This is a genomic window from Pseudoclavibacter sp. AY1H1, assembly GCF_002931055.1.
Classification (GTDB): Bacteria; Actinomycetota; Actinomycetes; order Actinomycetales; family Microbacteriaceae; genus Pseudoclavibacter.
This window is the reverse complement of sequence record NZ_PSXX01000003.1, coordinates 171924-229594: the sequence shown is the minus strand read 5'-3', so window position 1 is coordinate 229594 and position 57671 is coordinate 171924. Positions and strand designations below refer to the sequence as shown.

The window sequence follows — 57671 nt, the reverse complement described above, 5'->3', positions numbered from 1 at the left end:
ATCTCCCGCATCGAGCGCGGCGCCATCTCGCCGATCCTCCGCGGCGACGTGCCCCGGTCGCTCGTGAGCGTGCTCCACAAGGCCATGGCCCGCAACCCAGCCCACCGGTACCAGAGCGCGGTCGAGTTCGCCTACGCGCTGCAGCGCGTCGAGCTGGAGCTCAACTACGCCCCGACGGCGATCGACGTGCCCAACATGACGATCTCGGCCACGGCCGCGACCGGCGGCGGCGATGCGGACGCCACGAGCCTGCGGCCCGTCTCCCTCATCAACGCCCAGGTGCACGAGGGGGCCCGCGCCAGCAAGGCCGAGCTGACCTCGGCGCGCGCCGTGGTCAGGGTCGCGGCTCAGCAGTCCCGGGGCGGGTTCGCCGCGAGGTACGAGACGGCCAGCGGACCCCGAACCGGCAGGCGGCCCCGCGGGACGGAGCACACCGGGGGAGCACCGAGCGACGACTCGGGTCCGACGACGGCTCGCCCCATCACGACCCCCGCTCGTGCGGACGCCGTGGCCGCCGCGCCCGCTCGCACGTTCGGAGAGGCATCCGGGAGCAAGATCGACGCGCCCGCATCGAGGGCAGACGAGCTGGCGCGCGAGCGCGCGGCGAGCGCCGCCGCCTCGTCGAGGAAGCTCTCCAGGAACGGGCTCGTCGGCGTCATCGCCGGAGGGCTCGTGCTCGCGATCGGCATCGTCGCGGCGATCTCCTGGATGCTCGCCCCTGCAGACGAGGAGATCGGCCGTGCGACGACGACCCCCGTCTCCATCCAGTCCGGCGGCTTCCCCCCGGTGCTCGTCGCCCCCGTCGCAGTCCGGAGCCCCGACGGATCCGTCACCTTCTCCTGGTCGAACCCCGACCCGCAGCCGGGCGACGTCTACTACTGGAGGCTCGGCGAGGGCGGCAAGGAAGGGGCGACGACAAGTGAGACCTCGGTCGTCATCCCCAACGTGCAGGACGGCGCCGTGACGTGCATCGAGGTCGAGATCCGCCGTGGAGGGAAGGTCAGCTCCGAGCCGCTCGAAGTCTGCTATCCGCAATGACCTCGCCGATCCGCCATGATGGTGTCATGAGTGAGAGCAAGTACACCTCGGCCGCGGAAGCGAACGAGGCTCCGGAAGAGTCCATCGAGATTCCGGATTCCGATGAGCGAATCGTGAGCCAGGTGCCCCCGCTCGGGCCGCTCCGCGTCGAGTTCGTCGGCGAGTGGTACGAGCTGAACCCGGCTGAGCCCTTCACGATCGGCCGAGACGCCGACCTCGTGATCGACGAGAACCCGTACCTGCACCGCCAGTTCCTGGTGCTGCAGGCGGAGTTCGGCATGTGGTGGCTCTCGAACGTCGGCTCCGTGCTCTCCGCGACGGTCACGGACGACTCCGGCCAGGTGCAGTCGTGGCTCTCGCCTGGCGCCAAGCTCCCGGTCGTGTTCCAGCACATGCAGGTCATGTTCACGGCGGGATCGACGACCTACGATTTCGCGATCCACTCCGCGTCCGACTTCTACAACACTTCCCACGTGAACATGTCGCCGTCCGGCAACACGACGCAGGCGGTCATCCACCTCACCGAGTCGCAGCGCGAGCTGATCCTCGCCCTCGCGGAAGACGTCCTGCGCAACGCCGTCCCGGGTCGCGGGGTCATCCCGAGCTCGGCGGATGCTGCGGCTCGCCTCGGCTGGACGCTCCCGACGTTCAACCGCAAGCTCGACAACGTGTGCGACAAGCTCGACAAGTTCGGCGTCTCGGGGCTGCGCGGCGGCCGCAGCAAGCTCGCCTCGAACCGGCGAGCACGTCTCGTCGAGTACGCCATCTCGACTCGCCTGGTGACGCCGGACGACCTGGACACGCTCGACCGCCGCTGACGGCACTCGGCGGACAGGCGCACGGCGCCGCACTCGCCGGGCCACGGGCAGCACTCGCTGTCGCGCTGGCATCGGGTCCTCGTGCACAATGAAGTCTCGTGCGCTCCGAGGTGAGGCACTGACGAGCTCTGCTGGGGGTGGGTACGCATGCGCCGAACAGCGCCGACCCCGCGAAGCCGCCGACAGCTGGCGATGGCGTTGGTCATGGCGCTCCTCATCGGCACGCCCCTGCTCTTCGCCCTCCTGCACGAGGGATTTCCCGCGGCCGAGGTCGAACTGGAGAGCAGCGACGTCTGGGTGTCGAACAGCTCGGACCTCCGAGCGGGCCGCCTCAACGCGCAGATCCAGGAGCTCGACGCGAGCGTGAGCCTCGTGACGGCGGATGTCGGCATCCTGCAGGACGGCGACACCGTCTTCCTGCACGACCAGACCAGCGGCTCGCTCGGCCGCGTCGACCCCGCGCTCACCGACCTGCGCGAGAGCATCCTGACGCCCGCGGGCAGTCGGAGCTCCTACGGCGGCGGCGTCCTGGCGCTCCTCGACCCGGCGACGGGACGGCTCTGGCTCGTCGACGCCACGCAGCCGCTCGCGTTCGACGCCGCGACCGCGGAGCCCGTGGCGGAGCTCGGCGCCGACGCCCAGGTCCTCGTGACCTCGCTCGGCACGGTGCTCGCCGTCGCACCGGAGCAGCAGCAGATCCTGCGGATGGAGGGCATCGGCGGCGAGCAGCTCTGGGAGCCGCTCGCGGGAGCCCCCGCCGACTACGAGTTCACTGCCGTCGGCGAGCAGCCGGTGGTGTTCGACACCGCCGCACGTGCGCTCCTCGTCGACGGGCAGGCCCGTGAGGTGCCGGAGAGCGCGCTGCGCGTGCAGCTCCAGGGCGCGGCATCCCCCGATGTGGTGTTCGCGTCCGGCGACGGGATCCTGCGCGTGCCGCTCGGCGGTGGCGAGGCCGTTGCGCTCCCGGCGGGCATCGACGGCTCGCTGGCGACCGACCAGGGCGCGGCGCGCCCCGCCGTGGTCGCGGGCTGCGCGCACGCCGCCTGGGCGCAGGCGGCCGTCACGATGGTCGCGTGCGGTGACGAGCAGCCGAGCGTGCAGTCCATGTCGGCGCCGCCCCTCGGCGAGCTCCTCTACCGCGTCAACCGCAACGTCGTCGCGCTCAACGACGTCGCCACGGGCCAGGTGTGGCTGCCGCAGGAGAACATGCGCCTGGTCGAGAACTGGAACGAGCTCGTCCCGCCGGAGGACACCGACGGCACGGAGGGCGAGAACGAGGCCACCGAGGAATCGTTCGAGGCGACCCTCGCCGAGCGAGGCGAGGAGAACACCCCGCCGGAGCTCGTCGACGACTCCTACGGGGTCCGTGCCGGATCGACCGCCTACCTCACGGTCCTCGACAACGACTCGGACGTCGACGGCGACATCCTCACGATCACCGGCCTCTCCGCCGACCCGCCGCCATCGTTCGGCGAGCTGCGCGTCATCGACGACGGCCGGGCCCTGCAGTTCCGCGCCACGGAGGGCGCGTCCGGCGAGCAGACGCTCACGTACACGGCCTCGGACGGCAGGCCCGGCGGCGTGGCGGAGGCACGGGTCACGATCCGCATCCAGCCGGCCGACGCGGAGAACCAGGCCCCGACGACGAACCGCGCGAGCGCCGTGGCGGTCGAAGCTGGCCAGAAGATCTCCTACAACGTGATGCCCGACTGGACGGACCCGGAGGGCGACCCCGTCTTCCTCCAGGGGGCCACCGCTCCCGTGGGCGACACCGTCAGCTTCACACCGGACGGACGCCTCACCTTCACCGCCGTCAGCGCGGAGCTGGGGGAGCGGGTCGTGCCGTACCTCGTCTCGGACGGCACCGCGCAGGTGGCCGGTGAGCTGCGCATCCGCGTCGAGGCGCCCGGCACGCTCGGGCCGATCGGCACGCCGGACTTCGCGCGCGGAGTCATCGGCGACTCCATCACGGCACAGCCGCTCGTGAACGACCTCTCGCCCAACGGTCAGGCGCTCGAGCTCGTCGAGATCGCCGAGCTCGGCACCAGCACGGGAGGCGCGAGCTTCAACCCGGACCTCGGCACCGTCACCTTCACCTCGGCGAGCGCCATGACCGCGTACGTGCAGTACACGGTCTCAGCAGGGGCGGCCACGTCGGTCGGCATCATCCGCTTCGACGTCGAGGAGCCCGTCGAGGGCGTGGCGCAGGTGACCGCGGTGCGCGACCTCGCCTACCTCCGCCCTGGCCAGTCGAACGTCGTGGACGTGCTCGGCAACGACGTGTCCACCGGAACGGGCGTGCTGTCCGTGCAGAGCGTGGAGACCACCGACGAGGCCCGCACGGCAGGCCTCGCCGTCGAGCTCATCGACAACACGATCGTGCGCCTCTCCTCGCAGTCCGCGATCCAGCAGACCATCGAGCTCCCGTACACGATCACCGACGGCGCATCGACGTCGGTCGGCTACATCGTCGTCGTCCCGGTCGAGCCCGCCGTGACGCACGAGCCGCCCGTCGCCGTCGACGACACGAGGCGCGTGCGCGCCGGCGACTACACGAGCGTCTCCGTGCTCGAGAACGACTCCCACCCGGACGAGGCGCAGATGTCCCTCTCGCCCGCCCTCAGCACCGTGCAGGTCGGAGACGGCTACGCCTTCGTCTCCGGCGACGACGTCCGCCTCCAGGCCCCGTCCGAGCCCGGCACCTACTCGCTCGGCTACACCGTCGTCGACGAGCACGGCGAGCAGGCGGGGGCGACCGTGTCCTTCCAGGTGACGGCGCCCGACGAGTCGAGCAACCGGCCCCCGGCCCCCGGCGTCGACACCGCCAGGGTCTTCGAGGGCGCGAGCGTGCGCATCGAGGTGCCGCTCGACGGCATCGACCCGGACGGCGACTCGGTCGAGCTCACGCAGCTCGTCGACGTTCCGACGCTCGGCTCCGTGAGCGAGCTCACGCAGACCTCCTTCGTCTACGAGGCGTTCCCTGGAGCCACGGGCACCGACGTGCTGCGGTACGAGGTCGTCGACGGGTACGGCCAGCGCGCCGAGGGCACGATCAGGGTCGGCGTCGTCGCCCGTCCCGCCGCGACAGCGCCCCCGATCGCGGTCGACGACAACGTGCGCGCCAAGCCGGGCCTGCGCATCGCGGTCCCCGTGCTGAAGAACGACTCCGATCCGAACGGCTACACGCTCGAGGTCGTGCCAGAGCTCGTCGGCGTCGACCCGAGCCTCGAGGCCGAGGTCGACGGCGACTCGGTCATCATCACGGTGCCGAGCGATGGCGAGTTCATCTCCGTGCCGTACACGATCATCAACGGCCAGGGTGGGCAGGATGCCGCGTTCATCCACGTCACGATCAATGCGGATGCGCCCACGCTTCCCCCGACTGCGGTCGACCACGTGGTGCGCCTCGACGACTTCGCCGGCGCAGAGACGCTCAGCATCAACGTGCGAGACGGCGCCACCAACCCTGGCGGGAGGGTCAGCGAGCTCGCGGTCGATCTGGCGGGGGCCGGCGCGGGAGCCGCGACGGTCGAGGAGGACGGACGGGTCACGGTCTCCCTCAGCGACGCCAGGCAGATCGTCGTCTACCGGCTCACCGCCGAGGACACGGGGCTCACCGCGGCGGGCTTCATCATGGTGCCAGCCCTCATCACGGAGGAGTCCAAGCGCCAGTCCCCGTTCCTCATCCCTGACCTCCCCGCCCAGAATGCGAAGGTCGGGGAGTCGATCTCGTGGGACGTCAACGACCTCGTGCGCGCCCCGTCCGGCAACCGCGTCTCGCTCATCAACCCCGAGCAGGTGTGGGCCGAGCAGGCCGACGGCAGCCCGCTCGTGGAGAGCGACACCAGGCTGAAGTTCACCCCGAAGCCCGGCTTCCGCGGGCCGGCATCCATCACCTTCCAGGTGAGCGATGCGGAGAGCGCCGACGATCAGAACGCAGGCATCGCGACCATCCGCGTCCCGATCACGGTGGGCGACCCCGACTTCTACGACGTCGCACCGACCTTCGTCGCGCCCCAGCTCACCGTCGAGCAGGGCACTGAGCAGAGCTTCGACCTCCGCACCGCCACCGGCCACCCGAACAAGGACGTCGTCCCCCAGGTGGAGTTCTCGAAGCTCACCGGCGGCACGGGGGAGCTGCAGTCGAGTCTCGACGGCAGCACCGTCAAGGTCGCCGCTGGGGTGGACACGAAGGTCGGCACCGTCGTCAAGTACACGGTCACCTACACCTTCCGCGACTTCGTGCAGACCGGAACCGTCACGGTGACCGTCGTCTCCACCTCCAAGCCGCTGCCGCGCGCCGTGCCGGATGAGCAGCTGGCCCGCCGCAACGGGCCCGTCCTGGTCGACGTCACCGCCAACGACTTCAACCCGTTCCCCGAGTCCCCGCTCACGCTCATCTCCGCGAGCGAGGTCGCGGGCTCCGCCACCGGATCGGCTGTCTCCCTCGTCGACGGGCAGGTGCGAGTGGTGCCGGCGACGAACTTCATCGGCACCATCACCATCAGCTACCGCATCGGAGACCAGACGGGCGACCCGCTGCGCGAGACGACCGGGCTCGCGACCGTCGAGGTCCAGGACGTCCCAGGCGCCCCGGGCGACGTGTCGCTCGAGAAGGGCGGCGCCCTGGGGACGCTCGCCGTGAACTGGTCTGGCGCCGTCTCCAACGGGCCGGAGATCACCGAATACGAGGTGACGCTCGCGGGCGGCGGTGCGGTCTTCACCAAGACGACGGCCGGCGACGTCTACAGCGTCACGTTCACGGAAGACGACGGCCTCGTCCCTGGCAATGACTACACGGCGACGGTCCGGGCCCTGAACTCCCTCGGCTACGGGCTCCCCGCGAGCTCGACCAGCGCCAAGCCCATCACCCTCCCGCAGGCCCCCCAGAATCTGAAGGTCGCCGACGGCCAGACTCCGCCGGGGGAGCTCACCGGCACCCTCACGGCGGAGTGGTCGGCACCGACCGCGAGCGGTGGCGGTCTCAGCGGCTACGACGTGACCGTGCAGGTCGGCACGGAGGCGCCGACCACCACGAGCGTGCCCGCGACGCAGCTCTCGTTCGCCATCACGGGCATCCAGGTGCCGAAGTCCTCCTCCACGCCCGTGAAGGTCTCGGTCGCCGCGAAGAACGAGGCCGGCGTCTCCACCTCGACAGACCAGGTCACCGGCTACCTGCACTACACGGCGCGCATGAGCGTCGAGGTCACCGGCGGCAAGAAGGTGCCTGGCAAGCCCGACGAGGTCCGCAGCTTCGTCATCAAGGGCCAGGACTTCTCCGACGTGCCCTACACCGTCGAGTGCTACAGCACGGCGAAGTCCGGCGAGGACAAGCTCGTCGGCACGCAGACGAACGTGAGCGGGGCCGCGATCAACGGCGAGTCGGGCACCGTGCTCGAGAAGTGCCGGGGCAGCCTCGGCGGGTACACGGTGGTCGTGTACCTGAACGGTGCGGAAGTCGCCAGAAGCCAGAAGCCCCTCGACTCGTGGTAGCAACGATGTCGGTGGTCGAGCAGACAATCGAGAGAACCGGCGCGCACGAGCGCCGTGAAGAGGAGCCAGCATGACCGTGACCGAAGAGCAGGCCGCCTGGTTCAAGGACGCCTTCGAGCGCCTGACGACCAACATCGAGCAGGCCGTCGTCGGCAAGCGGCACGTCGTCGAGCTCACGCTCACGACCCTCTTCAGCCAGGGCCACCTCCTCCTCGAGGACGTGCCTGGCACCGGCAAGACGGTGCTCGCCAAGGCGCTCGCGAAGACCATCGACGGCAGCAACAGCCGCGTGCAGTTCACCCCCGACCTGCTGCCCTCCGACGTCACGGGCGTCACGATCTTCGATCAGGGCACGCGCGCCTTCGAGTTCCACCCCGGCCCCATCTTCGCCTCGATCGTGCTCGCCGACGAGATCAACCGCGCCTCGCCGAAGACCCAGTCCGCCCTCCTCGAGGTCATGGAGGAGGGGCGGGTCACGGTCGACGGCACCCCGCATCCCGTTCCCGTGCCGTTCCTCGTCATCGCCACGCAGAACCCCGTCGAGCAGGCGGGCACCTACAAGCTCCCAGAGGCGCAGCTCGACCGCTTCCTGATGAAGACGTCCCTCGGCTACCCCGACCACGCGAGCACCGTGCGGCTGCTCATGGATGCGGGCAACCGGCAGCGCGCCGACAGCGTGCCCGCAATACTCCACGCCGAGAACGTCGTCGTCATGCAGGAGCTCGCCGCCGAGGTGCACGTCGACGAGTCGATCATGGCGTACGTCTCTGAGATCGTCACCGCCACGCGCGCCGACCGCGACGTGCTCGTCGGCGTCTCCGTCCGCGGCGCGCTTGCGCTCGCGCGCGCCGTCAAGGCCTGGGCGCTCGCACACGGTCGCCGCTACGTCGTGCCCGACGACGTGCGCGACCTCGCGCACCCCGTGCTCGCGCACCGGCTCATCCTCGACCCCGAGGCGGAGTTCTCCGGCACGACTCCGGATCAGGTCATCGACCGCTGCCTCATCGAGGTCGAGCCTCCCCAGCACCGAGCCGCCTGATGACCGAGGGGCACGTCTCCACCGAAGCTGAGGCCGAGTCCGCCGAGCGCGACCGCCTCACGATCAGCGACGCCATCAGGTGCGTCACGCCTCTCGGGTGGATCGTGCTCGTCGCCGGCGTCGTGCTCCTCGTCGCCGGAACCGCCTTCGGCTGGCTCGAGCTGATCGGCATCGGGGGCGTCCTCGTCGGGGTCTTCGCCGCCGCGGTGCCCTTCACGATCGGACGCGAGAGCTTCGGCGTGCAGGTCGAGCTCGAGCCCAGGCGAGTGCGCGTCGGCGACCGGGCCCTCGGCCGGCTGCAGGTCACGAACCTCGGCGAGCGCCGCGTGCTGCCCACCCGCCTCGCGCTGCCGGTCGGGCACGCGACGGCCGAGTTCAGCATCCCGCAGCTCGCGCCCGACGAGACGCACGAGGACCTCTTCGCCGTGCCGACCAGCCGCAGGGCCGTCATCGAGGCCGGACCTGCCAGGTCGCTGCGCGGAGACCCGCTCGGGCTCCTCGAGCGGTCGACCAGGTGGACCGGGGTGCTCGAGCTGTTCGTGCATCCCCGGACGGTTCGCCTCACCGCCCAGGTCGCCGGGCTGCTCCGCGACCTCGAGGGCGTGACGGGGGAGCGCATCACCGACGACGACCTCGCGTTCCACGCGCTGCGGCCCTACGAGTCCGGCGACGACCGGAGGAACATCCACTGGCGGACCAGCGCACGCACGGGTCTCCTCATGGTCCGGCAGTTCCAGGAGACGCGTCGCTCGCAGGCCAACGTGCTGCAGACCCTCGAGGCCGCCGCCTACGCCTCGGAAGACGAGTTCGAACTCGGCGTCGAGGTGCTCGCGTCCCTGACGCAGGAGCTCATCCGCTCGGGCGTCGCCGTGAGCGCCCTCACGCAGAGCGGTCGTCTGCCCACCCGAGCGGTCTCGTCGATGCTCGACGGGAGCAGCAGGCTCGAGGCGTGGACGGCGAGCTCACCCTCCCTCCGCGACTTCATCGCGCTCAGCGTCAGGCGCCTCCCGCAGGCGAGCATCGTGTTCCTCGTCTGCGGAAGTGCCACGACGGACGCCCAGCTCGGGCAGCTGCAGTCCGTGTACGCGGCGGACGTGACCCTCGTCGTCTTCCGCTGCGCCATCGGGCACCCCGCGAGTCGCACGCGGCTGCGCGAGACCGTCGTCTGCACGGTGCCGGAGCTCGATGACCTGCCGCGCCTGGTCCGCGAGACGCGGGTGCGCACGTGACGGCGGCCGCGGCAGACGGGACCCTGGACGGGGAGACCGGTCCACGGCCGGCCGAACGGGGCAGGACGCGGCCGGGCAGGACGCGGCCTGGCAGGCCACGGCCGGGCCGGGCAGGACGCGCCAAGGAGGCACGTGGACACCTCCGCCCTGGCCTGGACTCGCGGACCCTCATCGACGCCGTGGTCATCGCGGTCCTGACGCTGCTCGCCTCGCTCGGCTTCGCTCCGGCCTTCGGCGGCGCCTGGTTCCTGCTCGCGGTCGCGGGCGGCCTGATCGTCGGCATCGGATCAGCGGTCCTCGCGCGCTGGCTCGACCTGACACGGCTCAACGCCCTCCTCGTCGCCACCGCTGCCTACTTCCTGCTCGGCACCGCCTTCGCGTTGCCGCAGGCGGCCTTCGCGGGAGTGCTGCCGAGTTTCTCGACCCTCGCCGACCTCGCCCGCGCCCCGGTCTTCGCCTGGCGCGACGCCGTGACGCTCTCCACCCCGCTCCTCGCCCCCGCGTACCTCGCGGTGCTCCCGTACTTCGCGGCGGCCCTCACCTCCCTCGTCGCCATGCTGCTGCTGCTGTGGGTCGCCCCGAAGCGGCCCGGGGCGATCTGGCCTCCGAGCCTCGCGCTCCTCGGCCCCCTGGCGGTCCTCGCGAGCGCCATCTTCGTCGGCACCGAGGACAGCGTCGCCGGCGTGCTGCGCGGCGGTGCCTTCGCCGTCGTCGCGCTCGTCTGGCTCAGCTGGCGCCGCGGCCTCGGCAACATCGCGTCGACCGAGGCGAGGCGGGCCCTCGCGCGCTCCCGTGCGCTCGGCACCGCCGTGATCGTCCTCGTCGCCGCCGTCATCACGACCGCGGGCGGCTACGTCGCCTCCGCGACCATCGCCGAGCAGCGCGTGGTGGCGCGCGAGCAGGTGACGCCGCCGTTCGATCCGCTCTCGCACACGAGCCCGCTCGCCGGATTCCGCGAGTACTCGAAGCTCAGACCTGACTCGACGCTGTTCGACGTGACCGGCCTCGAAGGGGGAGACCGGCTGCGCCTCGCGACGCTCGAGAGCTACTCGGGCAAGTCCTGGCAGATCGCCGACCCCGCCGCGACGCTCGCCTCGACCGGCAGCTACAACCTCTCCGGTCGAGTCGTCCCGAGCGACCCCCTGGTGACCTCATCCTCCGAGCGATCGATCGACGTCACGATCCGCGACTACTCCGACATCTGGCTGCCGAGCGTCGGCGTCCCCACCGACGTGAACCTCGCAGGCGGCAGCCTGCCGGACCGCAGCGGCGACTTCCGCTACAACGCCAGAACCGGGGGAGGGCTCATCACCTCGGGGCTCCGCGAGGGTGACAGCTACCAGGTCTCCGCGCTCGTCCAGGACCTCCCCATCGAGGGGCAGCTCGACAATGCGGCAGTCCTCGACCTCGACTATCCCGCGATGCCGTCGCCGCCCGCCGCCCTCGTCGAGCGGATGCAGAGCTACATCGCGGGAGAGACCTCCCCGTACCTGCAGCTCAAGGCCATCGAGAACGCGCTCATCGCCGAGGGCTTCTTCAGCCACGGCACGGCGAGCGACTCCGTGCCATCGCGCGCCGGGCACGGGCTCGACCGCATGCAGGAGCTCTTCGACCTCCGCTACCTCGTGGGCGACCAGGAGCAGTACGCGTCCGCGATGGCGATCATGGCGCGCCAGCTCGGGTTCCCCGCCCGGGTGGTCATGGGCTACGCGCCGGAGCAGATCTCGGCAGACGGCACCACCGAGGTGCGCGGGTCCGATGTCACCGCCTGGGTCGAGGTGCCGTTCGAGGGCTTCGGCTGGGTCGCGTTCGACCCGACGCCGGAGCAGACCGACGTGCCCGTCAACACGACCACCGACCCGCAGTCCAAGCCGAAGGCGCAGGTCCGTCAGCCCCCGCAGACGCAGGAGAAGCCAGACGAGCTCCTCACGAGCGCCGACGAGCGACGACAGGAGGAGGAACCCGACGACGATGAGACGTGGCCGGCTTGGGCGCTCACGCTCGGGATCTCCCTCGCGGTCCCGCTCGCGCTGTTCCTCGTCCCGCTGCTCGCCGTCGCCCTCCTCAAGCGCAGGCGGCGGAGCCGGCGGCTGCGCGAGGGCAGCCCCGACCAGCGGGCGGCGGGGGCGTGGAGCGACAGCATCGACCGCTTCGCCGAGCTCGGCTACCCGATTCCGCGCCGAGCGACCCGGGTCCAGACCGCTGGTGCCGTGCATCCCTCGCTCGTCCCGCTCGCCGACCGAAGCGACCGGGCCGTGTTCGGGGGCGACCCCGTGAGCGACGCGGACCTGGCCTCGCTGTGGGCTGACGCGGACGCCGCCGTCGCCGAGGCGAGGGGCTCCGTCGGCTTCTGGCGCCGTCTGCGTGGACGATTCACGTTCCGCCGCGCCCCGCGCCCCGTATCATGGCCCCGTGGAACATTCTGGGTTCATCGGGGTGCCGCCCGGGCTGATCGGGCAGGGCGCGATCGTGCCTGAGGCAGCGAACACGTCGGGGCGGCCCGAATGGTCGCCGCCGTCGGCAGCGAACGGCGGGGCGCAGGAAGCCCCAGCCGGCGACTGGCTGCGCGCTGAGCTCGACGACGAGTACCCGCTTCCTCCGATGCCGGCGCCACGGCCGAGGCTCTCCCCGCAGCAGCCCTCGCTTCCCGACCACGGGCGAGCGGCGCATCTGCCAGCAGCGCCGTCGACGAGCGACGAGCTCGCGGTGCCGTCCGCGGCCCCCAGCGCGGCCCCGTTCGGCGGCACCCCGCAGCCGGGTCTCTCGCCCGAGTCGCCGGCCGGGCTCACCGGCGCGGCGCATGCTTCCGAGGCGAGGCTCGAGCAGCCGGGCCACGACGCCCCTGGTGCCAGCGCCGAGCAGCCTCTGCCCGAGTGGGTGGTCGTCCTCGCCGACGGCGTCAGCGTCCCCATCTACGGGCCCGTCGTCATCGGTCGAAACCCCTCGCAGGATCGATTCCCCGACGCCTCCGTCTCCGCGGTCCCCGACATCACGCAGACCATGTCGAAGACGCACGCGCGCTTCTGGGCCGACGGCGAGCGCCTCTACGTCGACGACCTCAACTCCACGAACGGCGTCGCCCTCTTCCCCGGCGGGAATGCGCACGGCGCGCTCGCGGTTGAGCCTGGAGTCCCAGCGGAACTCCGCTCAGGCGACGTCGTGCAGCTGGGCGAGTACCGGCTCTCGATACGCCGGAGCTAGCTGCCGCCTCGCCTTCGCCCAGTCAGGAGCCGCGTGCCCGAACGGATGCAGCTCACGGCCCAGAACCCGCTGAAAGGCGCAGTGTTAGCATGGTTCGCATGTCTGCCGGTCTGCTTCTCCTTTGCTGCCGCGACGGGGCCTAACTTCGCAGGTGCATCCCGTCGCGGTGTCGATGGCGCCTGAGCAGATGCGAGGAGACGCAAGCAACATGAAGACGGAAGACAGCACGAACGAGGCACAGTCGCAGCCGAGGACCTTGGCCCAGAAGGTCTGGGAAGACCACCTCGTCGCCAAGGGTGAAGACGGCTCGCCCGACCTCATCTACATCGACCTGCACATCATGCACGAGGTCACCAGCCCGCAGGCCTTCGACGGTCTCCGAGTCGCGGGCCGCCCGGTGCGGCGCCCCGACCTCACCATCGCGACGGAAGACCACAACACGCCGACGGTCGACATCCTCAACCGCATCGCGGACACGACGAGCCGCACCCAGATCGAGACGCTGCGCCGCAACGCCAAGGAGTTCGGCATCCGGCTCCACCCCCTGGGCGACGCCGAGCAGGGCATCGTGCACGTCGTCGGGCCGCAGCTCGGGCTGACGCAGCCGGGCATCACGGTCGTCTGCGGCGACTCCCACACGTCGACGCACGGCGCCTTCGGAGCCATCGCGTTCGGCATCGGCACGAGCGAGGTCGAGCATGTGCTGGCCACGCAGACGCTCGCCATCAAGCCGTTCAAGACGATGGCCATCAACGTCGACGGCACGCTCAAGGAGGGCGTCACGGCGAAGGACATCATCCTCGCCGTCATCGCCAAGATCGGCACGGGCGGCGGAGCCGGCTACGTGCTCGAGTACCGCGGCTCGGCCATCGAGGCGCTCTCCATGGAGGGCCGCATGACCGTCTGCAACATGTCCATCGAGGCGGGCGCTCGCGCCGGCATGGTGGCCCCGGACGACAAGACCTTCGCCTACCTGGAAGGCCGCGACCACGCCCCGGTCGGCGACGACTGGGACGCTGCCGTCGACTACTGGCGCACCCTCAGGACCGACGACGACGCGAGCTTCGACGCCGAGGTCTTCATCGACGCCGACACCCTCGAGCCGTTCGTCACGTGGGGAACCAACCCGGGCCAGGGCATCTCCCTCAGCGGGGTCGTCCCGGAGCCGTCCGACTTCGCGGACCCCAACGACCGCCAGGCCGCCGAGCGGGCGCTCGAGTACATGGCGCTCGAGGCCGGACGACCCATGAAGAGCATCCCCGTGGACGTCGTCTTCATGGGCTCCTGCACCAACAGCCGCATCGAGGACCTCCGTGCCTTCACCTCCGTCATCCGCGGCCGCCAGAAGGCCGACGGCGTCCGCGTCATGGTCGTGCCAGGCTCGGCACGCGTGCGCCTTGAGGCGGAAGCCGAGGGCCTCGACAAGATCATCACCGAGTTCGGCGCAGAATGGCGCTTCGCCGGCTGCTCGATGTGCCTCGGCATGAACCCGGACCAGCTCGAGCCCGGGCAGCGCTGCGCGTCCACCTCCAACCGCAACTTCGAAGGCAGGCAGGGCAAGGGCGGACGCACGCACCTCGTGTCGCCCCTCGTCGCCGCTGCGACCGCGGTTCGGGGTACGCTCTCCAGTCCGTCTGATCTCGACGAGCCCGCCGCGCCCGCCGCGAGCACCGACACCCGAACGCCGCAGGAGGTGGCCGTCTGATGGAGAAGATCACCCGCATCGAGGGAGCCGCCGTGCCGCTGCGCCGCTCCAACGTCGACACCGACCAGATCCTGCCCGCCGTCTACCTCAAGCGCGTCACGAAGACGGGCTACGAGGACGCGCTGTTCAACGGCTGGCGGCAGGACCCTGACTTCGTGCTCAACCGGCCCGAGTACCAGGACGACCCGCGCATCCTGCTCGTCGGACCGGACTTCGGCACCGGCTCCTCCCGGGAGCACGCCGTGTGGGCGCTCAAGGACTACGGCTTCCGCGCCGTCATCGGATCCCGCTTCGGCGACATCTTCCTCGGCAACGCCGGCAAGCAAGGACTGCTTGTCGCCACGCTGGCCGAGCACCTCGTAGAACAGCTCTGGGACGCCGCCGAGGCGGCCCCGGGTGCGACTGCGGTCGTTGATCTCACCACGAACACCGTTACTGTCGGAGACATGACGGCGACGTTCGAGATCGACGACTACACGAGATGGCGTCTGCTCGAGGGGCTCGACGACATCTCGTTGACGTTGCGTGACGAACACGCGATCTCCACCTTTGAGTCACGCCGAGAGGCGTGGCGTCCGCGGACTCTTCCGATCCGCAGGTCCACCACCGCAGGGAGTGCAACTCAGTGAACACGATCACCAACGACTCGGCTCGCGCCGGCGCATCAGTCGGTCTGACCGGCGACACCATCGTCTTCAACGGCGGACGCCCGCTCTCGGGTCGCATCGAGGTGCGTGGCGCGAAGAACCTCGTCACCAAGGCCATGGTCGCGGCGCTGCTCGGCGAGGAGGTCAGCGTCCTCCGCGACGTGCCGGACATCTCCGACGTGCGCGTCGTCGCCGGTCTCCTCACGCTGCACGGCGTGAAGATCGACCGCAACGAGGTCTCCGGCGACCTTCGCCTCGACCCGACGAACGTCGAGACGGCCCACATGGCCGAGATCAACGCGCACGCCGGCTCCAGCCGCATCCCGATCCTCTTCTGCGGCCCGCTGCTGCACCGCCTCGGCGAGGCCTTCATCCCCGACCTCGGCGGCTGCCGCATCGGCGACCGGCCCATCGACTTCCACCTCGAGGTGCTCCGCAACTTCGGCGCCGTCATCGAGAAGCTCCCGAGCGGCATCCGCATGAGCGCCCCCGAGGGCCTCCACGGTGCCAAGGTCACGCTCCCGTACCCCTCGGTGGGCGCCACCGAGCAGGTCCTGCTCACCGCCGTCCGCGCGGACGGCCGCACGGAGCTGCGCAACGCGGCCATCGAGCCCGAGATCATGGACCTCATCAACATCCTGCAGAAGATGGGCGCCATCATCTCGGTGGATGCCGACCGCGTCATCCGCATCGAGGGTGTCGAGCGTCTCGGCGGCTACAGCCACAAGGCGCTCTTCGACCGCAACGAGGCAGCCAGCTGGGCCTCCGCGGCACTCGTCACGCACGGCGACATCTTCGTCGGCGGCGCCAAGCAGCCCGAGATGCTCACGTTCCTCAACGTGTTCCGCAAGGCAGGCGGAGCGTTCGAGATCCACGACGACGGCATCCGCTTCTACCACCCGGGCGGCGAGCTGCGCCCCGTCGTCATCGAGACCGACGTGCACCCCGGCTTCATGACCGACTGGCAGCAGCCGCTCGTCGTGGCCCTGACGCAGGCGCACGGCGTCTCGATCGTGCACGAGACGGTGTACGAGCAGCGCTTCGGCTTCGTCGACGCGCTCGTCGAGATGGGCAGCGACATCCAGCTGCACCGCGAGTGCCTCGGCAGCCAGGAGTGCCGCTTCGGCCAGCGCAACTTCCAGCACTCGGCTGTGATCTCCGGCCCGACGAAGCTCAAGGCCGCCGACATCGAGGTCCCCGACCTCCGCGGCGGCTTCAGCCACCTCATCGCGGCGCTCGCGGCGGAGGGCACCTCGCGGGTCTCGAACGTCGGCATCATCGCGCGCGGCTACGAGAACTTCATCGCGAAGCTCGAGACCCTCGGAGCCGACTTCACGGTTGAGGCGTAGGAGTGTCCGCTGGGAAGCGCGGATCGCCTGAGAAGACCAAGCCCTCGATCTTCTGGTTCCTCGCGGCGATCGCCTTTCCGCTGAGCTGGCCGATCATGCGCTGGGAGATCAAGGGCACGCTGCCGGAGCGGGGCGCGTTCATCGTCGCCCCGAACCACACCAGCGAGGTCGATCCGCTCCTCATGGGGATGGCTGTGTGGAAGCTCGGCCGCGCGCCGCGCTTCATGGCCGCCGACCGGCTCTTCCGCGTCAAGGGACTCGGCTGGATCCTCCGCAAGAGCGGGCAGATCCCCGTCTCGCGCGACGCGCGCGGCGCCAACCAGGCCGCGATCGCGTCCGCCCAGCAGCTCGCGAGGCTCGGGCAGGGTGTCATCATCTACCCGGAGGGCACCCTCACCCGCGAGCCGAACCTGTGGCCGATGCGCGGCAAGAACGGCGCGGCGAGGGTCGCGCTGAGCGCCGACATCCCCGTCTACCCGACCGCGATCTGGGGTGCGCAGAACATCCTGCCGCGGTACGCGAAGAAGCCGACGCTCGGATGGCGGACGAAGATCACGGTGCACGTCGGCGAACCGGTGAGCCTCACGGAGTTCACCGGACGTATGCACAGCGCGAGCGCCATGAAGGGCGCCACGGAGCTCGTCATGCACGACGTGACCCGTCTCCTCGAGGGCATCAGAGGTGAAGAGGCTCCGGCTGAGCTGTACGACCCCGCGAAGCACGGCCAGAGCGAGCACGGCAAGTTCCCCCAGGACCGGGGCGGCTCGTCCCGAGAGGCGGGGGGAGCGTGAGCTCGGCGCAGCGTGCCGTCGTCCTCGGCAGCGGCAGCTGGGGCACGACGTTCGCGAAGGTGCTCGCGGATGCGGGCCACGACGTGACCCTCTGGGCGCGCCGAACCGAGGTCGCGAACGAGATCAACGAGTCGCACCGGAACACGGGCTACCTCCCCGGCATCGACCTGCCGAGGAACCTGCACGCGACGCCCGACCTGGTCGAGGCGGTCCGCGGGCAGCAGTTCGTCTTCGTGTCGGTGCCGGCGCAGACCGCCCGTGAGCTCTCCGCCCAGCTGGCCCCCCACATCGAGGGCGACGCGGTCGTCGTGAGCCTCATGAAGGGCGTCGAGCGGGCGAGTGGGCTTCGCATGAGCGAGGTGCTCGAGGGCGTCCTGCAGATCCCGGCCGAACGGGTGGCTGTCGCGAGCGGGCCCAACATCGCGCTCGAGATCGCGAAAGAGCAGCCCACGGCGATCGTCGTGGCATCGGCGAGCGAGGCCACCGCCGTCAGCGTCGCGAAGCTCGCGCGCAACGACTACCTCCGGTCGTTCGTCAACGTGGACGTCGTCGGCACCGAGTTCGGTGGGGTCCTCAAGAACCTCATCGCCATCGCCGTCGGCATCGTCGACGGCGTCGGCTACGGCGAGAACACGAAGGCGTCCGTGATGACGCGCGGGCTCGCCGAGATCTCCGACTTCGCCGTCGCGATGGGTGCGCAGGCGTCCACCATGATCGGCTTGGCGGGCCTGGGAGACCTCATCGCGACCTGCGAGTCGCCCCTGTCCCGCAACTTCACGGCCGGGCGCCTCCTCGGGCAGGGCTACGTCTACGACGACGTCGTCGCCCAGATGCAGCAGACCGCCGAGGGGCTTCGCTCCGTCGGCGCGATCCTCGAGCTGGCCGAGCGCCACGGCGTGGAGATGCCCATCGCGACGCAGATCGACGACGTGCTCCACGGCCGGATGAGCCCCGCCGATCTCGCCCCCCACCTCGCGACCGACGAGGGCCCGAGCGGCGAGTAGCGCCCGGTGCGGCTTGGGCGACCCCGTACCCTTGTGCGGTGAGCGAAGAGTCGCTCGTGGAAGGAAACCTCATGTCGACAGCTCAGCTGAACGCCTCCGCCAGCTCAACCCCCGCTGGGGATGCGCGGCCGCTCATCGCCGTCGTCTTCGGCGGCCGTTCGAGCGAGCACGCCATCTCGTGCGCGACGGCGAGCGGTGTCCTCGGAGCTATCGACCGTGAGAAGTACCGGGTGCTGCCCATCGGCATCACGCGCGACGGCGCCTGGGTGCTCGAGGACGACGACGCCGACAAGTTCGCGCTCGACCCCGAGAACCTGCCGGAGGTCGTCGACAACGGCACGCGCATCCACCTGCCCGATTCGGCCAAGCACCGCGAGGTGACGGTCTCGCGTGTCGAGGGCGACGCTCACGGTGCCGAAGCGGGAGCCGAGCGAACCGAGCGCACGTCGCTCGGCGAGGTCGACCTGGTGTTCCCGATCCTCCACGGCCCCTTCGGCGAGGACGGCACCGTGCAGGGCATGCTCGAGCTCGTCGGCCTGCCGTTCGTCGGCTCGTCGGTGCTCGCCGCGAGCGTCGGCATGGACAAGCACTACACGAAGATCGTGCTCAGGGACGCGGGCCTGCAGGTCGCCGACGGCGTCACGATCTCGCAGCACCAGTGGGACACGCGGGGTGCGTCGCTGGCCGCAGAGACCGTCGACCGGCTCGGGCTGCCGGTGTTCGTCAAGCCCGCCCGCGCTGGCTCGAGCGTCGGCGTCAGCAAGGTCGCCGCGCTCGACGAGTTCGCAGCCGCCATGACGACGGCCCTCGCGGAGGACGACCACGTGCTCGTCGAGGCGGCGGTCGTGGGCCGCGAGGTCGAGATCGCCGTGCTCGAGTCGCGGCCGGGGGAGCGGGCTCGCGCCTCGGTCGCCGGCGAGATCGTCATGACGAAGGCGGAATTCTACGACTTCGAGGCGAAGTACCTCGATGACTCCGGGGTGGAGCTGCGGTGCCCCGCCGAGCTGAGCGACGAGCTGCTCGCGGAGATGGCGGAGCTCGGGGTGCGTGCCTTCGAGGCGCTCGGCGCCTCCGGCCTGGCCCGCGTCGACTTCTTCCTGACGGACGACGGGTTCGTCGTGAACGAGATCAACACGATGCCGGGCTTCACGCCCATCTCGATGTTCCCGAAGTGCTGGCAGGCGAGCGGCATGAGCTACCCGCAGCTCATCACCGAGCTCATCGAGGTCGCGAGCGCGCACGCCGCAGCCCGTGAGGCGCGCCTCACGCGCTAGGAGGCCCGCCGTGCGGGAGCTGGTCGTGCTCCGGGGCACTGGGGCCGCAGTCAGCTCGGCGGCGCTCTCCGGGGTGGTGCTAGCCGAGGACGTCGTCGGCGCCGACGCAGGCACCGGTCTTCGGCAGCCTCGAGACGGCATCGTCGAGGTCGACGAGCACGGTGGTGCCCGATGCGACGTCCGAATCGACGACGACCTCGACGGCGGGTGTGCGGCCGTAGCTCGTGAACCGGTAGGTGGGCGCCTGGCTGTCGTCGACGATCCAGTCGATACCGCTCAGGCTGACGCACTGCTCGGAGGTCGGCCCCGGTGTCGGAACGCCGCAGCGGAGCAGCACGCCGGCCGGGGTGCCCCAGGCTCCCGTCGCCTGCGCGTTGGTGAGGCGCAGCTCGAGCCCGTCGACCGTCGAGGGCAGGCGGACCGAGACCTCGGCGCACTCCGGGGCGGCCGCGTCGGGAGCCGGTTCCATGGGAACGCTCGCGCTGTTGCAGGCGGTGAGCAGGACGACGGATGCGGCGGTCGCGATCACGGCGGAGCCGATGCGCGAGGCGGAGCGGAAGGTTCGAGACATTTGCTCCCAGGCTATCGTGAGCGGGTGCCTGCTCTTCCCGACGACGCCATCCGCCGAACCCCCGCTGACGTGCTCACGGTCGGCGCGTGCGGCGAGGCCGATCTGCTCCAGCGCATCCTCGCGCGGGTCCCGGCAGCCGATGACGCGGTGCTCGGGGCTGGCGATGACGCCGCGGTGCTGGCGGCGGGCGATGGGCGGGTCGTCATCACGACGGATCTCATGATCGAGGGCCCCGACTTCCGCTCGGCCTGGTCGACGGCGCGCGATGTGGCGCGCAAGGCGTGCGCATCCAACCTCGCGGATGTCGCCGCGATGGGCGCTGCCCCGACGGCGATCACGGTGGCGCTCGCGCTGCCCTCCTCGACGCCGGTCTCCTGGGTCGAGGAGCTCGCGGACGGCTTCGCGGCGGCCCTCGCCGACATGGCCCCTGGCTGCGGCGTGGTCGGCGGCGACCTGTCGACGAGCGAGCAGCTGACGATCGCGATCACCGCCTTCGGCGACCTGCGCGGGGGCGACCCGGTGCGGCGATCGGGTGCCAAGGCGGGCGACGTGCTGGCGCTCAGCGGCCCCGCGGGGCGCAGCGGTGCGGGCCTCTCCCTGCTCTACTCCCTCGCGAGGGACGCGCGCGGGGAGGCGCTCGCCGAGGGAATCGAGGCCCTGCGGTCGAGGGGCGACGCCGTGCGCTCAGTCGTCGACTGGCACCTCGCGCCGACGATCGACGCCTCCCTCGGCCTCGCCGCGCGAGCTGCCGGGGCGACGGCCATGATGGATGTGTCCGACGGCCTGCTCCTCGACGCCTCGCGCCTGGCGAGGGCCAGCGGCGTCCGAGTCGAGGTCGAGACGTCGTCCCTCGCCGTCGACATCGCCGCGGTCGAGGCGGCGCTGCGAGCCGCCCTGCCCGGGGTCGGGACCGCCGAGCTGCACGCACGAGCCGTGGACCTCGTGGTGGTCGGCGGGGAGGATCACGGCCAGCTCGCCACCTTCCCGGCTGGGACTCCGCTGCCGGAGGGGTTCCGGGCGATCGGCCGCGTGCACCCGCATGAGGACGGGCCGGTTCCCCCCGTGCTCGTCGACGGCGCTGGCCGGGCCGCCCGCGGGTGGGACCCCTACGCCTGGGACTTCTCGGCCCCCGGCTCGTCGACGGGGCTCACCTCGTAGCTGAAGACGATGGTCTCGCCGTAGGGCTTCCGGCGCAGCAGCTCGAAGGACTCTGGCACCGTGGGGGCTGGCGAGCGCGACCCCCGCTCGACGACGACAACCGCTTCCGGTGCCAGGTGCGGCACCAGGGCCTCGAGCGCCCCGGTGAGCTCCGCTTCGCCGAGCTCGTACGGCGGGTCGACGAACACGAGCTCGAAGGGCTGACCTGGGGCTGTCCGCAGGAAGCTGTCGACGGAGTTCTGCGCGACGCGGGAGGCAACGGCCCGGCGACCCTGCTCTCGGGTCACGCGCGCCAGCAGCTCGGCGTTGGCGCGCAGCACGTTGGCGGCCGACTTGGACTGCTCGACGAGCACGGCGCTGGATGCACCCCGGCTGAGCGCCTCGAACGCGAGCGCGCCCGAGCCCGCGTAGAGGTCGAGCACGGCGATGCCGCCGAGGTCGAGCAGCGATTCGAGCGAGGAGAACATGGCCTCGCGGACTCGGTCGCTCGTCGGACGCGTGCCGCTCTTCGGGACGGCGAGCGAGTGGCCCTTGGCGGCTCCGGCGATGATGCGTGTCACGCTGCGATCGTAGCCGCGACTGCGTCGACCCATCCACCGCGTGGAGAAGCTGGCCGAACTTGTCGGGGGTGCGTGGAATGATGGGCACTTGAATTCGGAGGTGGCCATGGAATACGGCAACGGCGCGGAAACCGCGGCGGCGAGGGCTCTGCCCGCAGAGCCGGCTGGGCGCGAGCGCGCATCGAGCACGGCGGTCGCACTGCAGGACGGCGCGCGGCAGATCCGCGAGAGCGTCGCATCGGTCATCTCAGGCAAAGACGAGCAGGTGCACCTCGCGGTCGTCGTGCTCCTCGCCGGCGGTCACCTCCTGGTGGAGGATGTCCCCGGGGTCGGCAAGACGGTCCTCGCCAAGACGCTGGCGGCGGCCATGGACTCGAGCGTGAGCCGCATCCAGTTCACGCCGGACCTCCTGCCCTCGGATGTCACGGGCGTCGCGATCTACGACCAGGTCGAGCGGCGCTTCGAGTTCCAGCAGGGCCCGGTGTTCGCGAACGTCGTCATCGGCGATGAGATCAACCGCGCCTCCCCGAAGACGCAGTCGGCGCTGCTGGAGTGCATGGAGGAGGGGCAGGTCACGGTCGACGGCGTCACGCACCGACTGCCAGTGCCCTTCACCGTCTTCGCGACCCAGAACCCCTCCGAGATGGAGGGCACGTACGCGCTGCCGGAGGCGCAGCGCGACCGTTTCATGGCGCGCATGTCGATGGGGTACCCGGAGCGCGACGACGAGCTCGCGATGGTCGACCGGCGCGACTCGAGCGACCCCTTGTCGAGCGTCCGCGCCTCGCTCAGCGCGAGCGACGTCTCCAGCATGATCGAGCAGACCGCGCGCATCTACGTCGCGCCCGCCATCAAGCAGTACATCGTCGACCTCGCCCGTGCCACCCGCGAGCACGCCGACGTCCGTGTCGGCGTGAGCCCGCGCGCGACCCTGCACCTCGTGCGTGCCTCGAGGGCGGCCGCCGCGGTCGCCGGTCGCGACTTCGTGGTGCCGGACGACGTCTCGAAGCTCGTCGGCCCGGTCTTCGCGCACCGGCTCGTGCTCAGTGCCCGCGGCTCTCGGGGAACGGCGGCGTCGGCGTCGGCCGCCCGCATCATCGACCAGATCTGCCAGCAGATCGCCGTCCCAACGAGCGCGGCGACCGCGTAGCGCGTGGCGACGAGGCGCATCGAGAGGCGGCTGCGACCCACCAGCCGAGCCATCGGCCTGGTGGTGGTCGGCGTGCTGCTGGCCGCAGCCGCCGTGGTGTTCGGCCGGGGTGAGCTGCTCGCGCTCGGCGGGTTCCTCATCGCCCTGCCGCTCGTCGCCTTCGTGCTGCGCCTCATCTGGCGACCTCGGCTCGACGCGGTGCGCACGATCTACCCGACCACCCTTGCCGTCGGCGACCGGATGCGGGTCGTCACCGAGGTGCGCAACCGTTCGCTCATCGCGCTCGAGCCGAGCTCCTACCTCGATCTCCTGCCCGGTGCGGAGCCGTCCAGCATCGGCGGGGTGCTGCCCGCTATCGGCTCGCGACTCCACCGCAACGAGGACAAGCGCCGACGTCGCGTCGCCTACGGCGTCGACTCGATGCGCCGTGGCGTCCACGAAGTCGGCCCGCTCTTCTTCGACAATGCCGACGGGCTCGGTCTCACGAGGCGAGTCCTCAAGATCGGCGAGGCCACCGAGGTCGAGGTCTGGCCTCGAGTGGCAGAGCTGCCCGCCATGTCCGTGCCGAGCGGCAAGAGCGGGGGCGAAGTCGAGGCCGGGGTCGCGCAATCCGGGGACTCCGACGACGTCCTCACCCGCGACTACCGTCGCGGCGACCCGCTCAGGCGCATCCACTGGCGTGCGACGGCGCACGCGGGCGAGCTGCGCGTGCGACAGGAAGAGCACCACGCGGAAGACACCTCGGTGGTCATCCTCGACACGAGCGCGACGGCCGCCGCCGAGGAGCCGAAGGCGCCGCTGACCCTCGTCGACCTCATGAACGAGCAGTCGGCACCGGCGACGGCCATCGACGCGGAGTTCGAGCTCGCCGTCTCGCTCGCCGCCTCCGTGCTCGCTCGCTTCCACCGCTTCGGCTACGAGACCGAGCTGTTCGAGACGCACGCGGGCCTCGACGGCGACACGGAGAGCACACGCACCCCCTCCGAGGAAGCGCTCGAGTCGGTCATGCGCAGGCTCATGCTGACGCAACCCGACTCGGCGGCGGGGGAGCGGCGAGAGGCCTGCGCCGAGGTCGTCGACGACATCTCGCGTGTGGCGCGCACGCCGGTCGTGTACGTGCATCGGAACCTGGCCGGCGACGGGCTGACCGCGATCCGCTCGCTGTCGGCGGTGGCCGCCCCGGCCCTCGCACTCATCGTCTCCGCGAAGCCGGTGCCGCGCGCCACCCTGACATCGTTCACCGATGCGGGCTGGAACGTCGCCGTCTACTCGCCCGCCAGAGCCAAGCCCTTCACGCCGCTGCTCGAACTGGAGGCCACCGCATGAGCTCGCACGCGACCACGACCGCGCAGATGCGTCGTCGGCAGGGCTGGAAGGGCACTCCGGGAGCCAACGGCTCCTGGGTCGTCACCGTCTCCCTCGCGGTCCTGATCTTCAGTGCGACGAACCTCCTCTGGCCGATCTTCGACACGAACACGTGGTCGGCGAAGGCGATCGTGCTCGTCACGATCATGCTCGGGGTCGCCGCCCTCGTGCGCACCTTCACGGGCTCGCAGCTGTGGGCGCTCGTCGCCTCGATGGTGGGCGGCGCGGTTGTCCTCGTCGGATTCACCGGGCGGGGCTCGCCGCGCGCCACGGTCGAAGGGTGGGGAGTGCTTGCCGAGCAGCTCGTCGAGCAGCTCCGCTCGGACGCCGCCCCGCTGCGCGAGACCGACGCGATGACCATGCTCGTGCTCATCGGCGTCGCCGTGATCGTCGTGCTCTGCGACTTCTTCGTGTTCGGCATCAGGGGCCGCTCGCTCGCGACGCTGCCCCTGCTCGCCTTCCCGCTCATCCCGATGGCGCTCGGCATCGACGCCTTCAACGGCTGGTCGTACGTCTTCGCGGCGCTGGCGCTCGCGGTGTTCCTCTACGCCGTCTCGAGCTGGCACCAGCGCGTGCACGACGAGGAGCTCTCCTACCAGGGGTTCCTGGTCGACAGTCGAGGCGTGGCCGGCCTCGGCGGGGCCCTCGCGGTCACCGCCGTGTCCCTCGTCGCCGTGCTCGTGGCCTCCACGGTCGTTCCAGCGCCGACCGGCATCGACGCCATCCGGCAGACCTCGACCTCCGGCCTCTCCACCAACCGCGCGAACCCCATCATCGACCTGGGCGAGGACCTGCGGCGCAACAACCCGGTCGAGGTGCTGCGCTACGCCACGACCACCGACCAGGGCTCGCTCCCGTACCTCACGCTCCAGACCCTCAGCGACCTCAGCGGCGAGGACGACTGGATGCCCGGCGACTTCGACGGCAATCTGAGCGTCGACGGCGGCGACCTGCCGCTGCCCGACGGCGTCTCGGCCGGGGCTGAGTCGAGCGAGTTCACGACGCGCATCGTGCTCAACGACGGCGTCAGCTCCTTCCTCCCGCGCCCGGGGTTCGCGGCCAACATCATCGACCTGCAGGGAGACTTCCTCCTCGACGAGCAGACGGGCGACGTCCGCAGCGCCGGTGACGAGGCGCTCGCGCAGAACTACGAGATCCAGACCGTGGTGCCGACCCCCAGCTTCGAGGCGATCTCGCAGCTCGACGCCGAGGTGCCGGCGGGTCTCGAGGCCCTCACCGAGGTGCCGGAGGGGCCGAGCACCGACCGCATCCGCGACGTGGTCGGCGAGATCGTCGACGAGGACGCGCCCGCCGGGACACAGGCCCTGCAGCTCCAGTCGTTCTTCGCCGACGGGTTCGCCTACTCGGAGACCGCGCCCGTCCAGCAGGGGTACGACGGCACGAGCCTCGACGTCATTGCCCAATTCCTGGAAGCGCGGGCCGGCTACTGCGTGCACTACGCATCGTCGATGGCCGTCATGGCGCGCATGATCGGCATCCCGTCCCGGATCGGGGTCGGCTTCACGCCCGGCTCCGCCGGCGAGCTCAACGCGGAGGGCCAGCCCGTCTACACCGTGACGAGCAACCAGCTCCACGCGTGGGCCGAGCTCTACCTGCCCGGCCACGGCTGGGTCATGTTCGAGACGACGCCGGCCGGCGCGCTCGGCAACCTCGTCGCCCCCGGCCCCGGCGAGACGACGGCGCCGACGATGACGCCTGAGGTCGCCCCCTCGGCCTCGCCGTCGCCGGTCGAGACCGAGAGCAGCGCCGCCCCGACCGTGCCGCCTGAGACCGAGACGCCGACCCCGACGCCGACACAGGGCGCCGAAGGGGCAGGCGAGCAGGATGGCGAGAGCGGAGCCGTCGACCTCACGGCCCTCTTCATCACCCTCGCCGTCATCGGCGGCGTGCTCGCCCTGGTCGCGCTCCTGCTCATCCCCGCCTTCCTGCGGGGCGCCAGGCGCCGCGCGCGTCGCGTCGCGGTCCTGGCAGGCTCGCCGCCTCAACATCCGAGTCCAGGCAACGCCGCCTGGCAGGAGGTGTCCGAGAGCGCCGTCGACTACGGGGTGCCGCTCGGCACCGGCCTCACGCCGGCAGCCGTCGTCGTGGCCATCGCCGCCGGCTTCGAAGCCCCCGAGCGCGCGACGGGCGACGGCGCCGGGGTCTCCGCCGCCACCGCCCAGCGCGTCGCTGACGCGCGGAGCGCGCTCGAGCGCCTCCGGATCGAGCACGAGCACGCCGCATTCTCGGACCCCGGCGCGTCGCACGCGCTGAGCCAGCACGAGCGGGAAGGCATCTGGAACGACGTCCTCCTGGTCCGGTCCGCGCTTCGCGCATCCGCCTCGTCCGCAGCGCGACGCCGGGCGGTGCTCGCGCCCGCATCCCTGTCAGGAAGGCGCTGATGGACGACATCGGTCTCGATACCCCGCTCGAGGACGTCCTCGGCAAGCGCGACGCGCAGCAGCTCGCGAAGCAGCTCGACGTGACGACCGTCGCGGGCATGCTCGAGCACTACCCCCGCCGCTACGCGCGTCGAGGCGAGATGACCGCCATCGAGTCGCTGCCGCTCGGCGAGCACGTCACGCTCGTTGCGCGGGTGCTGCGCGTCAACGAGCGGCAGATGCGCGCACGACGAGGCTCGATCGTCGAAGTGGAGATCACCGACGAGAAGGGCATCGTCTCGCTGACGTTCTTCAACCAGAGCTGGCGTGCCAAGCAGCTGCAGCCGGGCGTGACCGGCATCTTCTCTGGCAAGGCCTCCGCGTACCGGGGAGCCATCCAGCTCGCCCACCCCGAGTACGAGCTCTTCGAGAACGCGCCACTCGAGGCCCTCTCGGAACGACGCGACCAGTGGCTCAAGGAGCCCATCCCGATCTACCCGGCCACCGCCAGCCTGCCGACCTGGAAGGTCGCGGCGGCCGTCCAGGCGGTCCTCGACGCCGTGCCGTTCCTCCGCGACCCAGTGCCGGTGGAGACGCGCGCCATGTTCGGGATGTACAGCTACGACGAGGCGATGCGCGCCATCCACCAGCCCGAGACGTTCAAGCTGCTCGAGCGGGCGCGGGAATCGCTGCGCTTCACCGAGGCGTACGTGCTCCAGGCGGCGCTCCTCCAGCGCCGGGCGATCTCCGAGCTCGTCGCGGCGAGAGCGAGGACCGACACGGTCGGGCCGATGCTCGAGGCCTTCGACCGACTCGTGCCGTTCGAGCTCACGCCCGACCAGAAGACGGTCGGGCGGCAGATCGCGAAGGACCTCGCCCGCGGCGTGCCCATGCACCGTCTCGTCCAGGGCGAGGTCGGCTCGGGCAAGACCCTCGTGGCGCTGCGCGCGATGCTGCAGGTCGCCGATGCAGGCGGGCAGTCGGCCATGCTCGCGCCGACCGAGGTCCTCGCCTCCCAGCACCACCGCTCGATCATCGACTCCCTCGGTCCGGAGCTCTCCGCGAAGCTCATTCCGACCCTCATCACCGGCAGCATGACGAAGACGGAGCGCAAGCGCGCAGCGCTGCGCGTCGTCGCCGGCGAGGCCAAGATCGTGGTGGGCACCCACGCGCTTCTGAGCGACGACGTGATGTTCGACGACCTCGGCCTCGTCATCGTCGACGAGCAGCACCGCTTCGGGGTGGAGCAGCGCGAGTCGCTGCGCGCGAAGGGCGCTCAGCCTCCGCACCTGCTGGTCCTGACGGCCACTCCCATTCCGCGCACGGTCGCCATGACGGTCTTCGGCGACCTCGACATCTCGAGCATCGTGACCATGCCGAAGGGGCGGCAGAAGATCGAGACGTTCGTCGTCGCCACCCGCGAGCATCCGCACTGGCTGGAGCGTGCCTGGCAGCGCGTCGCGGAGGAAGTCGACCGGGGGCGGCAGGCGTTTGTCGTGTGCCCCGCCATCGAGCCAGCCGAACCCGCAGAGCCGGTCGATGGCGAGGAGCCGGCCCAGCCCGTGACCGCCGTCATGGAGCTCGCGCCGACGCTCGCCGTGCATCCGCTCTTCGCGGGCAAGCGCGTGGCCGCCGTGCACGGGGCGATGCCGAGCGATGAGAAGGATGCCGCCATGCGGGCCTTCGCCGAGGGCAAGATCGATGTGCTGGTCGCGACGACCGTCATCGAGGTCGGCGTGAACGTGCCGAACGCCTCGGTCATGATCGTCATGGATGCCGACCGGTTCGGGGTCTCCCAGCTCCACCAGCTGCGGGGCCGCGTCGGACGAGGAGAGCACGCAGGACTCTGTCTGCTCGTCTCGAACACCGAGGAGGAGTCCACCGCTCGGGAGCGGATCAACGCGGTCGCCGAGACGCTCGACGGGTTCGAGCTCGCCGAACGCGACCTCGAGCTGCGACGCGAGGGTGACGTGCTCGGCACGGCGCAGTCGGGAGGACGCACGTCCCTCAAGCTCCTGCGCGTCATCGAGGACACCGACCTGATCCGCTCCGCCAGGGACGAGGCGGCGCTGCTCATCAACGACGACTGGAGCCTCAAGCGGTGGCCCGACCTCAAGGCGGCCATCGGCCGGCACAGCTTCGAGGAGCGGGAGTTCCTCGGCAAGTCCTGACGGCTCGAGCTCCTCGGCCGGCGAGCGTGCCCTGGCCTACGATGGGCGGGTGACCTCTTCCTCCTCCGCACACGCGCTCCGCATCGCCTCCCGCCTCATGCTGGCCGCCATGCTGGCGTTCCTGGCCCTCGCGCTCGGTCTCGGCTCGCAGTTCGCTTCCGCGCACGACCAGCTGATCGAGTCGAGCCCGGCCGCCGACGAGTCGGTCGACGTGGCTCCGGAGAGCGCGACCCTGACGTTCTCCGCGGAGGTGCAGTCGGAAGGCACGCTCGGCCCGCAGGTCGAGCTGTTCGCGGTGACCGCCGTGGAGCAGACAGCGGTCGAGCTGGAGTCGGCGGCCACGGCCGACGGTTCGGTCGTGACGCAGGCGCTCCCGCAGCTCGCTGCGGGGGACTACGCCCTGAACTGGCAGGTCGTCTCCTCTGACGGCCACCCGATCTCCGGCACGATCCCGTTCACGGTGTCGGTCGGCGTGGCGCCGGCTGAGGACGCCGCACCGTCCGCGTCCGCCTCTGCTGGGTTCGGTGCCGCCGAGAACACCGAGGGGGCCGCGATCACGAACAGCGACGCGGGAACGTCGGATGAGGCGTCCCAGTCGACGGCCGCTGCCTCCGGGATCCCGCCGTGGGCCTGGGTGCTCATGGGGCTCGCCGGTGTGGCCGTGGTCTTCGTCTCGTTCATCCTCTTCCGGCGCAAGGCCGCGGACCTCGAGGCGAGCAGCACGCCGAAGCCCGAGGAGCCGCTGGCCGATGGGGACGACGACACGCCCACCCGCGTCTAGCTCGCATCTGACCCTGCCACGCCTGCTCCACGCGTCCCGATCACGCGATGAGCGCTCCATGGGCGCGACGTGCAGGGACCGCCCCGTAGTCTTGTGGGCATGAGCAGAATCGCTGTCGTTCCCGGCTCGTTCGATCCGGTTACCCTTGGCCACCTCGACGTCATCCAGCGTGCCGCAACGGTCTTCGAGGAAGTGCACGTCGTGGTTGTGCACAATCCCGACAAGCACGCGCTCCTGCCCATCTCGCGCCGCGTCGAGCTCATCGAGCAGGCGGTCTCGGCGACCGGCATCCGCGGCAACGTTCGCGTCGCGTCGTGGAGCGTGGGCCTGCTCGTCGACTACTGCACCGACGTCGGCGCGAAGGTCATCGTGAAGGGCATCCGGTCACAGGCCGATGTGACCTACGAGACGCCGATGGCGATCGTGAATCGCAACCTCGCCCGAGTCGAGACGATGTTCATGCTGCCAGACCCGAGCCACGCGCACGTCTCGAGCTCGCTGGTCCGTCAGGTCGCCTCGCTCGGTGGAGACGTGTCGCCGTACGTGCCTCGTGTCGTCTACGAGTACCTGCAGGGCGACACCGACACCTCCATCGAGTAGGTGGCTCGGGATGCACTCCGCGACGAGGGCGTACAATCTCCCGGTGACTTCCTCTCCGTACTTCGTGAACATTGCGACCATCGTGGGCAAGCCCGGCACGATGCGCGAGCTCGAACTCGACTTCGATGCGCCTGAGCGCATCGGCGAGGGGCTCGGCTACATCGAGAAGGGCACGCCGGTCGAACTCGACGTTCGTCTCGAGGTGCTGCATGACGGCATCCTCGCGACGGTCGGCCTCGAATCGAGGATGGCCGGGGAGTGCAGCAGGTGCCTGACACCGCTGGACGAGCCGCTCCGGGTCGATTTCGCAGAGCTTTTCGCGTATGCTCGCGACGAAGCCCTCGAGTACGAGGTTCACGACGACATTGTCGACCTTGAACCGCCCGTTCGCGATGCGGTAGTGCTCGCACTGCCATTCCAGCCGGTTTGTCGGCCGGACTGCCTCGGCCTAGATCCTGAAACCGGCGAGAAGCTGGTGGAGCCGCTCGAAGAGCAGGCACCAGCGGTTGACCCGCGTTGGGCGGCGTTGGCAGGGTTTGGCGCTTCAACAGAAGCACCCGAGGAACCAGCAACGGGTTCCGAGGAAGCCGCGGGTCCTCGTGAGACAGAATCTCCTGAGGATGCGCGCAACCATGATTACAAGGGGGAGCCGGGCCAGTACTGAGCCCGCCTCCCTGCACGATGAAAGATGAAAGGTAGACGCCGATGGCTCTCCCCAAGCGCAAGATGAGCCGCTCGAACACGCGTTCGCGCCGTTCGCAGTGGAAGGCCTCCGTGCCGACCCTCGTCAAGACCGTCGAGAACGGCAAGGTCACCTACAGCCTCCCGCACCGCGCGAAGGTTGTCGAGGACGCAGCCGGCACTCCGCTGTTCTTCGAGTACAAGGGCCGCAAGGTCGCAGACGTCTGATCCTCGCGTCATGCACGACGTGAAGATCATCGACCCCGACGCCGCACCGTCAGCTGAGCTGGCACGCGGCCTCGGGGTCGACTTCGTTCCCTCGCTCCTCGAGCTCGCGTTGACCCACCGGTCGTACGCGGTCGAGAACGGTGGCATCCCCGACAATCAGCGCCTCGAGTTCCTCGGCGACTCGATCCTCGGGCAGGCCGTCACCGTCATGCTGTACCGGACGTACCCCGATTACTCGGAGGGGCAGCTGTCGCGTCTGCGCGCATCCCTCGTCTCGACGGTGGCGTTGGCGGAGATCGCGCGGGGCCTCGGCCTCGGCGCCTACCTGCACCTCGGTCGCGGCGAGCACCTGACGGGCGGCAACAAGAAGGATTCCGTCCTGGCGGACACGGTGGAGGCGGTCATCGGCGCCGCGTACCTCTCCGCCGGGGTCGAGGTCGCGACGGAGCTCGTCCTGCGCCTCGTCGAGCCGAAGCTGGCTGTGGTGTGGCGTCTCGGGGCCGAGCAGGACCCGAAGACCGCACTGCAGGAGCTTGCGGACACGCGGGGCGCCGAGCCGCCGCGCTACGAGGTGGAGGGGTCTGGCCTCGAGCACGACCGCAGCTTCACGGCGACGGTCACGGTGCTGAAGAAGAAGCGCATCCTCGCGCAGGCGCAGGGCGTCGGCACGAGCAAGAAGCAGGCGGAGGTCGCTGGCGCGCTTGCCGCATGGCATCAGCTGAACGACGGCGGCGACGGCGCCCCTGCGGGCTCCTAGCCGTGCCGGAGCTGCCTGAAGTCGAGGTCGTGCGCCTCGGCCTTGAACCCGCGGTCACGGGTGCCGTCGTGTCGGCCGTCGAGGTGCTCGACGAGCGCTCGCTGCGTCGACACGCTGGCGACTCGGCCGAGTTCGTCGGTGCGCTCGAAGGGGCGAGGATCTCGAGCGTGTCGCGGCGCGGGAAGTTCCTGTGGCTGCCGCTCGCGGGCCGCGAAGAGGCGCTGACGGCGCACCTCGGCATGAGCGGTCAGATGCTGCTCCGCACGTCGGACGCGCCCGACGACCGGCACCTGCGAGCGCGCATCCGCGTCGATGGTCCCGCCGGCGATCTTGTCGTCGCCTTCGCTGACCAGCGCGTCTTCGGCTCGCTGGCCGTCGATCGCCTCGTGCCGACGGCGGACGTCGAGGGCGAGCGTGTGCCGTCGCAGGTGGCGCACATCGCACGCGACCCGCTCGATCCGAACTTCGATGACGACGCGTGGGTGGCGGCGCTGCTGCGCCGGAGGACGGGCGTGAAGTCGGCGCTCCTCGACCAGACGCTCATCTCGGGCATCGGCAACATCTACGCCGACGAAGCGTTGTGGCGGGCGCGGCTGCACTACGGGCGCGTGACCTCCGGGCTGTCGCCGTCGAAGGCGAGGGAGCTGCTGCTGCACGTGCGGGAGGTGTTCGCGAAGGCGCTCGCCGAGGGTGGCACTTCCTTCGATGCGCAGTACGTGAACGTCAACGGGCAGGCCGGCTACTTTGCGCATTCGCTCAACGTGTACGGGCGCCAGGGGAAGCCGTGCCCGAGATGCGGGCGGCCGATCGTTCGCGAGAAGTTCCAGAACCGGGGCTCGCACTTCTGCGAGAAGTGCCAGCGAGAGCGGTAGGCCACAGGGCCAGCGTCGCCCTGCGCTGTGCTCCGTGGCGACGAGCGGTGAGCTCAGTGAGTGCTGCTGGAGGCCGACTCGACCGCCGCGACCGCCGCAGCCACTCCTGAGCTCCAGGGCGCTCCGTGTCCTGGCAGCACCCACTTCGCCTTCGTGTCGACGATGGCGCGGAGCGACGTCATGGCCTGCGCTGGCTCGTCGGTGAACGGGGCCGCTTGCGGGCCCTCCTGCCCGGTGAGCACGTGGCGGGTCGTGAGCGCATCCCCGACGAAGACGGCGTCGGCGGCGGGGACGAAGACCGCGATGCTGCCCGGCGAGTGGCCGGGCATGCCGATGATCTGCGGCGAGCCCGGGAGGTCGAGCGTCGCTCCGTGCTGCACCTCGATGACCTCGGTGAGCCACGTGGTTCGCGCTCCGCCCTTGCGCAGCGTGTAGGCGGCGAAGGTGAGGAGGGGACCGAGCTTCATCGACTGCTTGGAGTTCGAGGGCTTCGGCCCGCCCTTCGCGCGGGCCGCGTCTTCCGCATGCACATAGACCGGGACGCCGTGGTCGCGTCGCAGTCGCTCGGCGAAGCCGACGTGATCGGAGTCGCCGTGGGTGAGGATCACGCCCTTGATGTCGTCGACCGAGCGTCCGATGGATGCGAGCTCGGCGACGAGCTCGCGCCAGTGGCCGGCGAGGCCGGCGTCGATGACGGTCACGCCCTCCGGGGTGGTGACGAGGTAGGCCGCGACGATGTCGTTGCCGATGCGGTGGAGGGAAGCGTCGAGTCTCATGAAGGCTATGGTACGTAGCCATCATGGCTACTGTCAATAGCTATAGTGGGGGGCATGCCTACTCCGGACAGGACCTCCCTCGACGCGATCGTGCTCGCCGCCCGCGACCTCCTCGAGAGCGAGGGGCTCCCCAGGCTGAGCATGCAGGCGGTCGCCGTCCGGGTGGGAGTCCGTGCGCCGTCGCTCTACAAGCGGGTCGCGAATCGTGAGGAACTCATCCAGCTCGTTGCCGAGGCGACCCTCGTCGAGCTCGGAGAGCAGCTGGACGCCGCGGGCGATCTCGAGCAGCTCGCTGATGCGTTCCGGGCGTTCGGGCACGAGCGCCCGGCCGCGTTCCAGCTCGTGATGACGCCGGGGGCCGGAACGCCCGTAGCACGGCCGGAATTCGGTGCGGACGCGAGCGCGAGGATCCTGCGCCTCGCGGGCGAGCTCGCCGGTCAGGAGCGAGCGCTCGAGGCGGCCCGCACCCTGACCGCGTGGGCTGCCGGCTTCGTCAGCATGGAGCTGAACCGAGGCTTCAACCTCGGCGGAGACATCGACAAGGCCTGGCGCTACGGACTCGCGGGCATCGTCCGCGCGATCGGCGCGCGCGGCTAGGGTCGTTGTCATGGGCTACTCGCTGAACTTCATGCGCATCGAGGGTGGCGAGCACGTCGATGCGGACCGGCACGAACTCGCGGCGTTCCTCGCCGCCCGGGGGCTGCACGTCGTCCCCGACGAGAGCACGGGGGCACTCTTCGACGCCGGAGGGCAGCCGCTCGCCTTCGACGGGAACTGGTCCGATCTCTACCTCGACCCGCCCGAGCAGGAGGCACCGCTCGCCGGCGGCATCTTCCACGCCACGCTCTCAGAGGCTGAGCTTGGCTTCATCTTCGAGCTCTGCGTCGCGGCAGGCTTCCTCATCGTCAACCCGCAGGGAAGTCCGACGTACATCGTCCCCGCGGAGAACCACCCGCCACAGGCGCTCGATGACCCCGAGGACACGGCCTGGGTCGGCGACGCCGCCGAGCTCAGGCAGGCCCTCTCCGGCAGCTTCTCCGACTTCGTCCGGTTCCGCGACCTCGTCCTGTCGCGCCCGGTGTCGGAGACGCTCGCCGCGCGGGAGCGCAGCCGGCAGCGTGCCGAGCAGCCCAGCCCGCGGGAGCTCGCAACCCTGTCGCTGCTCGCGCAGCAGTACCGCGAGCATCCGGCGGACTCCGCGGCCTTCCACGGCTACTGGGCACGAGCCATGGTGCGCGGCACCTGGGTGGTGGCGCTCGACCCCAGCACGTCCCGGCTCGCGATCTCCGAGGACGACGGAGTGTCGACCCTGTTCGCGTTCACGACGTCCAGGCGAGCCTCGCTCGGCACGCCCGGACCGGCGCCGCGCTTCGTCACGGCGACGCTCCAGCAGGTAGCCGACGAGATCGATCACGGGGGAGTGCGTCGGGTGGTGCTCGACCGTGGGCTCGACGACGCGAGTCTCGACGCCGCCTGGCTGCGAGGCCTGGTCGAGACCTATGCCGAGCAGCCTCACCTCTCGACGAGACCGGTGGTGCTGCCGCGCGCCGCAGAGGGAACGGTCGCCGACAAGCTCAGGACCACGCAGCAGGAGATACTGCAGCTGGTCGCGGCGGGCCTCGACCTCGAGGAGACCGAGACGGCCAGCCGCTTCACGGTGCTCGGCAACCACGCCCGCGTCGGTCACCCGATCGCCGTCATCCTGGGCCTCGGCGCCGACCCCGAGCGCACCGACAGCAAGGGCTACCGGCCGCTCCACCACGCGGCAAACGGCCTCCACGTCGAGAACGTCCGCCTCCTCCTGCGGTCCGGCGCGGAGGTGAGCGCGCAGCGTGTGCTGCCCGGTGCCCGCACCGGTTCGGCGGGCACCGGCACGAGCCAGGCGCCGACGCCGCTGCTGGCGCTCGAGCTGGCCGCAAGCCGAGGCGTCGTCGGCGACGGCCTCGACGATCTCCTCACCCTCACGCAGCTCGTCGAGCTCCTCGTCGCGGCAGGCTCTCCCGTCACCGATGCGGTGCGCGCCGACATCACGCTCGCGGCGCGTTCGAGCGAGGCGAGGCGCATCCTGCTCTCGGAGGAAGACGCCGCGACTCAGGACGCCGCGCTTGCACGCCTCTCCGAGCTCACGGGCGCGCAGCCAGCCGAGCGGATCACCGCGCCGAGCGCCTCCCTGGCCCGCGCGATCGGGGACACGGACGCGGAGCGCTTCGCGAACCTGCGTGGCCAGCTGGTTCCCGAGGTCGGCCGAGCAGCGACCGTGCAGGGTGAGGTCGTCCGCATCGTCGACGTCATCCTCGCCGAGATCCGCGGCAACGACGGCCTGGACTTCACCGAGGCGCACGTCGATCTCGCACGCGCCTGGCACGGCTACCTCGAGACCGGACTCGACAACGGCATCAGCGGCCCTGGGTGGGACTGCGTCCTCGAGATCCAGGAGCATCTCGCCACGCGTCGCGGGTTCGAGGACGCCTCGTGGGATGAGCTGATGCGGTCAGTGGCCGTCACCTGGGTGGCGCAGAACCCGCAGCTCATCCCGCTCGGCGACGTCGCCTATCGCCTCTGACCGAGCGTCGCTCGCTGTACTGCTAGCCACGACCCAGCGCCTGGTCGACGCCCTTGTTCGCGAGCATGTCGGCGCGCTCGTTGCCGACATCACCCGAGTGGCCCTTCACCCACCGCCACTCGATGGTGTGTCCGCTGTCCTCGACGAGCGCGTCGAGCTCCTTCCAGAGCTCCGCGTTCTTGACGGGCTGCTTCGAGGCGGTCTTCCACCCCTTCGCCTTCCACCCCGTGATCCACTCCGTGATGCCCTTGCGAACATACTGGCTGTCCAGGTAGAGGGCGACGCTGCAGGGCTTCTTGAGCGCGCTGAGCCCCTCGATGACGGCCTTGAGCTCCATGCGGTTGTTGGTGGTGTTCAGCTCGCCGCCGAACAGCTCCCGCTCGTGGTCGCCCGACCGCAGCCAGACTCCCCAGCCGCCGGGGCCGGGGTTGCCCTTGCAGGCGCCATCCGTGTACATCACAACATCATTCACGTGCGTCCCTCATCTCCGTCGCCGACCACGCAAGAGTAGTCGGGTGCCGAGGCTCAGCCCATTCGGCGTAGGAGCACCACGCTGTCCTCGAGCGTGCCGGGAGCGCCTTCTGGGGAGGCGACGTCGCGGGTCCGCGACTCGGCGATCACCGTCTCCCACTCCCCGGCGGGCAGCGCCAGCTCGGCGATCTCCCGGTCCGGCTGCACGAAGAGGTGCGCGGGATGCTCCGAGTCCTGCACCCACGACGGCACTCCGGCGTGCGCGACGGTCAGGAGGTGTCCGCCGGGTGCGAGCATGAGGGCGGCCCTGCGCAGGATCTCCGCCCGAGGCAGGTGGACGGGCGACTGGAAGAAGCTCGCCGTGATGAGATCGAGCTCATCGTCCGGGGACCAGGTCTCGAGGTCGCCCGTCGCGAAGTCGAGCAGCGCGGCGTCGACGCCAGCGTCGATGGCTGCGGCGCGTGCGCGCTCGATGGCGACGGTCGAGATGTCGATGCCGGTGACCCGCCAGCCCTGCTGGGCGAGCCAGATCGCGTCGCCACCCTCGCCGCATCCGAGGTCGAGGGCACGGCCCGGTGTGAGCGTGCCGGCGACACTCGCGAGGTTCGCGTTCACGCGACCGGACCAGACGGCGGGCTTCGCCTTGTAGAGCTCGTCCCAGAACTCGAGCGGCGGCTGGGCGGTCGCTCCGGCGCCAGGCTCGTCGGGGCTCGAGCTCGTGGTGGCGTGGTGGTTGTGCGAGGTCATGCGCTCAGCATGCGCACCAGATCGAACATCTGCAACCTGGTTTGCGAGAACCGCAAGCGCCAGGTGTTCGGCTCCTGGGGTTTCGTCTCTCACGCAGCCACGCAGCCACGCAGCCAGGCAGCCTCACAGCCGCTTCTGCCAGCCGCCTTCCGGCGCGAGGGGAACGAAGCCGAGCGCCTCGTTGACCCGCAGCATGTGGGCGTTCTCTTCAGCGTTCCACGTGAACACTCCGGTGCACTCCGGGTAGCGCTCGGCGAGCTGCACGAGGTTCGCGGCCTTCACGAGCATCCCGAGTCGCCTGCCGCGGTGCGTCGACGTGACCAGCGTGTTGTCCTGCTGCGCCGGCCGCGTCGTGTCGTCGAGGTCGAGCTGCAGCATGGACTGGGCCACGAGGGTGCCGCTCGGGATATGCAGCACGGCGGCGTTGAGGAACGTGGAGCCGGCGGCGAGCACTCGACGCTCCATCTGCGAGACGCGCTCGGCGTCCCAGTGCTCCTCATCGGCCTCGAGGTCGCCAGCCGGTGCGTCGATCGACATATCGCCGTTGAGCCGCGCCAGGTCGTCGAGGTACTCGGGGTCGCTCTCCCCCTCCCAGGTCAGCAGGCGGTAGGCCGCACCAGCCCGGGCCACCGCGGCTTCGACGTGCGCACGCAGACGTCCCGCCGGCACGGGCAGGCGCAGCTCGCTGATGCGCTCGACCTGCCCCAGCTCCCACCCGTGCATCCAGAGGAATCGCGCCGCCGGGTCCGCCGCCGAGACGCTGCCATGTCCCGTCGGCGCAGGCACCCGTTCCCCGCCGACCGCTGGATGCTCCACCCAGGCCTGCAGGGAGGTGCGCCCGTCGGCCCGAGCGAGGTCTTCGAGGTGGGCCGCGACGAAGGTGCCGATACCGCGTCGCCGGTGGGGTGCATCCACAACGACGTGAGGATAGGCCAGCGAGGGGGAGTCGCGGGGCGAGACCATGAGCTTCGCAGCGGCGACGGGACGCTCGGCCTCGAGGTCGCTCGCGCCGCGCTGGAACGCGAGGAAGAGGCGCGTGGTGACCGGTCCTGGCATGGTCCAGTCGGCGAGGACCCGCTGGCTCGTCTCGAGCAACCGCCCCTCACCGTAGGTGCCCGCAGAGCCGCGGTTGACGATGTCGGCGAAGCGCTCGAGCAGGCCCCAGGCCTCAGCGTCTCGGTCCGACGCTGGATCTGGAGGCGTGAGCTCCCGAATGAAGTAGTCCACTCCGGTACCGTAGCTGTCAGGTCAAGGCGTCGACAGCCCCGCCAGCGCGACGATCCAAGGCGCACTCGCGCCGGAGTGAGCGACCAGCCCATCCCGCCCGACCAGCCCATCCCGACCGACGCAGCCAACCCCGACCACCACCTCAGCCAGACCGACCCACGAGCGATGTCCGACCACCAGCGAGAGGCCAGCGAGCGCGCATGCATCTGAAGAGCCTCACGATGAAGGGCTTCAAGTCGTTCGCGCAGCCGACGACGCTCGCGCTCGAGCCCGGGGTCACGTGCGTCGTCGGGCCGAACGGCTCAGGCAAGTCGAACGTCGTGGATGCGCTCGCCTGGGTGATGGGCGAGCAGGGCGCGAAGAGCCTCCGCGGCGGCAAGATGGAGGACGTCATCTTCGCCGGAACCGCGACCCGCGGGCCGCTGGGCCGCGCCGAGGTGACGCTCACGATCGACAACGCCGACGGGATGCTCCCCATCGAGTACAGCGAGGTGACGATCCGTCGCACCCTGTTCCGCAACGGCGGTTCCGAGTACGCCATCAACGGCGACGGCGTTCGGCTGCTCGACGTGCAGGAGCTGCTGAGCGACACCGGTCTCGGCAAGGAGATGCACGTCATCGTCGGGCAGGGACGCCTCGACGCCGTGCTCCGCGCGACGCCGGAGGAGCGCCGAGGTTTCATCGAGGAGGCAGCCGGGATCCTCAAGCATCGCCGCCGCAAGGAGAAGACGGTGCGCAAGCTCGAGGCCATGGAGGCCAACCTCACGCGCCTGCGTGACCTCACGAACGAGGTCCGCCGGCAGCTGAAGCCCCTCTCCCGGCAGGCCGACATCGCGAGGCGAGCGCAGGGCATCCAGGCCATCGCCCGCGACGCGAAGGCTCGCCTGCTCGCCGACGACGTCGTGCAGCTGCGCGCGGCCCTGCGGCTCGCGACCGGCATCGAGCAGGAGCGCTCCGAGGAGCGGGTCGTGCTGCAGGAGAAGCTCACGGCCGCCCTCAACCGGGCCGAGCTGCTCGCCGCCGAGAACCGCGGAGACGCTGCCGACGGTGCGCGCCGCGTCGTGTTCGACCTCGAGAGCGTGCGCGAACGCATCCAGAACCTCAACGCGCTCGCCTCGCAGCGCAAGGGGCTCCTCGTCTCGCGCCTCGAGTCGCCGGCGTTCGTGCCGACCGTGACCCTCGAGGCGGTGGACGCAGCGCGCCGGGAGACGGAGGCGCTCGCGGGGCGTGCCGCCGAGGCCGAGGCGCTCTGGGAGGCGACGAAGCTCGCCACGCAGGATGCGCGTGCCGCCCTCGACCGCATCGACGTCGAGATCCAGGCCCAGGCGACCCGGATCTCCGCCTACGACCTCAGCCGCAGCGAGCTGCGCGGCGCCGCCGACACTGCCGCCTCGAAGCTGGCGTCCGTGCGGGGCGAGGTGCTCAGGCAGCGCAACGCGCGCGATGCTGCGAGCGACCGCCTCGCGCAGGCGACGAAGGCGAAGGAGGAGCTCGACGCGACCGCAGTCCAGAGCGCCTCCGACTCGAGCGAGCTCGACACCGCCTACAAGCGCGCCGAGGCGGCACAGCGTGAAGCAGAGCAGGCTCTCGACGCCGGACGCACCCGCGCCCACGAGCTCGAGCGAGAGCGCGACGCCCTCCAGGCGCGCGTGCAGGCGCTCACCCTCGCGACAGCCGCGAAAGACGGCACCGCCGCGCTCCTCGCCGCACGCCTCGAGGGGGTCGAAGGTCCCGTTGCCGAGCACCTCCGCATCGACGAGGGCTACGAGGCCGCCATCGCCGCCGCCCTCGGCTCGACGGCCGATGCGGTCCTCGCGAGCGACGCCGATGCCGCGTTCCGAGTGCTCGCGCACGCCACGGGGGAGAAGCTCGGGCTCGTCGAGATCGTCGCCGAACTCGGCGAGGGCGGGCCCGTCCATGCGGGCTCCACGAACCCGCCGCTGCCAGAGGGGCTCCGCCCCGCGGCGGCTCTGGTGCAGGGGCCACCCGCCATCACCGCCCTGCTCGCCCACGTGCACGTCAGCGAGACGCTCGACGAGGCACGCGCGGCGATGGCCGCGCTGGGGTCCTCGGGAGGCGCGGCCCCCGCAGGCGCGGGGCTTACCGTCGTCACCAGAGCAGGCGAGGTCGTCACGAGCACCTCACTCCGCGGCGGGTTCGCGGAGGAGGGCACCAGCCGCCTCGAGCTGCTCGCCGCCCGCGACCGAGCATCCGCACGCCTCACCGTGGTCACGGACGAACTCGACCAGGCCGCGCTCGCGCTCGCCGAGCACCGGGCCGCGTCGCAGGCGGCGAAGGCCGAGGCGAAGCGCACGCTCGACGCCCTCCGCGCCTTCGACGGCGCCCTCGCCGCCGAACGAGAGCAGCTCAACCGGGCCAGCGCGCGAGTGGATGCGGGCATCGCCGAGCTCGCGCGCGCCGCGAAGGCCTTCGACCTCGCCTCGAGCGGCGTCGAAGCCGCAGAGCAGGCGGCGCTCGCCGCGAAGGCGGCGCTCGCCGAGCACGAAGCCCTCCCTCGCCCCGAGCTCGACTCCTCAGCGCGTGTCGACGCCAACGCCGCCGTCGAACGTGCCCGCGAAGCCGAGGTCGAGGCCCGGCTGCAGCTCGAGACCCTGCGCGAGCGGTCCCGAAGCGAGCGGCTCCGCGCCGAATCCCTCGTGCGTCAGCTCGAAGCCGACCGCCAGGCTGCCGACAAGGCCGCCAGGGAGACGGTCGTGCGCCGCGCCGAACTCGCCCAGACCGAGCGCGTGCTCGCCGCCATCCCGAGCCTCACCGCCGCCGTCCAGGCGTCGCTCGCCGAAGCCCAGCAGCAGCTCGCCGAAGCCGAGCGCGAGCGCGCCGCCCAGCACGAGGAGCTCGGCCAGCTCCGCCAGACGGAGCAGCAGCTGCGAGCGCGCCTCAGCGAGATCACCGAGGACGTGCACTCGATCGAGCTGCAGATCTACGAGAAGAAGAGCTCCCTGCGCTCCACCCTCGAGCGGGCAGCGAGCGAGCTGCGCCTCGCAGAGGCGGTCCTCGTCGCCGAGTACGGTCCCGACCAGCTCGTGCCGGCGGACGACGACGCGCTCCGCGCCAAGGCCGAGCGCATCGCCTCCGCGCTCGCCGAGCAGCGAGCCAGGCACGAGGTTGCGGGCGAGGGCGAGGCGGCCGCAGGAGCCGAGGACTCGGCGGCGGCGAGCGGCGTAGTCGAGGCCGTGGGTGAGGGCGAGGCGGCTGACGCGGCCGGCCAGCCGAGTGCGTCCAGGGCCGCCAGCGCCGCAGACACCGCAGCCGACAGTGACAGCGCCGAGCACTCCGACGCCACCGCGGAGCACGTCGACAGCAGCGCCGACGTCAGCACCGCTGCCCAGGCCGCGGCAGCGATCTCGGCCGGGGCCGTCCCCGCGCTCGCCGAGCAGCTCGACGACGACCTCGCCGCGACTCTCGAGGGGGACGCCGAGGAGGAGTTCGTGGGCGTGCCGTTCGTTCGCGCGGAGCAGCAGGCGCGTCTCGCCGCGGCAGAGCGCAAGATGTCCACACTCGGCCGCATCAACCCGCTGGCGCTCGAGGAGTTCGCGGCGCTCGAGCAGCGGCACGCGTTCCTCGCCGACCAGCTCGACGACCTCGCCGCGACGAAGGCCGACCTGCTGCGCATCGTGGGCGACATCGACGAGCGCATGCGCACCGTCTTCGAGGCCGCCTTCGAAGACACCCGAGCCGCGTTCCACACGGTCTTCCCGATCCTCTTCCCCGGCGGCTCCGGCGACATCACGCTCACCGCCCCCGACGACATGCTCACGACGGGCATCGAGGTCTCGGTGCGGCCGGCCGGCAAGAAGATCGAGCGCCTCTCGCTGCTCTCCGGCGGCGAGCGCTCGCTCGCGGCGGTCGCGATCCTCGTGTCCATCTTCAAGGCCAGGCCCAGCCCGTTCTACATCATGGATGAGGTCGAGGCCGCCCTCGACGACGCCAACCTCGGTCGACTCCTCGCGGTCTTCGAGGAGCTCCGCGCGTCCAGCCAGCTCATCGTCATCACCCACCAGAAGCGCACGATGGAGATCGCCGACGCCCTCTACGGCGTCTCGATGCGGCAGGACGGCGTGTCTGCCGTCGTGGGCCAGCGCATCCACCGCAGCGAGGACCAGCCCGCCGCCTGAGCGCCGCCCCGCGGCCGCGGCCTGCCTGCCTGCCTGCCTGCCTGCCTGCCTGCCTGCCTGCCTGCCTGCCTGCCTGCCTCTCGCCGCCCGCGCCCGACCCCGCAGCCCGCGGCGCGCCCGGCGTGGGACGATGGAGGCAATGACTTCCGTCGACGGCACCTCCGCCCCAGCCCCCGCCATCCCCGAGCCCAAGCTGGGCCTCGTGACGCTCCTGCCCGACCCGTACGACGCGGACTCCATGTTCGAGGCGTTCGAGCTGTGGACGACGAGCCGCGGCATCACGATGTACCCGGCGCAGGAGGAAGCCGTCATGGAGCTGGTCTCCGAGGCGCACGTGATCCTCTCGACGCCGACGGGCACGGGCAAGTCGCTGGTCGCGATCGCGGCCCATGCCGCCTGCCTCGCGCAGGGTGGTCGCAGCTACTACACGGCGCCGATCAAGGCGCTCGTGAGCGAGAAGTTCTTCGCCCTCGTCGAGATCTTCGGCGCCGCGAACGTGGGCATGGTCACGGGCGACAGCTCCGTGAACCCGGACGCGCCCATCATCTGCTGCACCGCCGAGATCCTCGCGAACCTCGCCCTGCGCCAGGGCTCCGACGCCGACGTCGACCAGGTCGTCATGGACGAGTTCCACTACTACGGCGACCCCGACCGCGGGTGGGCGTGGCAGCTGCCGCTGCTCATGCTGCCCGACGTGCAGTTCCTGCTCATGTCGGCGACCCTCGGCGATGTCACCGAGATCGTCGAGGACCTCGAACGGCGCACGCAGCGCGACGTGTCCCTCGTGACGGGCGTCGAGCGCCCCGTCCCGCTCGACTTCTCGTACGTGGTCGCGCCGACGCACGAGACCGTCGAGAAGCTCGTGGAGGAGCGCAAGACGCCCATCTACATCGTGCACTTCTCGCAGGCGGCCGCCATCGAGCGCGCGCAGGCGCTGTCGAGCCTGAAGGTCGTCGACCGGGCCGGGCGCGATGCCATCGCCGATGCGATCGGCGGCTTCCGCTTCACGACCGCGTTCGGCAAGGTGCTGTCCCGGTACGTGCGCGCCGGCATCGGCGTGCATCACGCCGGCATGCTGCCCCGCTACCGACGCCTCGTCGAGACGCTCGCGCAGAAGGGCCTCCTGCGGGTCATCTGCGGAACCGACACCCTCGGTGTCGGCATCAACGTGCCCATCCGCACGGTGCTCATCACGGCGCTCGCGAAGTTCGACGGGCAGCGGATGCGGCACCTCTCGGCGCGCGAGTTCCACCAGATCGCGGGGCGTGCCGGACGCGCGGGTTACGACACGGCAGGCACGGTCGTCGTCGAGGCGCCCGAGCACGAGATCGAGAACGCCGCAGCCGTGCGCAAGGCCGGAGACGACGAGAAGAAGCGCAAGCGCATCGTCAAGAAGAAGGCGCCCCAGGGCTTCGTCTCGTGGGGTGAGAAGTCGTTCGAGAAGCTCGTGTCTGCCGAGCCTGAGCCGCTCACCTCGCACATGCACATCACGGCGTCGATGATCATCAACGTCATCGCTCGTGGGGGAGACGTCTTCGGCAACGCCAAGAGACTCGTCTACGACAACCACGAGAAGCCTGCCCGTCAGCGGGAGCTGGCGTTGCGCGCGATCGGCATCTTCCGCACGCTCGTGACCGCCGGCATCGTCGAGATCGGCCGGCAGGGTCGCATCACGCTGACCGTCGACCTGCAGGCGAACTTCGCCCTCAACCAGCCCCTGTCGCCGTTTGCGCTCGCCGCCATCGAGCTGCTCGACCCGGAGGCGGAGGCTGCCCCCGGCGACCGCGGCTCCGAGGAGAACACGAGCGGCGAGGGCGCCGTCGGATCCGGCCACTATGCGCTCGACGTGGTCAGCATCATCGAGGCCACCCTCGACGACCCGCGCCCCGTGCTCTCGCAGCAGCAGTTCAAGGCGCGAGGCGAGGCGGTCGCACAGATGAAGGCCGACGGCATCGAGTACGACGAGCGCATGGAGCGACTCGAGGAGATCACGCACCCGAAGCCGCTCGAGGGCCTGCTCGCCCAGTCGTTCGAGCTGTTCGCGCAGCACGAGCCGTGGGTGCGCGACTTCGAGCTCTCGCCGAAGTCCGTGGTGCGCGACATGTTCGAGCGGGCCATGAGCTTCGCGGAGTACGTGAACTTCTACCAGCTCATGCGCAGCGAGGGGCTCGTGCTCCGCTACCTGAGCGACGCGTACAAGGCGATCCGCCAGACGGTGCCGGACGAGGCGAAGACAGAGGAGCTGCTCGACATCATCGAGTGGCTCGGCGAGCTCGTCCGCCAGGTCGACTCGAGCCTCATCGACGAGTGGGCCTCCCTCGTCGACCCGGAGCAGCAGGCCGCGAGCGACGAACCGGTCGTGCCTCCCGCGCCCCCCAGTGTCGTCGGCAACCGCCGCGCCTTCACGGTGCTCGTGCGCAACGAGATGTTCCGCCGCGTGCAGCTCGCGGCCCTCGAGCGAGACGAGGCGCTCAGCGAGCTCGACCCCGACGTCGACTGGTCGAAGGCCCTCGACGACTACTTCGCCGACCACGACACGATGGGGGTGGATGCGGCCGCCAGGTCGCCGAAGCTCCTCACGATCGACGACTCCGAGGGGCGCCAGTCCGGCGGGCTCTGGAGCGGCGTGTGGCGTGTGGAGCAGATCATCGACGACCCGGCGGGCGACCACGACTGGCGCATCCGCGCCGAGGTGGACCTCGCCGAGTCGCACGAGGCGGGCGAGGCCATCGTGCGTGTCACCGAGGTCACGCGGCTCTAGACCGCGCGCCGGGCGCTGCCTGCTGGGCGCTGCCTGCTGGGCGCTGCCCACCAAGCGCGGCGGCACTCCGGCCACACGCCAGGGGTGTCCTCCGGGACGTTCCGCAGACCTGGGGCTTGTGCACCCGCTTGACCGAGCTCCGGTGCGTGCGTCACAGGTCTGTGCCAGTGCGTCCGCAGGCCTGGGGCTTGCGCAGGCTTCCGGTCTGCGTCAGGTGCCTGTGCCACAGGTCTGTGCCGGCGCGTCTGCAGACCGGGGGCTTGCGCACGCGCCTGGCCGAGCTCGGGTGCGTGTGCCACAGGTCTGTGCTCGCGCGTCCGCAGGCCTGGGGCTTGCGCACGCGCCTGGCCGGGGCCCGGTGCATGTGCCACAGGTCTGTGCCGGCGCGTCTGCAGACCGAGGGCTTGCGCACGCGCCTGGCCGAGCTCGGGTGCTTGTGCCACAGGTCTGTGCTCGCGCGTCTGCAGGCCTGGGGCTTGCGCGCGCGCCTGGCTGAGCTCAGGTGCGTGTGCCACAGGTCTCTGCCAGTGCATCCGCAGACCTGGGGCTTGCGCAGACTTCCGGTCTGCGTCAGGTGCCTGTGCCACAGGTCTGTGCCAGTGCGTCCGCAGGCCTGGGGCTTGCGCACGCGCCTGGCTGAGCTCCGGTGCGTGTGCCACAGGTCTGTGCTGGCGCGTCTGCAGACCGGGGGCTTGCGCAGGCGGCTGGCCGAGTCCAGGTGCTTGTGCCACAGGTTTGTGCCAGTGCGTCCGCAGACCTGGGGGTCACGCACCCACAGCGAGGCACGCGGATGCGCGGACCCCAGGTCTGCAGCGGGGCACCGGAGGGCGCACAGGTCCCCGGTCTCGCGGCTCCCTCGCTCCCTTCAGCACAGACCGCTCCCATCAGCACAGACGTCCCCTCAGCACAGACGACGAAACCGGATGCGCGCGACTGGCGCGTGCATCCGGTTTCGGCGTTGCTGGTGTCTGTCGGGCCCCGACTAGCGGCGGTCGGGCTCGCTGCTCGCGACGGGGGCCGCGTCCGTGGCCTCCGCAGCGTCCGGCGTGGTGCCCTCGACGCCTGCAGCAGCGGCCTCCGGGCCGCCAGCCGCCGAGCCGACGGTGCTCGGTGCGTCGTCGCCCTTGGCGCGGGTGTAGATGATGCTCGCGATCGTGGCGACGATGAGCACGCCGAAGATGAACGTGAGCGACAGCCAGATCGGAATTTCGGGGATCCAGAGGAGCGGCTCTCCGCCGTTGATGAACGGCAGCTCGTTCTCGTGGAGGGCGTGGAACATGAGCTTCACGCCGATGAAGCCGAGGATGAACGCGAGGCCGAGGTCGAGGAAGACCAGACGCTCGAGGAGTCCGCCGATGAGGAAGTACAGCTGGCGAAGGCCCATGAGCGCGAACGCGTTCGCCATGAAGACGAGGTAGGGCTCCTGCGTGATGCCGAAGATGGCGGGGATGGAGTCGAGCGCGAAGAGCAGGTCGGTGAAGCCGAGGGCCACGATGACCAGGATGAGCGGCGTCCAGACCTTCTTGCCGTTCTCGAGGATCTTCCACTTGTCGCCGTCGTAGTGCTCGCTTGCGGGGATGATCTTGCGCACGAGGCCGACCCACTTGGGCATCTCGGGCTCTTCGTCCTTGAAGGAGTCGATGGCCTGCTTGACGGCCATGTAGAGCAGCCAGGCGGCGAAGATGTAGAAGACGGAGACCCAGGCTTCGAGGATCGCGGCGCCCGCGATGATGAAGGCGAAGCGCATGACGAGCGCGATGGCGATGCCGATGAGCAGCGCCTTCTGCTGCGCGATCTTCGGCACCTTGAAGCTCGTCATGATGATGAGGAAGATGAAGAGGTTGTCGACGGACAGCGCCTTCTCAGTGGTGTAGCCGGCGATGAACTCGCCCGCGTGCTGCCAGTCCCACACGAAGCCGAGCGCGACCATGAAGACGACGGCGAGCGCGATGTAGAAGATCGACCACCAGCCGGCTTCCTTGAGGCTCGGTTCGTGCGGCGTCTTCACGTGCGTGAAGAAGTCGAATACGAAGAAGCCGATGACCACGGCAATGGTCACCGCCCAGATCCAAATGGGAACGTCCACGGGTCCTCCGGAGGGGTGAGTTCGGCGAATCGGCCGAAGGTCTCTTCCGTCGGCAGAAACCGACCGACGCGCCCGGGTGACTGATGACAGTCGCCGTGATGACGAGCGCGCCGCAGGAGGAATACTCCCCTTCAACGAAGCTCATAGTACACCGCGAGAGGGGCGGCACCAGGGGCGGGATCGAAGCTGTGAGCGAAGGCGAGGGGCGGCTACGGGGTCGGGACGAGTGGGTAGCCGTTCAGGAGGGTGATGACGAGGGCCCCATCGGCGCCTGGGCGCAGGATGCTGAGGGCGAGGTTTCCGATGTGGGGAGCCTGGGCACCGAGGATCGAGGTGAGCACGAGGCGGATGACGCTGCCGTGGCAGACGATGAGCGAGTCCTCGTCGGGGTGCGCTGCGGCGACTTGCGCGATGGCGGCCAGCGACCGCTCGACGACGACGCCGGTCGGCTCGATGCTCGGGTGATCGAGCGGACGACGCGTGCCGTCCGGCATCCAGTACTTCTGCCCCTCGAGCTCCCCGAAGCTGCGCTCGATGATGCCGGGCAGCAGCGTGGGGGCTCCGAGGCCAGTGCCCTGGCCGATGATCTCGGCCGTGGTTCGCGCACGCGACAGCGGGGAGCTGTAGAGGTGGCTCCAGCCCTGGCCGACGAGCAGCCCAGCCGCGTCGTTCGCCTGGTCGAGGCCCCGGGAGTTCAGCGGGATGTCGGTGGCTCCCTGCAGGAGTCCGGTCGCGTTCCAGTCGGTTTCGCCGTGGCGGATGAGGCCGATGCGCATAGTGCTCCGTTCGAGGATTCCGCCCGCTGCCTGTTCAGGATTCTGCCGTTGGCTGAGGGGCGAACTCCCATGGTGTCAGAGCGCTGACTACGCTTGGCACATGGCTGAACGCACTCCCTGGTCACTGTCCGGCGCTCTGCGCGGCATGTTCGGCAGGCAGAAGATCGATGAGACGACGTGGGACGACCTCGAGGAGGCGCTGATCACGGCCGATTTCGGGCCCGACATCACCGACGAGATCGTCGAGCAGCTGCGCGACCAGGTCGATCGGTTCCACACGGAGGACCCCAAGGACCTCAAGCGGATGCTCCGCGAGCTCATCGAGGAGCGTCTGTCGAAGTTCGACACGACGCTGAACCTCCGGGAGCGTCCCGCGGTGACGCTCGTGGTCGGGGTGAACGGCGTCGGCAAGACGACGACGATCGGCAAGTTCGCGAACTTCCTGCGCATCAACGGCCGCACGGTGGTCGTCGCGGCGGCCGACACGTTCCGCGCGGCCGCCGTGGACCAGCTCGCGACGTGGGCGCAGCGCGCCGGCGCGGGCATCGTGCGCCCGCAGCAGCACGGCCAGGATCCGGCCTCCGTCGCCTATCAGGCGGTGGAGATCGCCATGCGAGAGGGGCTCGAGATGGTGGTCATCGATACGGCTGGCCGCCTGCAGACGAAGAGCGGCCTCATGGACGAGCTGTCGAAGATCCGCCGCGTGGTCGAGAAGCTCGCCCCCATCTCGGAGGTCCTGCTCGTCCTGGACGCGACGACGGGGCAGAACGGTGTCGCGCAGGCCGAGGCGTTCATCCAGCATGCCGGCGTGACGGGCCTCGTCGTGACGAAGCTCGACGGATCCGCCAAGGGCGGCTTCGTGCTGGCCGTGCAGGAGCGCACGGGCCTGCCCATCAAGCTCATCGGCCAGGGTGAGGGCATCAACGACCTCGCCGGCTTCACGCCTCACGTGTTCGCGGAGAAGCTCGTCGGCTGACCGTCGCTGATCGATGAGGGGAGGGAGTCTGGTGGACTCCCTCCGCGGAGGAGAAGGAGGAGCCTGCTGTGGAACCCGACGGAATGATCGCTGTCCTCTCGTCCGCGCTCGCGGTGGCCCTCGCGGGAGCCGGCGGGGTCCTGCTCGGAGTCGGCGGGGTGCCGGTCCGGTCGTGGCTGGTGACGGTGATCGCGATGGCGAGCCTGCTCGGCGGGGTGCTGCTGATCTTGTCCGACCTGGGTTCGCCGCCGTGGATCGGCGTGGTCTTCGCGCTGGTCGTCGTCGGCGCGAACGCGGTGACAAGCGCGCTCCGGTGGCGGAGGCTCCCGCAGCTCAGCGGGGCCCGGCTGCCTGAGCTGTTCCGACTTGTCCTGCTGCGCCCGGACATCCTGCGGCGGATGGCCGCGGATGCGGTGCAGCTGGAGGACGACCGGCGCCGCAGGCAGGGCGGGCGCGGCGCCGCCCCCGGCGCCAGGCGACAGCGGGGTCCGAGGCGCTAGCGCAGGTCCGCGTCCGCGCCGTGCCTCACCCCGAGCTGCCCGTCGGAGACGCTCACCGGCTTGTCGGCGTCCCGGAGTACGCTTCAGGCCACGTGCCGAGGAGGTCGCTCATGATGACGGATGGGCTGTTCGTGTTCCTTGCCTACGCGCTCGCGGTGGTGCTCGCGGGCGGCGGCGGTGTGTTCCTCGCGCTCGGGAGGGTGCCCGTGACCTCGTGGCCGGTGACCGCGTTCGCCATGGCGAGTCTCATCGGTGCTGGGCTCCTGGTGTGCTTCGCCTTCCCGTCGTTCACGTGGATTGGCGCCATCTACGTCGTCGTCGCGGTCGCGGCCAACGCCGTCGCCAGCGCACTGCGGTGGAAGAGCCTCCCGGTGTTCCGCGACGAGCCCTTGCCGGAGCTGCTGCGCTTCGAGCTGCTGCGGCCGTCGATCCTGCGCCGTATGGCAGCGGATGCACAGCGGGGCTCAGACGGTGCGGGGCATCCCGAAGACGCCCGAAGCGTGTAGCGCGCTCGGTTTTCCCATGCCGCGAGACAAATCCTCGAATTCGCGGGATCGCGGAAGGAATGGCGGCCGCGACGGGTTGCCTGCCTCGTGACCCGCCAGCAGCGCCAGATCCTCGTCATCGCGATCCTCTCGTCCTTCGTCGCCTTCCTCGACGGGTCGGTGACGAACGTCGCACTGCCCGCGATGGTCTCGGAGCTCGGCGGCGGCCTCGGCACGCAGCAGTGGATCGTGGACGCGTACCTCATCACCCTCGGCTCGCTCATCCTCCTCGCGGGCTCGCTGTCCGACGTGTTCGGGCGCATCTCGGTCCTGCGGTTCGGGCTCATCGGCTTCGGGGTGACGAGCGTCGCCATCGCGCTGTCGCCGACTCCCGAGTTCGTCATCGTCGCGCGGGCGCTGCAGGGGGTCGCGGGTGCGCTGCTCGTTCCGAGCTCGCTGGCGCTCATCATCTCGGCATTCCGGGACGCGGCCCAGGCGAAGGCGATCGGCACCTGGACGGCGTGGACGGGCGCGGCCTTCCTCGCCGGCCCGTTCCTGGGTGGCCTCGCCGCCGACTACCTGACGTGGCGGCTCGTGTTCGGCATCAACGTCATCCCGATCCTCGTGACGCTGTGGATGCTCACCCGCCTCGGCGCCGGCTTCGATGCGCCTTCGGGTGGCCGCATCGACGTGCTCGGCGCGGTCCTCGGGTTCCTGGGCCTCGGTGGGCCGGTGTTCGCGCTCATCGAGCAGGGCAACTACGGGTGGGGGAGTCCCGTGGTGCTCCTGCCGCTGGTCCTCGGCGTGCTGAGCTTCACCGCGTTCCTCGTCTGGCAGGCCCGCGCGCCCCATCCGATGCTGCCGCTCGGGCTGTTCCGCATCCGCAACTTCTGGGCCGGCAACATCGCCACGGTCTTCGTCTACGCGGCACTGTCGCTCGGCGGGTTCGTGCTCGCCATCTTCCTGCAGCAGGTCGCCGGGTTCAGCGCGACCTTCGCGGCGCTGGCGACGCTGCCGACCTCGATCGCGAACGTCGCCCTTTCGTCGTGGTTCGGCTCGCTGAGCGGGCGCTTCGGGCCGCGCCTCTTCATGACGCTCGGGCCGATCCTGGCGGGTGTCGGCACCCTCCTGTACTCGGGGCTCGGCGCCGAGGTGAACTACTGGACTCAGGTGCTGCCCGGCGTGCTCGTCTTCTCCCTCGGCCTCTCGATGACGGTTGCGCCGCTCACGTCCGCCATCCTCGGCTCCGTGCCGACGGCGCAGTCGGGCATCGGCTCGGCGACGAACAACGCCATCTCCCGCGTGGCCGGGCTCGTCGCGATCGCCATGATCGGCGTCATCGCCGGGGGCACGATCGACGTGGACAGCTTCCAGCCGCTCATGTTCGTCACGGCGGGTCTGCTGTTCGCCGGCGCGCTCAGCTCGTGGCTCGGCGTGCGCAACCCGAAGGCGGGGCCAGCGCCCGCAGCGAACTGAGCGTGTCTCCGGCGCGGAGCGGGTCAGGATGCGTCGAGCGTGAACTCCAGGAGCGTGTCGTCACCGTCGCGCGGTGACCCGCGCCCGTCGGTGTTGTTCGTGAGCACGAGCAGGCTCCCGGAGGAGGTCACGACCGCGTCGCGGAGCCGGCCGAACTCGTCGACGTAGAGCGCTTCGTCGCTCGCCTCCGACGCCTCCGGGATGGCGATCTTCCAGAGCCGCTCGCCGCCGAGCCCCGCCATGAAGAGGGTGTCGCGCGAGTAGGCGAGGCCGCTCGGGCTTGCCTCGTTCGTCGACCACTGCAGCACGGGGTTCACGAACGTGGCGTCGTCGCCCTGCCCCTCGACGATGGGCCAGCCGTAGTTGCCGCCCGCCGTGATCCTGTTCAGCTCGTCCCAGGTGTTCTGCCCGAACTCGCTCGCCCACAGCGCCCCGGAGCCATCGAACGCGAGGCCCTGCGGGTTGCGGTGGCCCATCGAGTAGACGCGGTTGCCGAAGGGGTTGTCGGCGACGGGGGAGCCGTCGAGCTCCATGCGCAGGATCTTGCCGTTGAGCGAGTTCTGGTCCTGCGCCAGTTCGGTCTGGGATGCGTCGCCGGTCGCCGCGTACAGGTAGCCGTCCGGCCCGATGGCCAGCCTGCCCCCGTTGTGGTTGCCAGCCTTCGCGATGCCGTCCACGACGACCTCAGGGCTGCCGACGCCGACGCCGCCTTCCCAGGTGATGGGAAAGCGCACGATGCGGTTGTCTGAGGCCGCCGTGTAGAACGCGTACAGCCACTGCGCCTCGTCGTCGCTCGTGCCGGCGATGGCGAGGCCGAGCAGGCCGCCCTCGCCGCCGGGCTCGACGTCGGCGATGGTCGTGACGACGCGGTTGGGGTTCGAGCCGTCGGCGGACACTTCGACGATCTGCCCCGTGTCGCGCTCGCTCACGAGGAAGTCGCCGGTCTCGAGCTCGACGACAGACCAGGGCGCCTGGAGCCCGGTCGTGACCACTCGGGGGTCGCCGACGGGGGCGACGGGGCCGGCCTCTTCCCCGGCCGCCTCGGGTGTCGTTGGCGGCGCCTGGGTCGTGGATGCTGGCGGCGGGCTCGCCGACGCGGAGGCGCTCGGCTCGGCTTGCTCCGGCGTCGGCGCGCATCCGGCGAGCGTCAGCGCTGCGACGGCGGCGAGGGCGAGCAGGGGAGCGGTGCGCTTGGTCATGACGGTGGCCAATCGGTCGACGAGGGATGCCACCAGTCAAGCCGAGCAGCCTGTGCTGGCGCTCCGTGCCCGTCGGGCCTCGGTCCGCGAGCGGCGACGCGGGTCAGCGGTGTCCGGTCTCCGCTCGCCTCGTCAGTTCGTCAGTTCGTCAGCAGGAGGATGCCGAGCAGTGCCTGGGCGATGCCGATGACAAGAGCCGCGAGCACCAGGACGGCGTGGACCGTGAGGAATCGCGTCGGGCGTCCGTTCTCGTCGCGTGCCCGCGGGTCGTTCGAGACTCGCCGGTAGAACGAGGGCCAGACGACGACGTTGAAGACGGCGCCGACGAGCAGCGCGATGCTTGCGAGGAAGACCATGCCCCCAGCCTATTGGCGCGTCGGCGTCTCCTCACCGCCACGCGCCTCGCCGAGCGTCACGGCCGCGCTCGCGGGGCTCTGGCGCTTCGCGAGGGCGACGTAGCCGGCGGCGTGCGGGATGAACGCCTGGCTCTCCTCCGGTGTGAGCTCGCGTCGCACCTTCGCGGGCACGCCGGCGGCGAGCACGCGGTCGGGGATGCTCGCACCCTCGAGGACGACGGCGCCGGCAGCAACGAGCGCCCCGGTGCCGATCACCGAGCGGGACAGGCACGCCGCCTTCATGCCGATGAGGGATCCGTTCGCGATCGTCGTGCCGTGGAGGAGCGCCTGGTGGCCCGCCGTCACGTCGTCCCCGATGATCGTGTCGACGTCGTGCTCGACGTGCACCACCGTGCCGTCCTGCAGGTTCGAGCGTGCGCCGATGACGATGCGGCCGCCCACATCCGCTCGCAGGACGCAGCCGTACCAGACCGAGGACTCGGGGCCGATCTCGACGTCGCCGATGATGACGGCGCCAGGCGCGATCCAGGCGGTCTCGTGGATGCGGGGGGTCTTGCCCTCGAAGGGGAGGATCAGGGGAGCAGCGCTGGTCATGCTCCGATGATCCCAGTTGTGCTTCTCTCAGGCCACCCCGCACACCAGACTCCCCGGCCTCAGCTAAAATGGGCGGACTATGGCCATTTTCGGGAACCTCTCTGACCGGCTGACGCAGACGCTCGCCGGCCTCCGCTCCAAGGGCAAGCTCACGCCCGCCGACGTCGACGGCACCGTGCGCGAGATCCGTCGCGCCCTGCTCGAAGCCGACGTCGCGCTTCCCGTGGTCAAGGACTTCGCCGCGCACGTGCGCGAGCGCGCCCTCGGCGACGAGGTCAATCGCGCCCTCAACCCCGCGCAGCAGGTCGTGCAGATCGTCAACGAGGAGCTCGTGCGCATCCTCGGCGGCGACACCCGCCAGATCGAGTACGCGAAGCAGCCGCCGACGGTCATCATGCTCGCCGGTCTGCAGGGTGCGGGCAAGACGACGCTCGCGGGCAAGCTCGCGAAGCGACTCGCGGGCGAGAAGCACACGCCGCTGCTCGTCGCCGCCGACCTGCAGCGCCCGAACGCCGTCACGCAGCTGCAGGTCGTCGGCCAGCAGGCCGGCGTGCAGGTCTACGCACCCGAGCCGGGCAACGGCGTCGGCGACCCGGTTCGCGTCGCGACGGATGCCGTCCGCTTCGCGAAGGACAAGCTGCACGACGTCGTCATCATCGACACGGCCGGACGCCTCGGCGTCGACCAGGAGCTCATGAAGCAGGCGGCCGATATCCGCCGCGCCACGAGCCCCGACGAAGTGCTCTTCGTCATCGACGCCATGATCGGCCAGGACGCCGTCGCCACGGCCAAGGCCTTCCAGGAGGGCGTCGACTTCACGGGTGTCGTGCTCTCGAAGCTCGACGGCGACGCCCGCGGTGGTGCCGCCCTTTCGGTTGCGCAGCTCACTGGGCGCCCCATCATGTACGCGTCGACCGGTGAGGGGCTCGACGACTTCGAGGTCTTCCACCCCGACCGCATGGCGAAGCGCATCCTCGACATGGGTGACATCCTCAGCCTCATCGAGCAGGCCCAGAAGGCGTTCGACGAGGACGAGGCGATGGAGATCGCCGGGAAGCTCGCGACCGAGAACTTCACGCTCGACGACTTCCTGAAGCAGATGCAGCAGCTGCGCAAGGCCGGCAACTTCAAGAAGATGATGGGCATGCTCCCGGGCATGGGCCAGATGAAGGAGGCGCTCGAGAACTTCGACGAGCGCGAGCTGGTCCGCACCGAGGCGATCATCCAGTCGATGACCAAGGCCGAGCGCCAGACCCCGAAGCTGCTGAACGGCTCGCGCCGCGCTCGCATCGCCCGCGGTTCCGGCCGCACGGTCACCGACGTCAACGAGCTCGTCAAGCGCTTCGAGCAGGCGGCGAAGATGATGAAGACCGTCGCCCGCGGCGGCACCCCGCAGATCCCGGGCATGGGTCCCATTCCGGGCCAGCACGGCGGACGCAAGGCTCCCGCGAAGGGCGGGAAGAAGAAGCAGCAGGGCAAGCGCAGCGGCAACCCGGCAAAGCGCGCCCAGCAGGCCATCGAGGAGGCGTCGGCTCCGAAGCGTCCCGGCGGCGCGTTCGGTGGAGCGGGCTTCGGGCGCCAGGCGGCCGGTGATGGTCAGCCGAACGAGGCCGAGCTCGAGCAGCTCCAGAAGTACCTGGGGCGCGGCTAGCGACAAGCTCTCGGGGCGGCGTGTCCGCCTCGCCGCGGGCGACGGAGAGAACTCTCCGTCGCCCGAGTAGCATTGTCACGTCATCAAGTCGTCCGAGGAGTGCGTCATTGAGCAATGAAGCTGCAGCAACAGGCGAGGCCCGACTGCCACTCGGGCTGTTCGTCGGCATCGACCGTTCGAGCCCTGTGCCCCTGTACCACCAGGTGTCGGAGCGCATCGAGAAGGCCATCAGGGACGACACGCTTCCGGCCGGATCCAAGCTCGAGAACGAGATCTCGCTCGGGCATCGCCTCGGTCTCTCCCGCCCGACCGTCCGGCGCGCCATCCAGGAACTCGTCGACAAGGGCCTGCTCGTCCGCCGCCGGGGCGTCGGCACGCAGGTCGTGCACGGCCCCGTGACCCGCAACGTCGAGCTGACGAGCCTCTTCGAGGACCTCGAGCGCTCGGCGCAGAAGCCCACCACGACGCTCCTCTCGCGGCGGGTGGAGGACGCGACCCCAGAGCTCGCCGAGACCCTCGGCATCGAGGTGGGGAGCCCGACGCTGCACATCTCGCGCCTTCGGAGCGCGGATGGGGTCCCGCTGGCGATCCTCGACAACGTGCTGCCGGAGCCGTTCGTCGAGCTGACGGAGGACGAACTCGTCCAGCATGGGCTCTACCAGCTCCTCCGGGCCCGCGGCGTAACGATGCGCATCGCCAAGCAGCGCATCGGTGCGCGCACGGCTTCGCGTGAAGAGGAGCGCCTGCTGGACCTCTCCGGCGGTGCCGCGGTGCTCACCATGTCGCGCGTCGCCTTCGACGCAACGGGCCGCGCGGTCGAGTACGGCCGCCACTGCTATCGTCCAGACCTCTACACGTTCGAGATCACGCTCGTCGAGCGCTGACCCGACTCTGCTGCACGAAGAACGCCCACGGCTGAGCCGTGGGCGTTCTGCGTTGAGCCTCGGGGGAGAGCGCTATGCGCGGTTGGGCACCGCGAGCTCGCCCGTGAGGTACTGGGCGCGGCCGAAGCCGAAGGTCCAGTCCTCCGGCCCGTTCTCGACGTAGCCGATGAAGACGTCGTTGCCTTCGACGCCGCGCTCGCCGAGCGCCTCGGCGATGCGGGCGTAGAGCGACTGCTTCGCCTCGGGCGTGCGTCCGCGCTGCGTGAAGATCTGGATCATGACGACACCTGACGAGCGCTCGAAGCCGAGGCCGGCATCCTGGGCGATGATCTGCCCGTTCTGGTGCTCGGTGATGATCTGGAACCGGTCGCGAGCGGGAATCCCGTACTCGGCGACGATGGCGTCGTGGATGGCGTCGGCGATGGACGAGATCTGCTCGGGGCTGCGGCCGGCGTTGACGTCGATGCGTACGAGAGGCATGGTGCGGTGTCCTTGAGGTCGAGGGGAAGGTGACGTGTGTTGTCTGCGCTCCGATTCTAGTGGCAAAAGTCCTAATGTCCTAACAAATGACGGATGGGCACCGAGGCCACGAAGGGCCACATCCATGCGGATGCGGCCCTTGTGGTCAGGCGCGGGGCTCTCGCAGAAGAGTCGCACCCGAGTCTGAGGTGAGAGCGGGGTCAGAGTGGGGTCAGAGCGAGGCCTCGAGGGCTGCATCCGCGTCGGTGAGCACCTTCGCGGCGACCTCGAGGCCCTCGATGCGGCCGAGCGAGGTGTCCTCGTGCTCGATGTTGACCCACATCTCCGGGTCGACCTCGTGCAGCGCGCGAAGGAACTCCGTCCAGAACGCCGTGTCGTGGCCGCGCCCGAGCGCGACGAAGTCCCACGCGGAGTTCTTCGGCCACTCGTTCGCCCACTCGTCGCCGCCCAGATTGGTGCGCGGCTCGTCCGCCGAGAGCTTGCGGAACTGGTTGTCGAGTACGCCGTAGATCGCAGCCGCCGGGTTGACGCGCACGTCCTTCGCTGCCGCATGGAAGACCCACTCGCCGAGGTCGCGGACGACTGCCACCGGGTCCATCTGCTGCCAGAAGAGGTGCGAGGCGTCGAGCTCGACGCCGATGTTCGTCGTGCCAGCGCGCTTGAT

Annotated in this window: 48 protein-coding genes (2 of these 48 cut by a window edge); 35 read left to right on the top strand and 13 right to left on the bottom strand. The window is 70.4% G+C overall.

The window, feature by feature from the left end:
• The 13 genes from C5E05_RS07785 to C5E05_RS07725 form a co-directional block, all read left to right on the top strand.
• Positions 1–1038, top strand: the 3' portion of a protein-coding gene (locus C5E05_RS07785; RefSeq protein WP_258064795.1) for a serine/threonine-protein kinase. 714 nt of this gene lie to the left of the window's left edge; the window shows 1038 of its 1752 coding nt (coding positions 715–1752); its start codon lies off the left edge, out of view; its stop codon occupies positions 1036–1038.
• Between the two features lie 26 nt (positions 1039–1064).
• Positions 1065–1856, top strand: a complete 792-nt coding sequence (locus tag C5E05_RS07780; protein WP_228497128.1) for a hypothetical protein — start codon at positions 1065–1067, stop codon at positions 1854–1856.
• 204 nt (positions 1857–2060) lie between these two features.
• Positions 2061–7349, top strand: coding sequence for an Ig-like domain-containing protein (locus C5E05_RS07775; protein ID WP_104341571.1), 5289 nt, complete (start codon positions 2061–2063; stop codon positions 7347–7349).
• 70 nt (positions 7350–7419) lie between these two features.
• Complete coding sequence (locus C5E05_RS07770) at positions 7420–8388, top strand: MoxR family ATPase (protein WP_181057772.1); 969 nt, start codon at positions 7420–7422, stop codon at positions 8386–8388.
• Positions 8388–9617, top strand: coding sequence for a DUF58 domain-containing protein (locus C5E05_RS07765; RefSeq protein ID WP_104341570.1), 1230 nt, complete (start codon positions 8388–8390; stop codon positions 9615–9617). Before C5E05_RS07770 ends, C5E05_RS07765 begins: the two co-directional genes overlap by 1 nt.
• Before the next feature lie 179 nt (positions 9618–9796).
• The gene (locus C5E05_RS07760) at positions 9797–12094 is read left to right on the top strand and encodes a transglutaminaseTgpA domain-containing protein (protein WP_104341569.1); all 2298 of its coding nucleotides are present in this window, start codon (positions 9797–9799) and stop codon (positions 12092–12094) included.
• Entirely contained in the window at positions 12030–12818 is a 789-nt protein-coding gene (locus tag C5E05_RS07755; RefSeq protein WP_146081065.1) for an FHA domain-containing protein, read from the top strand. The genes C5E05_RS07760 and C5E05_RS07755 overlap by 65 nt, the downstream gene beginning before the upstream one ends.
• 208 nt (positions 12819–13026) lie before the next feature.
• On the top strand, positions 13027–14523 hold the full coding sequence (gene leuC / locus C5E05_RS07750) for a 3-isopropylmalate dehydratase large subunit (RefSeq protein ID WP_104240607.1): 1497 nt from the start codon (positions 13027–13029) through the stop codon (positions 14521–14523).
• Entirely contained in the window at positions 14523–15152 is a 630-nt protein-coding gene (gene leuD, locus C5E05_RS07745) for a 3-isopropylmalate dehydratase small subunit (RefSeq protein ID WP_104240608.1), read from the top strand. The genes leuC and leuD overlap by 1 nt, the downstream gene beginning before the upstream one ends.
• Positions 15149–16519 carry a UDP-N-acetylglucosamine 1-carboxyvinyltransferase gene (gene murA, locus C5E05_RS07740; protein ID WP_104240609.1) on the top strand — a complete coding sequence of 457 codons (1371 nt, stop codon included), beginning with the start codon at positions 15149–15151 and terminating at the stop codon, positions 16517–16519. Before leuD ends, murA begins: the two co-directional genes overlap by 4 nt.
• 2 nt (positions 16520–16521) lie before the next feature.
• The gene (locus tag C5E05_RS07735) at positions 16522–17310 is read left to right on the top strand and encodes a 1-acyl-sn-glycerol-3-phosphate acyltransferase (protein WP_258063059.1); all 789 of its coding nucleotides are present in this window, start codon (positions 16522–16524) and stop codon (positions 17308–17310) included.
• On the top strand, positions 17307–18314 hold the full coding sequence (locus tag C5E05_RS07730; RefSeq protein ID WP_104240610.1) for an NAD(P)H-dependent glycerol-3-phosphate dehydrogenase: 1008 nt from the start codon (positions 17307–17309) through the stop codon (positions 18312–18314). Before C5E05_RS07735 ends, C5E05_RS07730 begins: the two co-directional genes overlap by 4 nt.
• Positions 18315–18385: 71 nt before the next feature.
• Positions 18386–19588, top strand: coding sequence for a D-alanine--D-alanine ligase family protein (locus C5E05_RS07725; RefSeq protein WP_104240611.1), 1203 nt, complete (start codon positions 18386–18388; stop codon positions 19586–19588).
• A 79-nt stretch (positions 19589–19667) separates the two neighbouring features.
• On the opposite strand, the gene C5E05_RS07720 is transcribed toward C5E05_RS07725, so the two are convergent.
• The gene (locus tag C5E05_RS07720) at positions 19668–20159 is read right to left on the bottom strand and encodes a DUF3515 domain-containing protein (protein ID WP_104240612.1); all 492 of its coding nucleotides are present in this window, start codon (positions 20157–20159) and stop codon (positions 19668–19670) included.
• 24 nt (positions 20160–20183) lie between these two features.
• Here C5E05_RS07720 and thiL point away from each other — a divergent pair, with 24 nt between their 5' ends.
• Entirely contained in the window at positions 20184–21317 is a 1134-nt protein-coding gene (thiL, locus tag C5E05_RS07715; protein ID WP_258064794.1) for a thiamine-phosphate kinase, read from the top strand.
• On the opposite strand, the gene rsmD is transcribed toward thiL, so the two are convergent.
• Positions 21266–21877: a 16S rRNA (guanine(966)-N(2))-methyltransferase RsmD gene (rsmD, locus tag C5E05_RS07710; RefSeq protein WP_104341567.1), complete on the bottom strand. Its 612-nt coding sequence runs from the start codon at positions 21875–21877 to the stop codon at positions 21266–21268. The two genes, thiL and rsmD, sit on opposite strands and share 52 nt — an antisense overlap.
• A gap of 106 nt (positions 21878–21983) precedes the next feature.
• Here rsmD and C5E05_RS07705 point away from each other — a divergent pair, with 106 nt between their 5' ends.
• The 10 genes from C5E05_RS07705 to mutM all read left to right on the top strand — a co-directional run bounded on the left by C5E05_RS07705 (position 21984) and on the right by mutM (position 32863).
• Positions 21984–23027, top strand: a complete 1044-nt coding sequence (locus C5E05_RS07705) for a MoxR family ATPase (RefSeq protein WP_104341566.1) — start codon at positions 21984–21986, stop codon at positions 23025–23027.
• A 3-nt stretch (positions 23028–23030) separates the two neighbouring features.
• Complete coding sequence (locus C5E05_RS07700; protein ID WP_104240615.1) at positions 23031–24353, top strand: DUF58 domain-containing protein; 1323 nt, start codon at positions 23031–23033, stop codon at positions 24351–24353.
• Positions 24350–26794, top strand: coding sequence for a DUF3488 and transglutaminase-like domain-containing protein (locus C5E05_RS07695; RefSeq protein WP_104341565.1), 2445 nt, complete (start codon positions 24350–24352; stop codon positions 26792–26794). Before C5E05_RS07700 ends, C5E05_RS07695 begins: the two co-directional genes overlap by 4 nt.
• Positions 26794–28944 carry an ATP-dependent DNA helicase RecG gene (locus tag C5E05_RS07690; protein WP_104341564.1) on the top strand — a complete coding sequence of 717 codons (2151 nt, stop codon included), beginning with the start codon at positions 26794–26796 and terminating at the stop codon, positions 28942–28944. The genes C5E05_RS07695 and C5E05_RS07690 overlap by 1 nt, the downstream gene beginning before the upstream one ends.
• A 49-nt stretch (positions 28945–28993) precedes the next feature.
• A complete protein-coding gene (locus C5E05_RS07685) occupies positions 28994–29725 on the top strand; it encodes a copper resistance CopC family protein (protein WP_104341563.1) in 732 nt (243 codons plus the stop codon).
• A 99-nt stretch (positions 29726–29824) separates the two neighbouring features.
• Complete coding sequence (coaD, locus tag C5E05_RS07680) at positions 29825–30325, top strand: pantetheine-phosphate adenylyltransferase (RefSeq protein WP_104240619.1); 501 nt, start codon at positions 29825–29827, stop codon at positions 30323–30325.
• Between the two features lie 43 nt (positions 30326–30368).
• On the top strand, positions 30369–30989 hold the full coding sequence (locus tag C5E05_RS07675; RefSeq protein ID WP_258063767.1) for a DUF177 domain-containing protein: 621 nt from the start codon (positions 30369–30371) through the stop codon (positions 30987–30989).
• A gap of 41 nt (positions 30990–31030) precedes the next feature.
• The gene (gene rpmF, locus C5E05_RS07670; protein WP_068484295.1) at positions 31031–31234 is read left to right on the top strand and encodes a 50S ribosomal protein L32; all 204 of its coding nucleotides are present in this window, start codon (positions 31031–31033) and stop codon (positions 31232–31234) included.
• A 10-nt stretch (positions 31235–31244) separates the two neighbouring features.
• Complete coding sequence (gene rnc / locus C5E05_RS07665; protein WP_104240621.1) at positions 31245–31991, top strand: ribonuclease III; 747 nt, start codon at positions 31245–31247, stop codon at positions 31989–31991.
• Between the two features lie 2 nt (positions 31992–31993).
• A complete protein-coding gene (gene mutM, locus C5E05_RS07660) occupies positions 31994–32863 on the top strand; it encodes a bifunctional DNA-formamidopyrimidine glycosylase/DNA-(apurinic or apyrimidinic site) lyase (RefSeq protein ID WP_104240622.1) in 870 nt (289 codons plus the stop codon).
• A gap of 53 nt (positions 32864–32916) precedes the next feature.
• Here mutM and C5E05_RS07655 read toward each other — a convergent pair whose 3' ends face one another.
• Entirely contained in the window at positions 32917–33639 is a 723-nt protein-coding gene (locus C5E05_RS07655; protein ID WP_104341562.1) for an MBL fold metallo-hydrolase, read from the bottom strand.
• 54 nt (positions 33640–33693) lie between these two features.
• Between C5E05_RS07655 and C5E05_RS07650 the strand changes: the two genes are divergently transcribed.
• Positions 33694–34236, top strand: a complete 543-nt coding sequence (locus C5E05_RS07650; protein ID WP_104341561.1) for a TetR/AcrR family transcriptional regulator — start codon at positions 33694–33696, stop codon at positions 34234–34236.
• 10 nt (positions 34237–34246) lie between these two features.
• Positions 34247–36202 carry a hypothetical protein gene (locus tag C5E05_RS20345; RefSeq protein ID WP_219819502.1) on the top strand — a complete coding sequence of 652 codons (1956 nt, stop codon included), beginning with the start codon at positions 34247–34249 and terminating at the stop codon, positions 36200–36202.
• 22 nt (positions 36203–36224) lie between these two features.
• On the opposite strand, the gene rnhA is transcribed toward C5E05_RS20345, so the two are convergent.
• The 3 genes from rnhA to C5E05_RS07630 form a co-directional block, all read right to left on the bottom strand.
• Complete coding sequence (gene rnhA, locus C5E05_RS07640; protein WP_201297737.1) at positions 36225–36659, bottom strand: ribonuclease HI; 435 nt, start codon at positions 36657–36659, stop codon at positions 36225–36227.
• A gap of 68 nt (positions 36660–36727) precedes the next feature.
• Positions 36728–37420: a bifunctional 2-polyprenyl-6-hydroxyphenol methylase/3-demethylubiquinol 3-O-methyltransferase UbiG gene (locus C5E05_RS07635; protein ID WP_104306210.1), complete on the bottom strand. Its 693-nt coding sequence runs from the start codon at positions 37418–37420 to the stop codon at positions 36728–36730.
• Between the two features lie 123 nt (positions 37421–37543).
• Complete coding sequence (locus tag C5E05_RS07630) at positions 37544–38647, bottom strand: GNAT family N-acetyltransferase (RefSeq protein WP_104341560.1); 1104 nt, start codon at positions 38645–38647, stop codon at positions 37544–37546.
• 75 nt (positions 38648–38722) lie between these two features.
• Here C5E05_RS07630 and C5E05_RS20510 point away from each other — a divergent pair, with 75 nt between their 5' ends.
• The 3 genes from C5E05_RS20510 to C5E05_RS07620 all read left to right on the top strand — a co-directional run bounded on the left by C5E05_RS20510 (position 38723) and on the right by C5E05_RS07620 (position 45544).
• Positions 38723–38857, top strand: coding sequence for a hypothetical protein (locus C5E05_RS20510; RefSeq protein WP_258064793.1), 135 nt, complete (start codon positions 38723–38725; stop codon positions 38855–38857).
• Entirely contained in the window at positions 38848–42783 is a 3936-nt protein-coding gene (locus C5E05_RS07625; RefSeq protein ID WP_104341559.1) for an AAA family ATPase, read from the top strand. Before C5E05_RS20510 ends, C5E05_RS07625 begins: the two co-directional genes overlap by 10 nt.
• Positions 42784–42922: 139 nt before the next feature.
• Positions 42923–45544 (top strand): RNA helicase, encoded by a 2622-nt coding sequence (locus tag C5E05_RS07620; protein WP_104341558.1) that lies wholly within the window; start codon positions 42923–42925, stop codon positions 45542–45544.
• 982 nt (positions 45545–46526) lie between these two features.
• On the opposite strand, the gene C5E05_RS07615 is transcribed toward C5E05_RS07620, so the two are convergent.
• Positions 46527–47630, bottom strand: coding sequence for a TerC/Alx family metal homeostasis membrane protein (locus C5E05_RS07615; RefSeq protein ID WP_104240630.1), 1104 nt, complete (start codon positions 47628–47630; stop codon positions 46527–46529).
• 209 nt (positions 47631–47839) lie between these two features.
• Entirely contained in the window at positions 47840–48406 is a 567-nt protein-coding gene (locus C5E05_RS07610; protein WP_104341557.1) for a histidine phosphatase family protein, read from the bottom strand.
• 100 nt (positions 48407–48506) lie between these two features.
• On the opposite strand from C5E05_RS07610, the gene ftsY reads away from it, so the two are divergent.
• The 4 genes from ftsY to C5E05_RS07590 all read left to right on the top strand — a co-directional run bounded on the left by ftsY (position 48507) and on the right by C5E05_RS07590 (position 51843).
• Positions 48507–49382 carry a signal recognition particle-docking protein FtsY gene (gene ftsY / locus C5E05_RS07605; protein ID WP_104240632.1) on the top strand — a complete coding sequence of 292 codons (876 nt, stop codon included), beginning with the start codon at positions 48507–48509 and terminating at the stop codon, positions 49380–49382.
• A 68-nt stretch (positions 49383–49450) separates the two neighbouring features.
• A complete protein-coding gene (locus C5E05_RS07600; RefSeq protein ID WP_146081064.1) occupies positions 49451–49882 on the top strand; it encodes a hypothetical protein in 432 nt (143 codons plus the stop codon).
• A gap of 110 nt (positions 49883–49992) precedes the next feature.
• Positions 49993–50388, top strand: a complete 396-nt coding sequence (locus C5E05_RS07595; RefSeq protein WP_104240634.1) for a hypothetical protein — start codon at positions 49993–49995, stop codon at positions 50386–50388.
• 87 nt (positions 50389–50475) lie between these two features.
• Positions 50476–51843 carry an MFS transporter gene (locus C5E05_RS07590; protein WP_104341556.1) on the top strand — a complete coding sequence of 456 codons (1368 nt, stop codon included), beginning with the start codon at positions 50476–50478 and terminating at the stop codon, positions 51841–51843.
• A gap of 23 nt (positions 51844–51866) precedes the next feature.
• On the opposite strand, the gene C5E05_RS07585 is transcribed toward C5E05_RS07590, so the two are convergent.
• From C5E05_RS07585 to C5E05_RS07575, 3 genes are all read right to left on the bottom strand, one after another.
• On the bottom strand, positions 51867–53075 hold the full coding sequence (locus tag C5E05_RS07585; protein ID WP_258064792.1) for a sorbosone dehydrogenase family protein: 1209 nt from the start codon (positions 53073–53075) through the stop codon (positions 51867–51869).
• A gap of 107 nt (positions 53076–53182) precedes the next feature.
• Positions 53183–53398, bottom strand: a complete 216-nt coding sequence (locus tag C5E05_RS07580; protein WP_104240636.1) for an SCO4848 family membrane protein — start codon at positions 53396–53398, stop codon at positions 53183–53185.
• A 9-nt stretch (positions 53399–53407) separates the two neighbouring features.
• Complete coding sequence (locus C5E05_RS07575) at positions 53408–53992, bottom strand: gamma carbonic anhydrase family protein (RefSeq protein ID WP_104341555.1); 585 nt, start codon at positions 53990–53992, stop codon at positions 53408–53410.
• A gap of 79 nt (positions 53993–54071) precedes the next feature.
• On the opposite strand from C5E05_RS07575, the gene ffh reads away from it, so the two are divergent.
• Together ffh and C5E05_RS07565 are read left to right on the top strand one after the other, a co-directional pair.
• On the top strand, positions 54072–55643 hold the full coding sequence (gene ffh, locus C5E05_RS07570; RefSeq protein WP_104240638.1) for a signal recognition particle protein: 1572 nt from the start codon (positions 54072–54074) through the stop codon (positions 55641–55643).
• A 107-nt stretch (positions 55644–55750) separates the two neighbouring features.
• Positions 55751–56527, top strand: coding sequence for a GntR family transcriptional regulator (locus C5E05_RS07565; protein ID WP_104240639.1), 777 nt, complete (start codon positions 55751–55753; stop codon positions 56525–56527).
• 72 nt (positions 56528–56599) lie between these two features.
• Here the strand turns inward: C5E05_RS07565 and C5E05_RS07560 are convergent, their stop codons facing one another.
• Both C5E05_RS07560 and C5E05_RS07555 read right to left on the bottom strand, forming a co-directional pair.
• Positions 56600–57007 (bottom strand): tautomerase family protein, encoded by a 408-nt coding sequence (locus tag C5E05_RS07560; protein WP_104298491.1) that lies wholly within the window; start codon positions 57005–57007, stop codon positions 56600–56602.
• A 211-nt stretch (positions 57008–57218) separates the two neighbouring features.
• On the bottom strand, positions 57219–57671 hold the end of the coding sequence (locus C5E05_RS07555; RefSeq protein WP_104240641.1) for a sugar phosphate isomerase/epimerase. Its footprint extends 552 nt past the window's final position; only the last 453 of its 1005 coding nucleotides appear in the window; its start codon lies beyond the right edge, outside the window; it ends in the stop codon at positions 57219–57221.

Coding starts and splice junctions, on each gene's coding strand:
- C5E05_RS07780 (WP_228497128.1), top strand. CDS start 1,065: ATGAGTGAGAGCAAGTACACCTCGGCCGCGGAAGCGAACGAGGCTCCG.
- C5E05_RS07775 (WP_104341571.1), top strand. CDS start 2,061: ATGGCGCTCCTCATCGGCACGCCCCTGCTCTTCGCCCTCCTGCACGAG.
- C5E05_RS07770 (WP_181057772.1), top strand. CDS start 7,420: ATGACCGTGACCGAAGAGCAGGCCGCCTGGTTCAAGGACGCCTTCGAG.
- C5E05_RS07765 (WP_104341570.1), top strand. CDS start 8,388: ATGACCGAGGGGCACGTCTCCACCGAAGCTGAGGCCGAGTCCGCCGAG.
- leuC (WP_104240607.1), top strand. CDS start 13,027: ATGAAGACGGAAGACAGCACGAACGAGGCACAGTCGCAGCCGAGGACC.
- leuD (WP_104240608.1), top strand. CDS start 14,523: ATGGAGAAGATCACCCGCATCGAGGGAGCCGCCGTGCCGCTGCGCCGC.
- C5E05_RS07725 (WP_104240611.1), top strand. CDS start 18,386: ATGTCGACAGCTCAGCTGAACGCCTCCGCCAGCTCAACCCCCGCTGGG.
- C5E05_RS07720 (WP_104240612.1), bottom strand. CDS start 20,159: ATGTCTCGAACCTTCCGCTCCGCCTCGCGCATCGGCTCCGCCGTGATC.
- C5E05_RS07705 (WP_104341566.1), top strand. CDS start 21,984: ATGGAATACGGCAACGGCGCGGAAACCGCGGCGGCGAGGGCTCTGCCC.
- C5E05_RS07695 (WP_104341565.1), top strand. CDS start 24,350: ATGAGCTCGCACGCGACCACGACCGCGCAGATGCGTCGTCGGCAGGGC.
- C5E05_RS07690 (WP_104341564.1), top strand. CDS start 26,794: ATGGACGACATCGGTCTCGATACCCCGCTCGAGGACGTCCTCGGCAAG.
- coaD (WP_104240619.1), top strand. CDS start 29,825: ATGAGCAGAATCGCTGTCGTTCCCGGCTCGTTCGATCCGGTTACCCTT.
- rpmF (WP_068484295.1), top strand. CDS start 31,031: ATGGCTCTCCCCAAGCGCAAGATGAGCCGCTCGAACACGCGTTCGCGC.
- rnc (WP_104240621.1), top strand. CDS start 31,245: ATGCACGACGTGAAGATCATCGACCCCGACGCCGCACCGTCAGCTGAG.
- C5E05_RS07655 (WP_104341562.1), bottom strand. CDS start 33,639: ATGAGACTCGACGCTTCCCTCCACCGCATCGGCAACGACATCGTCGCG.
- C5E05_RS07650 (WP_104341561.1), top strand. CDS start 33,694: ATGCCTACTCCGGACAGGACCTCCCTCGACGCGATCGTGCTCGCCGCC.
- C5E05_RS20345 (WP_219819502.1), top strand. CDS start 34,247: ATGGGCTACTCGCTGAACTTCATGCGCATCGAGGGTGGCGAGCACGTC.
- rnhA (WP_201297737.1), bottom strand. CDS start 36,659: ATGTACACGGATGGCGCCTGCAAGGGCAACCCCGGCCCCGGCGGCTGG.
- C5E05_RS07635 (WP_104306210.1), bottom strand. CDS start 37,420: ATGACCTCGCACAACCACCACGCCACCACGAGCTCGAGCCCCGACGAG.
- C5E05_RS07625 (WP_104341559.1), top strand. CDS start 38,848: ATGCATCTGAAGAGCCTCACGATGAAGGGCTTCAAGTCGTTCGCGCAG.
- C5E05_RS07620 (WP_104341558.1), top strand. CDS start 42,923: ATGACTTCCGTCGACGGCACCTCCGCCCCAGCCCCCGCCATCCCCGAG.
- C5E05_RS07610 (WP_104341557.1), bottom strand. CDS start 48,406: ATGCGCATCGGCCTCATCCGCCACGGCGAAACCGACTGGAACGCGACC.
- ftsY (WP_104240632.1), top strand. CDS start 48,507: ATGGCTGAACGCACTCCCTGGTCACTGTCCGGCGCTCTGCGCGGCATG.
- C5E05_RS07595 (WP_104240634.1), top strand. CDS start 49,993: ATGATGACGGATGGGCTGTTCGTGTTCCTTGCCTACGCGCTCGCGGTG.
- C5E05_RS07580 (WP_104240636.1), bottom strand. CDS start 53,398: ATGGTCTTCCTCGCAAGCATCGCGCTGCTCGTCGGCGCCGTCTTCAAC.
- C5E05_RS07575 (WP_104341555.1), bottom strand. CDS start 53,992: ATGACCAGCGCTGCTCCCCTGATCCTCCCCTTCGAGGGCAAGACCCCC.
- ffh (WP_104240638.1), top strand. CDS start 54,072: ATGGCCATTTTCGGGAACCTCTCTGACCGGCTGACGCAGACGCTCGCC.
- C5E05_RS07560 (WP_104298491.1), bottom strand. CDS start 57,007: ATGCCTCTCGTACGCATCGACGTCAACGCCGGCCGCAGCCCCGAGCAG.